The following is a 57102-nucleotide window of genomic DNA, read 5'->3' on the forward strand; positions in this document are numbered from 1 at the left end:
GCGTCGGCTCGGCCCACACCTCGATCTTCGTCAGCGTGCGGGTGAGCAGGTCCTTCGCGTGCTCGTCGCCGTCCGCCGCCCGGCGCAGCTGCTCGCCGTCGACGATGATGAGCAGCGCGTCGGCCGCGGCGACCTTCTCGGACAGGTCGTGGCGCAGCTCGTCGATGTCCGGCAGCTCGGTATTCTGCAGCAGCGCCTCGCCCGAGTAGTCCCAGTAGCCGATCCGCAGGACCGGCCGGTGGACCTCGCCCTCCGCGACGCTGCAGGTGAACTCGTACCGCGTCAGGTGCGCACCCGTGGTCGAGTCGGGCCACTCGGACCCCGGCCGGCGGATCGTGTCGGCCCAGTTCTCCAGGTGGGTCCGCGGGCCGCCGTCGGACAGCGTGAGCCGGAACGGCTGCCCGTCGTGGGTCCGGCGCAGCCGGTCGTACATCTGGGCGAGGAACGTCGTCTTGCCCGAGCCGGGCCCGCCCAGCGCGACGACACTGAAGCTGGGCATCGGCCCCCACGCGTGGGCGAGACGGCCGGCCTGGCCGCCCCGGTCGCGCCGGTCCGGGCCGCCCTCGCTGTCGTCGCCCCCGTCCGGCCCGGCCGGCGGCGCCTGCGCACCGAAGTCGGCGACCGGCGGCCGGTACGCCGCGCCCGCGGACTCCACCCGGGACGCCAGCGTGTACGTGGCCCGCCCGAACGGCAGGTGGTCGTCGCCGGCGATCGGACGGAACTGCGGCGCCTGCTGCTCGCGGTGCAGGGCGGCCGACAGCAGCAGCGCGTCGGCCGCCCGGTCCCGCTCGTTGCGCCGCTCGGCCCGGCCGATCTCCGCGTGCTCCTCGGACTCGTCGGCCCAGTTCATCGCCTGGTCCTCCTCGACCATGGAGCGGGCCTTGTGCTTCTGCTCGCCCAGCCGCGCCTCCGCCCGCACCAGCCGGTCGTAGGTCGTGCTGCCGGTGAACTTGGCGATCGCCGGCGCGCAGTCGATGAGGATGAGCAGGAGGCGGATCGCCCAGGTGGCGATGAGCAGCGAGAAGTGCTCGGCCGCGACGCTGTTGAGGGCCTCGATCCGCTCCAGCAGGCCGCCCTTCTTGTTCTCGTCCGCGCTCCAGTCGGCGAGCCTCCTGTTGATCTCCTCGGTCCGCTGCCGGTCCGCCTCCGCCTGTTTGCCGGCGACGGCCTGGTTGGCCGTGTCCAGGGCCTTGCGCAGGTTCGCGTCCTCGGCGGCCAGCCGGTCGCGGTTCGCCGTGGTCTCGTTGAAGACCCCCGTCAGGAGCTTGCAGACGTCGCCGTTGCCGTGGGGGCTGCCGTCGAGGCCACGGCACTCGTTGTTCATCTGGCCCCGGGCGGCTTCGACGTCCTCGTTGGCCTTGGTGAGCGCCGCGGCCGAGGCGGTGACGGCCTGCTGCGCGGCGTCCCTGGTGTTCTCGGCGGTCTCGACCGCGTTCGACTGCGGGATCGTGACGTCCTTGCAGTCGGCCTGGCGCTCCGCGGGGACCGGCGCGGCGTCGGAGGCCGGGTTGCACTGTTCGAGCAGGCTGCGCCGGGCCTCCGCGGCATCGACGCGGATCTTGGTGAGCTGCTCGGTGACCGCGGTCTCGAAGACCTTGAGCACGACGGGCTCGGCGATGACGACGCCGAACACGAGGGCCATCAGCAGCCGGGGCGCGATCGTGGCCACCCGGCGCAGGCCGTGCTCGGGCAGCGGGCTGGAGACGATCCACCGGTCCAGGTTGAAGATCAGGACGCCCCAGAAGAGGGCCGGCGCGGCGACGACGTACCACGGCTGGTCGAACGCGATCATCAGGGCGAGCGTCGACGACCCGACCGCCATCATCGCCGTGAAGAGGACGAAACCGCCCATGCCGGTGTAGCGGGCCCGGTCCACCTTGGCCCAGGCGAGCAGGTCCTCGTGCACGCCGGCGCAGCGGCGCAGCAGCCGGCCGACGTTGAGGCGACCCGGCAGGTCGGCGGGCGTGGGCTGGCCGGAGATCTTCGAGAACACCACGGCGCGCGCGGCGTCGGTGCCGCCCGTCTCGGGCATCCGCTGGTGGGGTATCCCGGGCTGCGCCGCGGCAGCGTCGAGGACGGTGCGGTCGAGGTCGCCGTCGTCGGCGAAGTGCGGCTGGTCAGGGGTCGCTGGCAACGGCTCGTCCTCAGCCCTCGGCCTTCGGGGTCAGGTCCAGGTACGCCAGCCGGGCGCGCATCCCGCGGATGCTCGGCGGCCGGATCTCGCAGTACTCGAAGATCATGTGCTGGAGCTCGGTGTACCCGATGTGGTACGTGCGGTAGCCGATGCGGCGGCTCCACAGCAGCGCGACGTAGCGCTCCAGCTCGGGGGAGATGTCGGTGATGTGGGCGCGGGCCGCGTACGCCGCGTCCCGGGTGCGGCACGCGAAGCCGAACCGCGCCACCCGGCCCGCCGGCCCCGGCTCGCCGAGGTCGAGCGCGAGCTCGAGGGAGCGCAGCGAGACGTCGACGAAGGAGACCGCGTGGGCCTGGGCGTACAGGTCGCGGGGGAAGCCGTCGCGGCCCTCGACGTGGAAGTCGCCGTGGACCGCCAGCACCCGGACCGTCCCCGAGTCACGATCGGGCGAGTGCGCCTTGCGGGTCCGCATCCACGCGCCCGGGTCCGGGAAGTCCGCGGGCGTGACGACGCGGCGAACCGGGAAGGCATCCACCGCTCGCGTCCTCTCTGATCGTCCCCTCGGATCCTATGAACCGGGGGCCGTCCAGACGGACGTTCGAACATCCAGGTACGCCAACCGTTCGATGCGTCCGACCCGGACGATCGGCCGATCGGTTCCGCGCTACTTGTGATAGTGGACCGGCCGGCTCCACAGCCGGTGCACCGCGCCGTCCTCGACCATCAGGCCGAAGCCGTAGCTGACGTCGCCGCTGTCGAAGACCGGCACGTCGACGTAGTAGTACAACGGGTCCTCCTCCAGCGGTCGCGGGGCGGTCGAGGCGTAGCGGCGCCGCAGTACCGACTCCGTATCCGCCAGCCGCGTGGCCTCGGCGGCGACGAATGCGCCGAGCACCTCGGCGAGGCCGTGGTCCTGCTCCTCGTCGCTGCGGCTGATGGCGAGGCCGGCGAAGTAGCCGTCCCTCAGCGGGTCGGCGGACTCCGCCACCCGCACCGCGAAGTCGCGCCGGTCGCCGACGCGCAGGAAGCGCAGGAGGTCGCCGAACCGCTGGGCGTCGAAGCGGTCGAGCAGCAGCAGCCCGGCCTGCGCCGTCCAGACCGAGACGCGGCGCGTCGCGTCGGCGAAGGTGCGGCCCCACAGCGGATGCCCGTACACGTGCTGCTGGCCCCAGTCGGCCGGCAGCAGGTCCTCGTCCGGCGGGACCGCCGGGTCCACCCGCACCACCACGCCGCCCAGCCGCAACTCTCCGATCACATCCCGGCACAATACCGGGCCCGGGCGGACCGTTGGTGTGGTAAGAATCCCGCCATGGTGACGCTGGGCATCGATGTCGGGACGTTCTCGACGGTGGCCGTTCTCGGGCTCGACGGCGGCCGGGCGGTGTCGCTGCAGTTCGACGGCTCCCCGCTGCTGCCGTCGGCGGTGTGCCTCACCGACGGCGGGCTCGTCGCCGGCCGCGCCGCGCTCGAGGCGGCCCGCGGGCGGCCCGACGCGTTCGAGCCGCACCCGAAGGCCCGCATCGGCGACGCCCAGGTCCAGCTGGGCCCGCACACGGTGCCCGTCGCCGACCTCCTCGCCGCCGTGCTGCGCCGGGCCGCCGACGAGGCCGCGCGCGTGGCCGGCCGCCCCGCCGACCGGCTCGTGCTGACCCATCCGGCATCCTGGGACGGCCTGCGCCGCCAGGTCCTCGTGCAGGCCGCGGCCAACGCCGGCCTGCCGGCACCGGCGCTCGTCGCCGAGCCCGTGGCCGCCGCGAGAGCATTCGATCATGTGGTACCCCTGGGCGCCGGCATCCTCGTCTGCGACCTCGGCGCGGGCGGGTTCGACGCCGCGGTGTTGCGCCGGACGCCGGACGGTTTCGCGCTCGTCTCCGCCCAGGGCGCGCCGGACGCGGCCGGCCTGGACCTCGACGCGGCGATCGTCGTGGAGCTCGGCGCCGCCCACGCCGCCGCCGACCCGGCCGCCTGGCACCGCCTGAGCGAGCCGTCCACCCCGGCCGACCGCGCCGCCGCGCAGGCGTTCTGGGACGAGGTACGGCGGGCGAAGGAGACCCTGGCCGTCGCCCCCGCGGCGGCGGTAGCGGTCCCGATCCTGCAGATCCAGGCGACGCTCACCCGCCCGCAGCTGGACCAGCTCGCCCGCCCGCTGCTCGACCGCGCGGCGACCGCGGCCCGCCAGGCCGTGCACGCGGCCGGCCTGGCCCCGGCCCAGCTGGCGGCGGTCGTCCTCACGGGGGGCGGGAGCCGCCTCCCGCTCGCGGCCGCGGTGCTGCACCAGGCCCTGGGGGTGCCCCCGCGGCTGCTGCCCCAGCCCGAGCTCGTGGTCGCCTCGGGCGCACTGCTGGCCGCCGGCCGAGAACCCGCCGCGTCCGCCCCGACGCCGCCCGCGTCCGCCCCGACGCCGCCGGCGTCTGCCCCGCCGGCGTCTGCCCCGCCCGCGTCTGCGCGGCCGGTTTCGACGGTTGTCTCGCCGGTGTCGGCCCCGCCCGCGGCCGTGGTGTCGGCCCCACCTGCCGCCGCCGCGGTGTCATCGCCTCCGGCGTCGGCTGTCCCGGCGACGGTCTCCGCGGAGGCGCCGACGGCACCGTTCCAAGCAGAGTCCGCGCCCGCTCCAACCGCGGACGCCGCGCCCGCCGGCCCGTTCCCGCCGGTCGTCGCGCCTCCGGGTCCGTTCCCGCCGGTCGTCGCCCCGCCCGCCGGTCCGTTTCCGCCCGTGGTCGCCCCGCCCGCCGGTCCGTTCCCGCCCGTGGTCGCGCCGCCCGCGGGTACGTTCCCGCCGGGCGCCGCGCCCGCCGATGGCCCGCCGGCCGCGCCGTTCGCGGGCCAGGCGTCGTTCCCGGGCCAGGCGCCGTTCGCCGGGCAGGTGCCGCCGACGACGTGGCAGGCACCGCCCGCGCCGGGCGGGCGGCGTACGGGGCTGCTGGTCGCCGGCATCGCGGCCGCGGTGTTCGTCGTGGTCGCGCTGGTGGCCGGGGCGGTCATCGCCCTCCGGTTCGTCGGTGACGGCTCCGGCGACCGGCCCAGCGCGGGCGGCGCGGGCGGCGCGGGCGGGAGCTGCCGGCCCGCGGATACGACGAGTGCGTACCCGCCGCTGCTCACCGGGTTCGACCAGCGCCTCGCGACCGAGCCGAAGGTCACCGCCGGCAACGCCGACATCACCGCGCTCGGCAGGACCATCCTCATCGAGGGGCACTGCGCGGTGGTGAAGGCCGGTCAGACGGTCACCGCCAACTACGTCGGGGCGACCCTGCGCGACGGCAAGGTCTTCGACTCGTCGTGGCAGCACGGTACGACGTTGGACACCCTCGTCGGCGCTCGCGAGAAGGGCCTCCAGCAGGTGGTCATCGACGGCTGGGACCAGGGCCTGGTCGGCGTCAAGGTCGGCAGCCGGGTCCAGCTCGACATCCCGCCCCGGATGGCCTACGGGGAGTACCCGCCGCAGGGAGCCCCGACGGGCGCCCTGCGCTTCATCGTCGACGTGCTGAACGTCAAGGACTGACCCTGGACCTCCGTCCGGCAGCCCGCCACGACGGCCGCGGCCGACGTCAGCGCACGGCACAGCCGGCGACGGCGACGGGCGGCGCGCCGTTGACGACCATGCCCCAGCTCGTGCTGCCACCGGCCGGGACGGCGCCGTTGTACGCCTGGTTCGTCGCGGTCAGCTGCTGGCCGCTCTGCGACACCACGGCGTTCCAGGCGCTGGCCACTGTCTGCGTGCCGGGGAATGTCAGCCGGACGGTCCAGCCGGTCGACGGCGCGGTGCCGGTGTTGCGCACGGTGACGTCGGCCTGGTAGCCGCCGGACCACGAGTTGGTGACCGCGACGGACGCCGTGCACGTCGCGCCGCCGGAGGCGCTCGGGGACGCACTCGCGCTCGCACTCGGGGACGCGCTCGCACTCGTGCTCGGGGACGCGCTCGGGGAGGTGGTGCCGGTCGTGTACGTGACCGCGGTGTACGGCGCGCCGCACTGCGACGAGCACGCCGACGGCAGCGAGAACGCGTACTCCCGGCCGCCGAACAGCAGCGCGTCGGTGACGTCACGCACCCGGATGCGGAAGCTCGTGCCGCCCGACGTGGTGCCGCCGATGACGAACGACTGGCCCATGTCGCCGTTCATCGCGGCCGTCCTCCAGGCGCCGTCGGCGAAGTACTCCACGCCGTGCACACCGTTCGGCAGCCGCGACACCGCGATCGCCGGCCACCAGCGCTGCGCGCCGGCGAGGAAGCCGACGCGGATGTCGCCGGTGTACGCCGGGGCGGCGATGAACTGCCACGACACGTGCCGGTTGTTCCAGTGCGACGGGTACAGGTCGGTCATCGCCGCGCCGTTCTTCACGAACCGGTTCAGGGAGTCCTTCGACAGGTCCAGGTGGTACGGGTCGTCGCGGCACCAGCCGTTGGGGTCGCCGCAGGAGTCGGCGACGAGCATGTCGAGCGTGCCGTCGTTGTACGCGTCGGACGTCCACGCCCCGTTGCGGCAGAACGGCTGCCCGAGCGCCCCGTCGTTGACGCCGGTGCAGTAGTCGCCGATCCTCACCCGCACCCACCGGCCGCAGTTGCGACCGTTGTTCCACAGCCCCATCCTCGCGGCCTGCGCCGCGGGCAGCGGCCGCTGGTACATCGTGCCGTCGCCGGGCGTGTCGAAGACGTTCAGCGCGACGAAGTTCTGCGTCTCCAGCTCCGCCTGCGGCAGCCCGCAGCCGCCGTACGGTGAGCCGAGCCCGTCGAAGTAGGTGGCGTTGCCGGTCACCGGCGCGGCCGGCTCCGGCACCGTCGCGCGGGCCGTGGGCTGCAGTGCCAGGACCACCAGGAAGGCGCCGGCGGCGGCGATCACCGGGACGGCTCGCCGGATGCCACGATGCGGGCTCATGCCCGGCACCATCGGCCCGGGCCGCCCACGGGTCAACGGCCCGCGGCCCGGCGCTGGCCCCACCTGCGACGGGCCGCGAAACTTCCACGCCGTGGTGTGGCCCAGGTCACAGGAACCCACTGGTCCGGCCCGGACAGTCCTAGGTGTGCAGCAGAGTGCGCGGCTCCGGGTACGGGCGGGGGATCCGGAGATCTTCCGGGAGCTCTTCGCCGAATACGCCCGCTCCGTCTACAACCATGCGTTCCGGCTGACCGGCACCTGGCCGGCGGCCGAGGACGTGGTGTCCCTGACCTTCCTGGAGGCGTGGCGCCTGCGCGGCACCGTCGACGCCGACATCGGCGCCGGTTCGCTGCGGCCGTGGCTGCTCGGCATCGCCACCAACGTCGCGCGCAACCTGCGCCGCGCCGCCCGCCGGCACCAGGACGCCCTGGCCCGGCTCCCGCGGCCGGAGCCGGTGCCGGACCTCGCCGAGGAGGTCACCGCCCGCATCGACGACCGCGAACGGCTCGCGCGCGTGCGGGTCGCGCTGGCCGCGCTGCGGCAGCCCGAGCGCGAGGTGCTGGCGCTGTGCGTGTGGGCCGGCCTGGACTACGCGGAGGCCGCCGAGGCGCTCGGCGTGCCGGTCGGCACCGTGCGCTCCCGGCTGTCCCGCGCCCGTGCCCGGCTGGCCCGGCTCGTCGCCGCGGGGAAACTCCGGGAACCGCCGTCCGGCACCGGACAGATGAAGGACGGCCGCGGTACCGCGGCCCTGCTCGCCCAGGAGAAGGCCCGATGACGACATCGAACGATCGTGACGAACTGGCCCGGCTGGTGCCGGCGCCGGCGGAGCGGGACCTGCCGGGCGACCGTCACCAGCGACTCCAGGAGTTCGTGATGCGCGAGATCCACCGCGATCCCCACCCGGCTGCCGCCCCGTCCCCGCGGCGGCCACTGCTGCGCCGCTCCGTCCTCGTGACGTCGGCGCTGACCGCCGCGCTGGCGGCCGTCATCGCCGTCGCCGCCACCGGGGGGTCCGGCGGCGACCCGGTGCCGCCCGCCCCGCCCGGCCAGTCCGGCGAGTCCGCCCCGGCCGCCCTGTCCGGCCAGGACATCCTGCTCGCCGCCGCGACCACCGCGCTGCAGCAGCCCCCGGCCACCGGCACCTACTGGCACCTCAAGGCCCGCGCGCTCCACCTCGACACGGAGAGCTGGACCGACCGCGACGGCCGGACCTGGGAGCGCAACGCCAAGACCGGCGGCCGGGTGGTCGCCGTGCCCGGCCGGGCGCGGTACGCGCTGGGCGCCCCCGATGTGAGCTTCCAGCAGCTGCAGGACCTGCCGACCACGCCCGACGCGCTGAAGGCCTGGATCGCCGCCGCGACGGACGCCGCCCACGAGTACATCAGCGGCCCACCGATCGCGGATCAGCGCGACCGGCACGTGTACGTCTCGCTGATCTCCCTGGTCTCCCAGCTGCCGGCCCCGCCGGCGGTCCGCGCCGCCGCCTTCCAGGCGATTGCGGCCTACCCGACGGTCACGAACCTCGGCCCGGTCCCCGGCGGGACCGGCCTGCTGATCCCCGGCGTCTCCGGCCGATCCCCGGAACGCCTGGTCATCGACCCGGCAACCACCCAGATCCGCGAGGCGGACTTCTTCATCACCCCGGAGGGCGCGATCTACTCGGCCGCCGACGGCCACACGGTCACCCTGCAAACCGAGTGGACCACGACCCGCCCCGAGTAGCCCCGCGGGACACCGCCGCCCCGCCCGCCACCCGGCGCGCGGGGCGGCACCACGTCTGGTCGCTCCGCCCCACTCAGTCGCCGGCCAAGACAAGCCCCCCGTCGGCCGCCTCCGCACAGACCTGTGCGAGTGCCCGCAGGCGGAGCAGGCCGCGATGGTTCCCCAGGGCAAGCGCCAGAACGCCTGGCTCCGCCTGCCGTTCTGAGTCCGGCCGGCCGGAGCGGTCAGGTGCTGGTGCCGGGCGCTGGGGCGGCCGCCGGCTCAGGCGGGTTCGGGCGTCGCCGCGAGGCGGCGGGTACGGAGGAATCCCCAGGCGACCAGCGCCGCGGCCGCGACGGTGAGCGTGAGGGTCGCCGTCGTCACCGCCTCGCGGAACTGTGCGGTCTGCTGTGGGCTCCAGGCCGAGGTGGCGAGGCCGCCGGTGAACAGCGCCGCGAGGACGGTGCCGGTGACCGCGATCCCGATGCCGGAGGTGACCTCGGTGGCGGTGTCGGTGAGGGCCGCGCCGATCGTGGTGCGGTGCTCCGGCAGGCCGCGCAGCACGTTGGTGCCGGCGACGACCCCGACGACGCGGATCCCGGCGGCGACGAGCACCAGCGCGACGGCGACGAACACGTACCCGAACCGGCCCAGCAGCCCGTAGACGGCGAGCCCGGCCACGACCGTCGTGGCGCTGAGCCACGCGGCCCGTTCGAGGCCGGCCCGGCGCACGAACGGGTTGACGAACGCGCCGCCCGCGACGAGGACGACGACCTGCGGCAGCAGCCCGGCGGCGGCGAGCGCGGGCGGCCAGCCCCAGTCGAGCTGCAGCTGGAGCGTCACCAGGTAGCCCATGCCGGCCGTCGCCAGCCCGGCCGCGGCCTTGAACGCCAGCCCGCTGGAGACCAGGGGGTGGGCGACGAGCCTGAGGTCGAGGAGGGGGTACCGCGCCGAGCGCTCGCGGAGGACGAAGAGCACCGCGCCGGCGACGGCCGCCGTGGTGGCCGCCCACGGGCCCCACGACGCGGCGCCCTCGTCGACGAACAGGGTCGGCGCGACGAGCGCGAGGACGATCGTCGCCGTGCCCAGCACCGCGCCGGCGACGTCGACCGGGTCGCGGTGCAGGCCGGCCGGGTCGTCCGCGGCGATGCCGGCCCGCACGCAGATCATCGCGAGCACGGCGATCGGCACGTTCACCAGCAGCAGCACCTGCCACGGCGCGACGGCGAGCACGAAGCCGCCCGCCGTCGGGCCGACCGCGAGCCCGGCCAGGCCGACGGTCGAGACGATGGTGATCGCGCGGACCCGCAGGCCGTCGTCGTCGAACAGCCGGAACGCGAGGGCCATCGATCCCGGGGTGGTCATCGCGGCCGCGACCCCCATGGCCGCCCGGACGGCGACGAGCTGCTCCGCGGTGGCGACGAACGCGGTCGCCAGGCTGGCCGCGGCGAGCAGGCCCAGCCCGGCGAGCATGACCCGGCGCCGGCCGAACCGGTCGGCGACCGCGCCGAACGCCAGCATCAGCCCGCCGAACACGACCGCGTACGCGCCCGTGACCCACTGCAGCGCGGTCGTGGAGGCGTGCAGCTCGCGCCCGATGGTGGGCAGCGCGACGTTCAGGATCGAGTTGTCGAGCATCTCGAAGAGGAACACCGCGGACAGTCCGGCCAGGGCGACCCACGCCTCCCGCAACGAGGCTACTTTGCGTATCGTGGTCTGCATGCCACTAGGTTAAGTGACTAAGCTTAGTCACACAAGGGGGTGGGGTTGGATGCCCAGGACTTCGGCGCGGGGCGGCCCGCAGACGCGCGCGCGGATCGCGGAGGTCGCGGCCCGGCTGTTCCTCGAGCGCGGGTTCGACGGGGTCACGGTCGCCGAGGTCGCGCGGGAGGCCGGGGTGTCGAGCGTGACGGTCTTCAAGCACTTCCCGCGCAAGGAGGACCTGTACCTCGACCGCGCGGTCGACGCCGTCGAGCTCCTGCGCGCGGCGGTGCGCGACCGCGCGCCGGGCGTCGACGTGCTCGCGTCCCTGCGCGACACCACCATCCGCCTCGTCGACGACCGCCACCCGCTCTCCGGCGTCAACGAGCGGTCCGCCCCGTTCTTCCGGACGGTCGCGGCGTCGCCGTCGCTGGTGGCGCGGGCGAGGGAGATCGCCTACGAGCTGGAGCGGACCCTCGCCGAGGAGCTCGACCGCGACCCGGCCTACGACGGCGACGGTGAACTGCTCGCCGCCTGCTTCATCGCCGGCTACGGCACGGTGCTGGTGGCGACCGCACGCCGGCTCATCGCGGCCGAGCCGCCGGGCGCGGTGGTGGACGACCAGCGGGCGCGCTTCGAGCGACTGTTCGACGCCCTGCGCAACGGGTTCTGAAAAATGCCCTCTTGCAGCGATGTTTCGGGAGCTGGACGCCGTCTGCGACAAGTTACATACCGGGTAAATATATACATCGAACACTGCGGAGGATGGCCGCTCGTGCCCGGCAGGTGCGATGATCGTGCAGGTTTCGAAATGCACGTTGCGAGTCGCCCGGGCGCCGCGATGCCCGAGTCCGTGGGGGTGTCACATGTCCACCGTCCAGGAGGTCGCCGCGCGCAAGGCCGGCACTGTTGCGTTCCATCGGGCGGTGCCCCGGCTCGCCCGTGATCCGCTCGGCGCGCTCGTCGGCTTCGCCGAGCAGGCCGGCGGCGAGGTCGTCCGGGTCAACCTCGGTGCCTTCCGGCCGTATCTCATCTCCGATCCGGCCGATGTGCAGTACGTCCTGCGCGACAACGCGGCCAACTTCACGCGCGACGGCAAGGGCATGCTCTGGCGTTCGGTGAAGCGGCTGTTCGGCGAGGGCATCCTGGCCGAGGGTCAGGTCTGGGCCGCGAGCCGAAACACGCTGCAGCCGCTGTTCACGTCCAGGCGGGTGGACGCGCTCGTCGACGGGCTGGCCGCCTCGATCCACGAGTCCGTCGAGCGGCTCGACGTGCCGGCCCGGGCGGGGACCCCGGTCGACCTGGGCGCCGAGCTGTCGAAGATCGTGTGCGGCGCCATCATGCGGGTGCTGTTCGCCGACAAGGTGACCGTGCCTGAGGCGCTGCGCATCGTCAATGCGCAGAACACCATCGCCACCGCGATCGTGTTCCGGCTGGTCGTGCCGTTCGTGCCCAACGGGGTGCCGATGCCGGGCGACCGGCCGTTCCGCGACGCCGTGCAGCAGATCGACGACATCCTCCTGCCGATCGTGCGTGCCGCCCGCGAGCGCGGCGACGAGGGCGACGACATCATCTCGACGCTCGCGCGGGCCGTCGACGCGCAGGGCCGGCCGATCGACGAGCGGCAGGCGCGCAACGACACCGTGGCCATGTTCGCCACGACGACGGAGACGACGTTCGGCGTCCTCACCTGGCTGTGGCCGATCCTGCAGGCCCACCCGGACGTGGCGGAGCGGCTCTACGAGGAGGTCGACCGCGTGGTCGGCGATGGGCCGATCACCCGCGCCCAGCTGGGCGAGCTGACGTACATGAAGGCGGTCCTGGAGGAGCTGCTGCGGCTGTACCCCGTGGGCTGGCTCATCCCGCGCGTCACCGTCGCCGACGACGTCGTCGGCGGGACCCGGATCCCGGCGGGGTCCGACATCCTCGTCAGCCCGTACATCACGCAGCGCCTGGCCAAGGTCTGGGAGCGCCCCGGCGAGTTCGACCCCGAGCGCTTTTCCGCCGCCCGGGCCGAGCGGCACCACCGGTACGCCCACTATCCCTTCGGCGGCGGCCCGCACGTGTGCCTCGGGCAGCATTTGTTCTATCTCGAGGCCCAGCTCATCGTGGCCACCATTCTGCGCCGGTTCAGGTTCGAGGTGACCGACCCGGCGATCCCCGAGGCGCAGGTGGCGGCGTCACTGCGGCCGAAGGTCAAGGTCGAACTGACGCTGCAGCCCCGGGACGCCGCCGGCTGAACCGGACCCGCCGCTACCGCAGCGCGACGCCGGCTGGGGCGACGGCGTCGCCGCCTGGGCGAACAGCAGAACGAAGCCGGTTCCGGACCAGCCCGTCGGCGCGGCCCGCCGCACGGTATGCGACTGCTGAATGCATGCGCTGGTCGCGGCGCCCTTCATGATTTGTAACAGAAATTGACCTCGTTCGAGTTGGATTGCACGGTGGGATGTTGCTAGCGTGCGTCGGTGTCCCGGCGCGGGAGTGTCCGAGGTGAATGGAGCGCGCCGCCGGACGCGTTCACTGCTGACTGGGACGGTGTGATGGCTTCCCGCAGTTCACGGCTTCGGCTCCGCTCCAAAATTACGGCCCTCCTGGTGTCGCTGTTCCTCCTCTGGGCGTTCGCCGCCTGGGTCACGCTTCGGGACGGTGTCAACCTCCTCTGGGTCCAGACCTACAACAGCCGTATCTACGACCCGAGTGAGTCGCTGCTGCTCGAACTGCAGACCGAGCGGCGCATGTCGGTGGTCCAGCTCGGCACCGCCGGCGCCGGCCGATCAACCGATGTCGACGCCCAGCGCAGCAAGGTCGACGGCCTCGCTGCCGAGTTCCGCCGTTCGGCGCAGGACCGCTGGGCCCGCTGGGCCGCCGACGCCGACCTGGAGCGGCGCGTCGCCGACGTGCTGACCGGCCTCGACGGGCTCGGGGCCATGCGTGCGTCGATCGACGCGCGCAGCGTCGACCGGGCCGCCGCGGCCACCACCTACACCGAGGTCATCGAGTCGATCTTCCAGGTGTACTACTCGCTGGGTAAGCTCGACGACCAGGCGATCGCCGACGACACCGTGACGCTGATCCAGCTCAACGAGGTTCGCGAGATCGTCTCGCAGGAGGACGCGCTGCTCGCCGGCGCGCTCGCGGCGAACCGGTTCACCGACCTGGAGTACGCCCGCTTCACGCAGCTCGTCGGCGCCCAGCGGTTCCTCGCCGGCACCGTCGCCGGGAAGCTGCCGGCGGCCGACCGGGCCCACTACGACGCGATGACCGGCAGCGCCGAGTTCACCCGCTTCCGCACCATCGAGGACCAGGTCGTCGGCGGTTCCCGTACCACGCTGAAGGTCCCGGTCGACGCCGCCGGCTGGCAGGTCGCAGCCGAAGCCGCCCAGGCCCAGATCCTCGACGTCGTGCTCAAGGGCGGCGACGCGGTCGTCGGGCGGGCCACGCCCGTCGCGGCCTGGGTCATCATCCGCCTGCTGCTCGCCGCCGGTCTCGGGTTCGCGGCGCTGGTCGCGTCCATCGTCATCTCGATCACGACCGCCCGGCGGCTGCTCGAGCAGCTGGTGCGTCTGCGCGACGCCGCGCACGAGCTGGCCAACGAGCGGCTGCCCGCGGTCATGCAGCGGCTGCGCAGCGGCGAGCAGGTCGACGTGGCGACCGAGGTGCCCCCGCTGGCGTTCGGTGACGACGAGGTCGGCCAGGTCGGCCAGGCGTTCAACGCCGTGCAGGAGGCCGCCGTGCGCGCCGCCGTCGAGCAGGCCGAGCTGCGCCGCAGCGTCCGCGAGGTCTTCGTCAGCATCGCCCGCCGCTCGCAGTCGCTCATCCATCGCCAGCTGCAGATGCTCGACCAGCTGGAGCGCAAGGAGCAGGACGCGACCCGGCTCGACGAGCTGTTCAAGGTCGACCACCTCGCCACCCGCATGCGCCGCAACGCGGAGAACCTGATCCTGCTCGGCGGTGGCGCGCCGGGCCGCGTCTGGCGCCGGCCCGTGCCGATGATCGACGTGATCCGCGGCGCGACCGCCGAGATCGAGGAGTACACCCGCGTCGAGGTCCGCCCGATTCCGCAGTGCGCGGTCGAGGGGCGCGCGGTCGGCGACATCATCCACCTGCTCGCCGAGCTCGTGGAGAACGCCGCCGGGTTCTCGCCGCCGCAGACGATGGTGACGGTCGCCGGGCAGCTGGTGAGCAACGGCTTCGTGGTCGAGATCGAGGACCGCGGCCTCGGCATGGGCGAGCAGGCCCTGGCGTCGGCGAACCAGCAGGTGACCGAGCCGCCCGAGTTCCAGCTGAGCAGCAACGTCGTCCTCGGCCTGTTCGTCGTCGGCCGGCTGGCCCAGAAGCACGGCATCCGGGTCCAGCTGCGGCCGTCGCCGTTCGGCGGCACGACCGCGATCGTGCTCATCCCGGCCGCGCTCATCGTCGTCGACGAGCAGCACGCCGGCCTGCCCGCCCGGCTGGCCGCGGCGAACGGCGCGGCGGCGATCACCGCTTCCAGTGCGGCCGGCGCTGACGCCGCGGTGGCCCGGTCGACGCAGCCGGTGATCTTCGACGCCGGCCCGGCCGCCGAGCCCAGGCACGGCGCGGTCGCGGTGATCTCGCGGCAGGACGAGTTCGTGGGGCAGCACCGGACGGGGCCGAACGGGCTGACGGCCGACGCTTCGGCCGATGCGGCCGGCGCCTCGTCCGGCGCCTCGTCCGGCGCACTGTCCGGCCCGGCGGCCGAGCCGAGCCTGGCGATCACGGCGTCCGGCCTGGACCGGCGGGAGCGCCGGCCGCGCCGGCTGCAGGGCGAGGCCGTCCCGCCCCCGCCGCCGGCCGGACCGCCGGACCGCTCGGCGGAGGAGGTCGGCGCCCGGATGGCGGCGCTGCAGGCCGGCTCACGCCGCGCCTGGGATGAGGGCGCCGTCGCCGACGGCCCCACCGGTGAGGCCTCGCCGGAGGACCGGCGTCGGCCTGGTTCGCCGGCCGAGCAGTAACGCACGACGACCGCGACAGACGTCACGAGAAAGGGAGCATCGTGGGGCAGGAACCGAACGGTGCCGCCACCGATCTGAGCTGGTTATTGCAAGACCTGGTGGGCCGGGTGCCGGATGTGCAGCACGCCGTCGTGCTCTCGGCGGACGGCCTGCTGATGGCCTCGTCGTTGGGTATCGCACGCGACGATGCCGACCGGCTTTCCGCTGTCGCCTCCGGTCTGCAGAGCCTCGCCGCGCGGGGCCTTCCCGACCGCTTCGACCTCGGCGAGCTCCGGCAGACCTCGCTGGAGTTCGACGACGGGTACGTCTTCGTGGTGGCGGCCGGATACGGTGCCCGGCTCGTGGTCGTGGCCGGCCACGAGACCGACATGGGTCAGGTCAGCTACGAGATGGTGATGCTGGTCAAGCGTGTCGCCGAGCACCTCGCGGCCCAGCCGCGAACCTCTGCCGGTCAGAACGGCAGGTGACGCCGAGACGATGGCATCCAACTTCGAAGGCGGGCACGAGGTCTGGGCGGACGCGGACGCAGGTCCGGTCGTCCGCCCGTACGCCATGACGCGGGGCCGGACCCAGCCGATCGGTCACGACTTCGACCTCATCTCGCTCGTCACGTCCATCGGGTCGATCGTCTCGGCCGACGTCGGTCTCGGCCCCGAGCACGAGGCGATCGTCAAGCTCTGCTGGCGAGCGAACTCGGTCGCCGAAATCTCCGCCCATCTCGAGCTCCCGGTCGGCGTCGTCCGCGTCATGCTCGGCGACCTGCTCAACCGGGGCCTCATCGTGGTCCACGACCCGGTGTCGGCGACCGAGCCGACTCCCGACGACATCTATGATGCGGTGATCGATGCCATCCACAAGCTTTGACCCGCGCGCCGGCCTCCCGGCCGTGCCCAGGGCCACGAAGATCCTCATCGCCGGTGGTTTCGGCGTCGGCAAGACGACCCTCGTCGGTGCGGTCAGCGAGGTCCAGCCGCTGCGCACCGAGGAGGTCCTGACGGAGGCGGGCGTCGGGATCGACAACGTCGATCTGGTGCAGGAGAAGTCGACCACGACCGTGGCCATGGACTTCGGCCGGATCACGATCAACGACGCGCTCGTGCTGTATCTGTTCGGCACCCCGGGCCAGCAGCGCTTCCTGTTCGTCTGGGACGAGCTGGCGCTCGGTGCGCTCGGCGCGGTCGTGCTGGCCGACACCCGCCGGCTGCGGGACAGCTTCCCGTCCATCGACTACTTCGAAGAGCGCGACATCCCGTTCGTCGTGGGCGTCAACTGCTTCGAGGGTGCGCAGCGCTACCGCACCGAGGAGGTCCGGGGCGCGCTCGCCCTGGACCACGAGGTGCCGGTCATCCTCTGCGACGCCCGCGACCGCGGCTCGGTGAAGGATGTGCTCATCGCGCTGCTCCGGCACGCGCAGACGGTCGCCAAGCAGCGGCGCGAGGCGGCCGGGAGCCCCACGATTCCCGCATAGGAGGCACCACGGTGGCCGCGGTTCACGCGGTGGCGACCACCGTGGTGCCGACCGCGGTCCAGGCCCGGCCGGTCCGCGGGGACACGGCCAGCGCGGCCGGCGCACCTGGCAGCCGGGCCACCGCCGGCGCACCCGGCAGGGCCACCGCGGACCGGGTGAAGTCCAGCGCCCACCGCCGGACGGCACCGTCGCGGCTCGCGGCGACGACCGCGCCCGGGCCCAGCCCGACGCCGACGATCTCGCCGCCGCAGCCGCGCAACGGCCCGGCGACGGCGGCACCGCTGCCGGCGTCGTGCAGCCACACGCCGTGCGCGTCGTCGGTGTTCACCACGCCCGCCCGCCCGTCCACCTCCCCGAGGCCCAGCGCGGTCCCTTCCAGGCCGGGCCCGCCGGTGAGCGTGCAGCGGACCCGTCCGCCGCTCCAGACGTACTGCGAGAACAGGTCGCTGGTCGCCCACACCGGCTCGCCGCCGACGACGGCCGCGGTGAACCGGCACATGCCGCCCTCGTGGCCGTCGCGCTCGTCGTAGTAGTCCGGCGGCCGGCCGATGCGTCCCCGGACGTCGCCGAGCTCCTCGGAGCGCCCGGTGACCGCGTCGACCGCCAGCACCGCCCACCAGGTCGCCACGACGATCGCCGGCCGCCCCCGGTGCGGCAGGAAGTACGGCCCGAAGGCGGCGCCGTACGGGCAGGAGAGCTCCTCGACGGCGGAGCCGGCGTCCCAGGCGGTGAGGAACCCGTCGCCGTCGAGCGCGGCGACGAGGGTCGCGGCACCGGCGTCGCCGATCGCGACGCCCCGGACCGGCCCCGGGAGGTCCTGCTCGGCCCGGCCGACCAGCGCACCCGTGGTGGCGTCCCACCACCGCACCGCGCCCGACTCGTCCCCGCTGACCACGACCTCACGGCCGCGCAGCACCCCGGCCGCGACCGCGGTGACGAGTCCGTCGTGCTCGGCGAGCAGGGGCAGCGGCATGCCGTCGATGATGTGCCCGCGGCGCAACCGGTGATTCGCGCCCGGCTGTTCCCCGGCCGCTGGCGGATGGTCCCGACCCGGGCCAACGGCGAGCCGGCGCTGGCCGTCCACCTCCTGGACCCCGCGGCGGGCGAGCTCCACGCCCAGGGCATCACGGTCCTGTCGGTCCTCGCCGGCCGGGTCTCCCGGGTCCTCGTGTTCAACGACCCGCGGCTGTTCGCCCGCTTCGGCCTGCCCACCTCGGCGGTCGCTCCTTCCGGGCCGCGCAACCGAGGCTCGACCACGGCACCTCCCGGCCGCCTGAGGTCAGGCGCGCGGCCTGCCTCAGGGGCCGGGTCGAGCGGCCTACGGGTCGAGGCGGCGGCGCAGCCGGGTGCTCGCGGCCCAGAGGCAGATCCCGCCGAGGGCGGCCAGGTATGCCGCTGACAGCGTCAGCTGCCAGCCGGCCTGGCCCAGCACCGGCTGCCGGATCAGCTCGATGCCGTGGTACAGCGGGAGCGCGCCGACGAGGTAGCGGATCGGCTCGGGGTACACCGTGATCGGGTAGAACGTGGTGGCGAACAGGAACATCGGCAGCATCACCAGCTGCATGATCTGCCCGTCGGAGAAGTCCCGCATGTACGTCGCGGCGAGCAGGCCCATGCCGGCGAACGCGAAGCCGATAAGCAGCGCCCCGGGCAGCGCGAGCAGGCCGAGCGGGGAGCGGACGAGGCCGAACGCGGCCATGAGCGCGAGGAAACCGCCCGCCTCGACCGTGCCGCGCAGCGTGGCCCAGGCCGTCTCGCCGATCGCGATGCCGCGCGCCGTGATCGGGGTGCCGACCATGACCTGGTAGGTGTTCGCGTACCGCAGGTTGAAGAACACGCCCTGGCCGGTGGCGTTGGCCGCGCCGTTCATGGCGGCCATCGCGAGCAGGGCCGGCGCGACGTACTGCGCGTAGCCGATCGACGGGTCGATGCCCTCGATGTGCCCGACGAGCGCGCCGACGCCGACGCCGATCGACAGCAGGTACAGCGCCGGCTCGAAGACGCCGAAGGCGATGATCGTCCACGCGTGCTTGTGGATCATGAGTTTGCGGAGCATGACGAGGTGCGCGCCGCCGAGGTCGAGCCGGGGTGCCGGGCGGGCGGCCAGAGGGAGCGTGGTCACGGGTGCCTCGCAATCAGTCGTGGAGGGCGCGGCGGTACGCCCGGCGGGCGAGCAGCAGGCCGGCGGTGGCGAGGACGGTGAGGTACGTCAGGTGCAGCACGGCCCGGCCCGGCTCCAGGCCGCCGAGCGCGAGCCCCCGGCACAGCTCGACCCCGTGCCACAGCGGCAGCGGGTAGACGATCGGGCGGATCACCGCGGGCAGTTCGTCGACGGCGACGAACGTGCCTGAGAAGAGGTACATCGGCATGATCACGAACCGGAAGGTGTTGAAGAACGTCTCGCGGCTGCGGATCGTGACCCCGAGCGCCATGCCGGGGGTGGCGAACGCGAGCCCGGTCAGCACCGCGGCCGGCAGGGCGAGCAGGACGAGAGGGCTGCGGGCCACGCCGAACAGCAGCATGACGAGGAGCACCGCCGCGGCGCTGGTCGCGATCCGGAACGCGATGAACAGCAGGTGCCCGGCCAGCACGTCGATCGGGTCGAGCGGGGTGCACGCGGCGGCCCGGTAGTTGCGCCGGTCGCGCAGGGACAGGAACGAGCCGGCCGCGGACTCGATCGTCGCGGTCTGCATCGCGGCCGCGGCGAGCAGCCCGGGAGCGAGGAACGCCAGGTACGACGCGCCGTGCAGGCTCGCGCTCGCACTCGTGTCGACGAGCCGGCCCAGGCCGACGCCGATGCCGACGAAGAACAGCAGCGGGTTGGCGATGTTCATGACGATCGAGCTGCGCCACGTGCGCCGGTAGTGCAGCAGCCAGAAGGCGACCTCGCCGCGCACGAGTGGCCAGCGGCGCAGCGGTGGAAGGGTGGTGGTCATCGTCAGTCGACCAGCGTCCGGCCGGTCAGCGCGAGGAAGACGTCCTCGAGCGACGAGCGGCGGATCAGCGACGTGATCGGCCGCAGCTCCTGGCGGTTGACGGTGTGCAGCGTCGCCTCGCCGTCGTCGGCGTACACGAGCAGGCGGTCCGGCAGGGTCTCGATGCGCTGCTCGGCGAGCGCGGCGCCGAGCGCCTTGGCCGCCGTGGCGAGGTCGTCGGGGTCGAAGCGCGCCTCGACCACCTCCCGGGCGCAGTGGGCGTCGATCAGCTCCCGCGGTGTGCCGGCGGCGACGATGCGGCCCTGGTCCATGACGACGAGCCGGTCGCAGAGCTGCTCGGCCTCGTCCATGTAGTGCGTGGTGAGGATCAGCGTCACGCCGTCGCGCTTCAGCCGGAACAGCCGCTCCCACAGTACGTGCCGGGCCTGCGGGTCGAGCCCGGTCGTCGGCTCGTCGAGCAGCACGAGCTCGGGCTGGTTGATGAGGGCCCGCGCGATCGTGAGCCGGCGGCGCATCCCGCCGGACAGCTCGTCGACCCGCGCGTCCGCCTTGTCGGTGAGCTGCGCGAACTCCAGCAGCTCCCGGGTGCGTTCGTCGATGACGCGGCGGGGCAGGGCGAAGTACCGGCCGTAGAGCAGGAAGTTCTCGGTCACTGACAGCTCGCCGTCGAGCGCGTCGTCCTGCGGCACCACGCCGAGCCGCGAGCGGATCCGCCGGCCGTGCTCGCGGACGTCGAGGCCGAGCACCTCCAGCTCACCCGAGGTCGGGGTGGAGACGCAGCCGATCATCCGCATCGTCGAGGACTTGCCGGCGCCGTTCGGTCCGAGGAAGCCGAAGCACTCGCCCCGGCGCAGGGTGAAGTCGATGCCGTCGACCGCGGTGAACTCGGCGCCGCGCCGCTTCGCATACCGCTTGTGGAGATTTTGGGCGCGCACCATCGGCGCCGTCCCCCGTATGTCGTCCATGTTGAAACAATCAACCGTTCAAAACTGACGGCGTCAAGACAGTTTGTTGCACCAGATCGCCAGAGTCTTGCGAAGCTCAGTGCTGGGCGTCGCGTGCTTCCTGCCAGCGCGCGAGGGCGTCCCGGGTGCTCACGGTGGCGGGATGGCCGGGTCCGAGGACCCGTCGCTGGTCGGGCAGCAGTGCCGCGAGGGCGGCCGCGGCGGTCGCCGCGTCGCCGGCCCGGCCCAGCCAGTGGGCCAGCTGGCCGCGGGTGACGAGCGTGTCGGGATGGTCGGGCCCGAGGATCCGCGACCGGTCGGTGAGCAGCCGCCGCAGCGCCGTCACGGCGCCGGCCGGGTCGCCGGCGAGCCCGCGCCACCGGGCGAGGTTGCCGCGGGTGGCCATGGTGTCGGGGTGGTCGGGGCCGAGCACCCGCAGCCGGTCGGCGAGCAGCTGCTCAGCCGCCTGTGCCGCGCCGGGCAGGTCGCCGGCCTCGCCGCGCCACCAGGCGAGGTTCGAGCGGGTGTGCATGGTGTCGGGATGCTCCGGGCCGAGCACCCGCGACCGGTCGGCGAGCAGTTCAGCGAACGCGGCGGCCGCGCCGGCCGGGTCGCCGGTCTCGCCCCGGCAGTAGGCGAGGGTGTTGCGCGTGGTCAGGGTGTCGGGGTGGTCGGGGCCGAGGACCCGCAACCGGTCGCCGAGCAGCAGCTGCGCGTCCTGGGCGGCGCCAGCCGCGTCGCCGGTCTCGCGCCGCCGCCACGCGAGGTGGCTGCGGGCGGCCAGGGTGTCGGGGTGGTCCGGGCCGAGCACCCGCAGGCAGTCGGTGACGAGCTGGGTGAAGTGGGCGACGGCGGCGGCCGCCTGGCCGGTGTCGCCGAGGCTCTCCCCGGCCCGGAACAGCACGCCGTGGGCGGTGGGGGTGAGCAGGTCGTCGCCGCCGTGGTGGTACAGCGCGGCGGCGTTGGCCCGCAGCACGTGACCGTCGGCCTGACGCTCGGCGGAGCCGGGCCAGAGCTCCATGAGCGCATCGGCGGCGGCGTGGACGACCGCGTGCCGCCGCTGCGGGCCGCACCGGTCGCGGGTGGCCCGCTGGACCAGCGCGTGGACGCGGAGCCGGCCGGCGGCGGGGTCGACGGTGACGAGGCTGAGCCGCTGCAGGTTGCGCACCGCGTCGCCGGCCGCCTCCGCGTCGGCGCCTCCGGCGGGGAGGTACGCCCGGACGACCGTGGTGGTGAACAGGTCCATGGGGACGCCGTTCGGGTCGAGCAGCGCGGCCAGCTCCAGGATCGGCCGGGCCACGCCTGCCGGGTCGAGCCGGTCGGCGGCCTCGACCGACAGCGACCAGGTCGCGTCGACCGCGGCGCGGTGCTCGTCGGGCAGCGCGTCGGGCTCCGGGAACAGCTGCGCGAGGCTGCGGCGCCGGTCGGCCAGCCGCCGCCGGTAGCCGGCGACGTCCAGCCCCCGGTCGAGGATGTACGCGGTGGCCTGGGCCAGCGCCAGCGGGAGGTGCGCCAGGTCGGCGGCGAGCCGCGCGAGCCGGTCGGGCGGCTCGTGGGTCAGCTTGTACCGCAGGTACCCGGCCGCCTCACCGGGGGTGAACAGGCCCACGTCGACCAGTCGGCGGCCGGCGCCGGCGAGGGCGGTGTCGCGGCGGCGGGTGGTCACCAGCACCGTTCCCGACCCGGTGGCCGGCGGCCACAGCCCGGCCAGGTCGGCCGGCGCCCGCAGGTCGTCCAGGACGACGAGCCACCGCCGGTCCGTGGTGGCCAGCCAGGCCAGGAACCGCCCGGCGGCCTGCTCCTGGTCGCCGTCCTCGACCGCGAGGAGGTCGCCGGCGGCCTGGGCGTACCCGGCGACGACCGCCTGCCGGGCGGTGGCGGTGAGCCACACCAGCAGGTCCACCGTCTGCCCGGTCCAGGCGCGGTGGGCGTACGCGGCGGCCAGCTGGGTCTTGCCCACCCCGCCGAGCCCGGTGAGCACGTATGCGGCGGCCGGCCGGCGCGGATCCGGCTCGCCGAACACGTCCCGGGCCTGGTACCCGTCGGCCGGCGCCGGCACCACCCCGACCCGGTGCGGCCACGCCACCGCGGCCCGCCCGGCGAAGTAGTTGTGCTGCACGTTCCCGTCGCCGACCTGCACGCCCTGCGCCTGCCGGGCGTCCATCACCGGGCGGCCACCGTCCACGGAGGACATCCGCACACCCTTCGCCTCACGAGCGCCGGCGGGGTCCGCCCGCCTCTCGCAGCATCGTCGCCGGTGAGCGCCGCCTCCGGCAACCGGATGATCGTAGGAGCCCCGGGCCCGCAGCGGCTGGCCGCGGGCGGTGGAGGTGAACGTCGGGCCGGCCCCCACCTAGGCGGTCTCGATCTTGTACGTGAACTCGTTGACCTTGCTGTAGAAGTCGGACGGGTTGATCGGGATGACGCCGTCGTCGGTGTAACAGCCGAATCCGACGACGGTCGGGGTGACGGCCGGCACGGCGACCTTCTGGGTCAGCGGGGCGGTGGCCGACGACGCCAGGGCGATCGCGACGGTGAGGGAGTCCGCGTGCAGCGTCAGGGCCACGGTGTACGGCTTCTGGGCGCCGAACGGGAACGTGCCCTGGGTGATCGTCGCACCGACCGAGGCACTCTTGGAGCCCAGGCCCGCGACCTTGGCGACGTGCCACTCGCCGCTGTTGCAGATGTAGGCGAAGTACGCCGTCTCCGCGTCGCCGTCGACCACGCCGAGGCAGCGCGGGTGGTAGTTCGGGTTGGGCAGGGTGCCGGTGACCGAGACCGTGTTGGCCGGCGCGATGCCCGACGTGCCGGGCACCTTCTCGACGGTGGCGAAGCCGTAGGTGCCCTTGGGGGCCGTGACCGGGGTACCGCCGGGGGAGCACGCGTTCGGGCTCTTCGACTCCAGGCCGGCGAGGCTCCACTCGGCACCGTTGGGATCGCACAGCGGGAACGGGGCCGTCGTCGTGTAGCCGCGGGCCGTGGCCGGTGTGCTCTTCGCGGTGGGCGCGGGCTGGCCGGTACCGGTCGTCGTCGGGGCCGCCGTGGTGCGCTTCGACGTGCCGCCGAGCGACGTCGCGTCGTCTGCCGGGTCGTCCCGCGGGTTGTAGACGAGGAAGCCGACCAGGACCAGCAGCGCGACGACCGCGGCCGAGAGCACGCCGACCAGGACGCCGGTGCGGCGGCCGCCGGGCGCCGGGCGCGGGCCGAGCACCGTGGGCACCGCGTGCACCGGCGGGGCCGGGTAGTGCGGTGCGGCGATCGGCTGGGTCGTCTGGGAGAGGGTGTCGGTGAGCGAGGCCAGCCAGTGCGTCAGCCGCTGCGGCCGGTCCTGCGGCCGGAACTGCAGTGCGGCCAGCAGCGCCTGGACCAGGAACTGCCGGCGGGCCGTGTCGGGGTCGTGCTGCAGCCGTACCGCGATCGCGTTGACGTCGGGCCCGTGGTCCCCGGCGGTCGGCGGCGTGTCGCGCAGGACGGCGTGGACGGCGGTGGCGAAGAACGCGAACCGGTCGGCCTCGGGCGTCGTCACCGCGCCCGGCGCGAACAGTTCCGGGGCGGCGTACGGGCGGCTCCGGCCGGGCCGGCCCTGGGCGTCGGTGATGCGGGTCAGGCCCAGGTCGACCAGGACGCTGGAGCCGTCCTCGCGGATCACGATGTTGCCGGGCTTGACGTCGCCGTGCGCGACCGGGACACCGGTCTGCCGGCCGGAGTGCATCTCGTCGAGCGCGCCGGCGGCCGTGGTGAGCAGCCGCAGCCGCTGGGAGATCGACGCGTCCGGGTGCTCGTCGATCCACTCCCGGAGGGTCACGCCCTCGACGAGCCGCATGACGAGGTAGCGGTACTGCCCGGCCGGGTCGGCCGGCGGCGCGCCCTCGGCGTCGGTGGGCACGAGCGTGCCGCGGCGGTGCATCGGCGGGCCGAGGAACACGTCGACCAGCCGGACCAGGCCCGGGTGGTCGAGGCTGCGCAGCAGGTGCGTGTACCGGTCCCAGCCGGCCCGCTCGTGCTCGTTCGCCGCCGGTGGCAGGACCTTGACGGCGACGAAGCTGCGGCCGCTGTCGGACAGGTGCACGACGGCGCGCCAGACCTGTCCCTCCGCCCCGCCGCCGAGCTGGCTGATGAGCTGATACGAGTCCGGCGACGCCGCCGGACCCACCCAGAAACGATCGTCGTCGTCCATGCCAGCGCCCTTCGTGGCAGTCATGTGCGGCAACAGTACGATCTCGCCATCCGGCACGACTGGTACGATCCGGCGCGCTTCGATGCCGATGAGCCGGTGGCCGGCATCGTTGGTAGGACATGGCGCTGGCAGGGTCGGCGGGCCGGTAGGTCGGACCGCCAGGCAGGACGGGAAGTCTGGTGTCCGGTCATCGGGTGCGCGTCGTCGAGCGGGTCGCGGGCCGGCTGCAGCTGCGGTTCGAGCGGCGCGTCGAGCCGGGCACGACCCTCGACTTCGGCCGCGGCGGCAGCGTCTCGATCGGCGTCGACCCGCTCGACGACAAGGTGTCCCGGCGGGCCGCGACCGTCAGCGCCCTGGACCGCGGATGGCGCATCACGCCGACGAACCGCAGCGGGGTCGTGCTGCACCTGTGGGGGCTGGCGCCGTACCCGATCCGGCACGTCGAGACCGTCGGCTGGCACCGCGTCGGCGTGCGCGTGCTCGGCAGCCCGGGGGTGGAGCACTGGATCCTGCTGGAGGACTCGGCCGACTACACCGCCGGCGTGGACTCCGCCACCACCAGCGGGACCCACGTGAGCAAGCCGCCGCCGGAGCTGACCGACGAGCAGCGCGAGGCGGTCGGGCTGATCTTCGCGCAGCTGCTGACCTGGCCGCCGACCGTCGACGCGCAGGTGCTGCTGATCAAGCAGGCCGCGACGCGGGTGCAGCGCAGCGCGACCACCGTGCAGGGCAGGCTCGACGGGGTGCGGGCGAAGGCCCTCGCGCTGGGGCTGGGCCGCACGCCAGAGCTGACGGATCCGGAGTACCTCTACGTCCTCGTCCGGGCCGGATACGTGCCGCTCCGGCCCGAGGACGTCGACCCCCTCCTCAGCTAGCAGATCGGCGTCACAGGGTCAAGACCGTTGCGGAGCCGTCTGTTCCGCCACCCGGTTGCCGCGGTTTCGTAGGTGCATGACGAACACGCGTCCGCACGTTGCCAGGCTCGCCCGGCGCGGCCTGCTCGCAACCGACATCGAGGCGTACGGCCGCCGCACCGGGCCCGACCAGTATGCTGCCCAGCGCGTCTACGAGCTCGCCCTGCAGCGCGCGGCCGTGCGGGCCGGGCTGCCGCTGGAGCGCTGCCGGCGCCAGCCCGCCGGCGACGGTGAGATGCTCGTGCTGCCGGGCGGCGTGCACGAGCCACGGATCATCGCCACCCTGCTGCCCAGCCTCGCGGCGCAGCTGGACGCGTACAACGCGCAGCGGTGCCGGCGCCGTCGCATCCGGCTGCGGGTCGCCGTGCACCACGGCCTGATCCAGCTCGACGGCCCGACCGGCTTCCCCGGCCGCCCCCTCGTCGTGCTGGCCCGGCTGCTGGACTGCGCGCCGCTGCGGGCCGTCCTGCGCGAGCACTCGCAGGTCAGCCTCGCCGCGATCATCTCGGCCGACGTCTACGAGGAGGTCGTAACCAACCGGTACGGCGGGCTGCGGCCCGGACTGTTCCGGCCGGCCGCGGTCGACCTGCGCGGCGTCGAGCGCGCCGGGCGGGCCTGGGTCTACGCGCCCGGGCACGACCTCGCCCAGGTTCCCCGCCGCCCGCTGGCCGGCTGACACGGTCGCCGTACCGCGGCCCGTTGCGGTTCGCCGGGCGCCACCGGATCCCGCGGCCTACCGTGGGTGGTATGACCGATATCGCAAATTTCACCTATCTTCTGGACGACCCGGAGATCCGCCTGGTGATCTTCGGGCTCGCCCACAGCGGCCACCGGCTCGTCCCGGAGCACCCGGGAGCCGCGCGGCTGCGGGCGTTGGTGGTCCGGATGCTCGACGCGGCCGACGCCGGGCAGCGGCAGAGCTGGCTCTCGGCGGATGTCCACAAGGCGCCGATGACGGTGACCCAGGTCCAGATGGTCCTCGGCGACGACGTCATCTCCGAGGTCGGCGCCTACATCCGGGTGGAGTCCGCGTACGCGGCCTGGCAGCTGGCGGCCGTCCTGCCGGCCCTGACGGACGCGATGAGCCCCTCCGGCGCGCTGGTGACGGACGCCGAGCTGGCCGAGCAGATCGAGCTGGCCTCCGACGAGGCCGACCGCACCTGCGCGTTCGCGCCGCACGTCTTCTGACCTTCCCGCGCGCGTGTTCGCCGGATCGCCGCTTGCGTCCGGCCGCCTCCCGTCTACTATGCACCGTAGGAGTTTCTGGGGCGGGTGGCAGGAGGCGCTGTGGAGGGCGGCACGCCGGCATGCCTGCCGGCCTCCGGTCGGCTCGCACTGGTTCGCGCGCTCGCGCTGGCGCTGGTCTGCGCGGTCCTGCTGCAGAGCGTGCAGGTGCGCGGCTGCTGCACCGATGTCTCGGCGTCGGTCGCCGTCGCTTCGAACCCCGGGGCCGGTGTGCCGGCCTGTGCCGTCGAGCACTGGCAGACCGACCGGGTCGTCATGACGGCCGGCCGTCTCGACCCGGCCGCGCAGACCATCGAGACGCTCCGCGTCGCCCACACACCGCAGGGCACCCGGGTGATCCCCAACCGGCTGCGGTACGTCCTGCCGGCCGAGCTCGACCTGCTCGCCGAGTGCGCCGGACTGCGGCTGGCCGGCCGGTACGGCGACCTGACCGGTTCCGCGCTGCCGCAGCGGCCGTCCACGGCGGTCTCCGTCTACACCGCGCCACCGGCGCGCTGACGACCGGGATGTCGCCCAGGATGTCGCCCGGGATGCTGGTTGAGACGGTGCTCCGCGAGCCGTGCGTGCGCCCCGGCACGATGGCACCGGGCGACGTGCACCTGCGCGCGGAGGAGCGGCCCGTCGACGTCGCCCACGTCGTCGTCGTTGTCGAGACCGGCGACGGGTCGCCGATCATGCGCCATCAGGTTGCCGCCGGCTGCACCCTGCCGTCCGGCCGAACCCGGTCGATGCCGTTCCTGCTGCCGGTCCCGTGGGAGACGCCGGTCACCTGGCCGGGGCATCCCGTGGTGCTGGGTCTCCGGACGGAGGTCGTCCTCGCCGACGGGGCGGTCTGCCGCTGGACGGCGCCGTTCGAGGTACACCCGTCGCTCGGCCATCATCGCCTGCTGGAGGCGCTGTGGTCGCTCGGGTTCGGCCTCGAGCGGGTGGAACTGGCCGGCGGGCCCCTGCCGGAGGTACGCCGCTCCATGCCGTTCGTCCAGCGCATGACGTTCCGCCTTCCCACGGCCCCGGCGGGCGGTCTGAGCGTCGCCCTGGTGGCCGGCCCGGTCGGCGTCGACGTCGTGACGGTGACGGCCGCCGGCCGGAGGCACGCGGTCGTCCGCCACGACGGCGGAGCACCGCACGCGGCAGGACCTGGCTCGGGGAGCGGACACCCCGTGCTGGACACTTGCTCCGACGGGCGATAGGAGGTGACGATCGCGATGGCGTGTCCGGCGTCTGCTCGACGCCCGCACCGGCGCGGCCGGGCGGTGGCGCTGTGCGCCGTGCTGCTGGTCGTCGCCGTGGCCTGGATGCACGCCGTCGCGTCGGCCGGTGTCCTGGCAACGGACGCCCACCATGCCGGAGGGCACGCGGCCCGGGTCATGGCCGACGCAGGGCCGATGTCCACGGACCCGCCCGCGGGTCTCACCCTGAGGGGTGAGCCGTGCGCGGCGGGCGCGTCCACCGGGTCGCACGACCCGCCCGGCAGTGGCCACGGGGCCGGCGGGCACGGGCGCGGACACGCCGGGTCGATGTGCCAGGCCCCCGGGCTCGGCAGTGCCCCCTGGTCGCCGGTGCTGCTGCTCCTGCCGTTCCAACCGGCCGGGGGTGGCAGCCGCCCGCCCCTGTGTGCCACGGTTGCCGTCGACGCCGCTCGCGGCAGCGGCTGTGGGCCGCCGTCACTGGCCATGCTGTCGATCCTGCGAACGTAGGACCGGCTCCTGAAGCGGCCCCCGCACCCGGCGGGGACCGGCTTCCATCCGGGCCCGAACGGTTCTCACATCAGGAGTCGACATGTACCTGCACCACCTTCGCGTCGCCGCGGTCGGCCTCGTGCTGCTCGGCGTCTCCGCCGGCGTCTCCGCCTGTGGCGGTGGCAGCCACCACGACATGGGTGCCCAGCCCACGTCGCCGGCGGCGACCGCCAGCGGTACCGTGGCCGGCAGTTTCAACGGGATCGATGTCAGGTTTGCCACCGACATGATCCCGCACCACCGGCAGGCGCTGGAAATGGCGAAGCTCGCCGAGGCGCGGGCGGCCACCCCGGCGGTCAAGGACCTCGCCGGGCGCATCAGCAAGGCACAGGATCCCGAGATCGCCACCATGTCCGGCTGGCTCACCGCGTGGGGTGAGCCGGTGCCGAGCCCCGGCGGCATGGACCACGGCATGGACCACGACGCCATGGGTGGCATGCCCGGGATGATGAGCCAGCAGGAGATGCAGCAGCTGGCCAAGGCGACCGGCACCGAGTTCGACCGGCTGTTCCTCACGATGATGATCAGGCATCACGAGGGCGCCGTCGAGATGGCGAAGGCCGAGCAGGCGCAGGGTGAGAACCCGGCGGCCAAGAAGCTCGCCGGCGACATCGCCACCAGCCAGACGGCCGAGATCGCCGAGATGGAAGGCCTGCTCAAGAAGCTGTAACGGCCGGACCGCGCCGGGCCGGCGGTGGCGTGTGCCGCCGCCGGCCCGGCGCGGTCGGCCCGGCCCACGGGGTGACACCGCGCGGTTTGTAGACCGAGAGCACCAGCGCGACGAGCAGGAGCGCGACGGCGGCGCCCGCGTGCACGACGGGTGAGACGGTGCGCAGCTCCGCGAGCTCGACGCCCGGGTCGCGGGCCAGGTCGGCGAGCGTCGCGAGGGTCTGCATGTACAGCAGGAGCACGGCCGTGGCGAACAGGTTCAGCAGCAGCTTGACGAGCACCCAGTAGTGCCGCACCAGGCCCCAGCCGGTACCGATCGACTGCACGAGGCCGGTGGCCAGGCCGGCGAGGCTGAACGGCACCAGGGTCGCCCAGCCGGCCGGCTCCAGCACCAGGTACACCCCGCGCACCACGCCGGCGTCGCCGGACGTCAGGGCGACCACGCCCAGCGCCAGGGACGTGACCACCGCACCGAGCCACCCCACCGACGCGGCCACGTGCAGCACGAGCGCGAGCCTGCGCACGGGTGGACGCATCACCATGCCGGGCCGCCGGGCGCCGACGGGACCGGCCGGGACCCGCCGTGGCGCAGGTGCCGGCCCGGCCCGTGCCCGGTCAGCAGCAGGACCACCACCAGGACCACGACGGCCACGCCGGCGATCGCGAAGACCTTCACCCAGCGCGGCGTCCGGGCGTCGGACGGTTCGACCATGACAGCCTCCTCAGCTTCGACCTCCCAACTTTGCGATACAACTTGTCGATTTGCAAGACACTCTGTCTCGGCCCTGGCGGAGTGTATCGTGGTGGGGTGCCGAGGCTGTGGAACGCGACGATCGACGAGCACCGCCGCACCGTGCACGCCGCGATCCTGGACACGGCGGCGGCGCTGATCGCCGAGCACGGCCTGGCCGGGGTGACGATGTCGCAGATCGCCACGCAGGCCGGGATCGGCCGGGCCACCCTCTACAAGTACTTCCCGGACGTCGAGGCGATCGTCGTCGCCTGGCACGAGCGACAGGTCGGCGAACACCTCGCCCAGCTCACCCGGGCCGCCGCCGAGGCCGGCGAGCCGGGCGACCGGCTCCGCACGGTGCTGCTCACGCTGGCCGAGCTGGCCGGCGGCCGACACCAGCCGGCCGCCGCCGGGCACGGACCCGACCTTGCCGTGCCGCTGCACCGCGCCGAGCACCTGCACCGGGCCCGGCACCGGCTGCACGCACTGCTGACCGACGTCATCCACGCCGCCGCCGACGCCGGTCACGTCCGCACCGACGTGCCCGCCGCCGAGCTCGCCACGTTCAGCCTGCACGCCCTCGGCGCCGCCGCCGACCTGCCGGCCACCCGACCGGCCCGCGCCCGGCTCGTCGACACCACGCTGCGCGCGCTGCGCGGTTGATGTCACGCGGCGAATGCCGCTTGCCCGACACCGCAGCGACCGACACCGCAGCGACCGGCACCGCCCGCGGCAGGGCGTCAGGCGAGCGCGGCGGGCAGGGCGAGGACGGCGAAGCGGATCAACCGTCCGGCGAAGCAGACGACGGCGAACTCCCACTGCCGCAGACCGGCGGTGCCGGCGGCGACGCTGACGACGGCCAGCGGCGGCACCCCGGCCGCCGCGGAGACGAACACGGTCGGCAGGCCGGTGCGCCGGCCGGCGAGCCAGCGCCGGATCGGTTCGGCCCACCGGGCGGCGCGGGCCCGCGCGCGGCTCGACCGGTGCCGTCGGGCGAGCCGCCGGGCCAGCCGGCCCGTGCCGCGCCGCGCGGCCTCGAACAGCAGCAGCTTCCCGGCGGTCTGTCCGAGCGCCAGCGCGACGACGGCGACCACGGCGGTGCCGGCGCGCTGGCCGGCGAGGACGGCGTAGGCCTCGGCGTTGACGACCGGGACGAGGGCGGAGGCGACACCGTATCCGGCCGCCACCGCCGCCTCGACGAGGGCGTTCACGCCCGGCCGTCCCGGCGGAGCAGCCCGGCCACCCTCACCGCGGACCACAGCTTGACGACGAGCACGGCGATCGCGACGGCCAGCGCCACCCGGTACTGCCCGAGCGCGACGGCACCGACGACGCCGGCGGTGTTGACGGCCTTGGCCACCGGCGACCAGTTCAGTACCCACACCCGCCGATCGACGACATGGAAGTCGTTGGGGCTGATCACGGGCCAGCACAGGAACGCCAGCGACAGCATGGTGTCCAGCACCATGAACGAGGGCAGGAACACCGAGGCCACGACCGCGACGCCGGGCACGAGCGCGATCAGGCCCACGCAGAGCACGGCGGTGCACGCGCGGTCGCTCACGATGTCGAGCACCGCCCCCGCCCTCGTCTCCTGGCCGAGCCGGCGGGCGGCGAGGCCGTCGAGCATGTCGCCGAGCCAGTAGATGCCGTACGCCACGACGAGCAGCGTCATGGAGCCGGCGACGAGCGCGGCGAGCCCGGCGGTGACGGCGGCGACCGTGCGCACGACGGTGATGCCGTTGGGGACGGTGAGGAAGGGGCCGACGTGGACGGCGGGGCGGGCTTCGACGAGAGTCACCCCTGCAGCGTCGTGGTGCTGCGCCGGCCGGCGGAACGGGCCGCGGTGCCGACCGGATCGCGGCGACGGTACCGGGGTGCCGGTCCGTCCGGTACCCCGGTACCTGGCCGCCGGCCGCGGCGATCGCCGAGACTGGTCGGGTGGTCACCGGAGTACCGGGGTGGTTGCGCAACCCCGAGCGCGTGCGCATGATCGGCACCGGCGTGGCCGGCTTCGTCGTCGCGGTCGTGGTCACGACCGTCGAGGGCGGCGTGAGCGTGCCGGCCGACTGGGTGCGCCTCGTGTTCCCCGCCGGTCTCGCGGCCATGGCGCTGCCCGCCCGCTACCGGGCACTGAGCTTGGCGGTCTGCGCCGCGTTCGTGGCGGGTGTGAGCACCGGCGAGTCGGTCCAGCTGGGCCTGGCGGCGGCCGGCCTGGTCTTCATCTCGACCTGCCAGGACCCGGCCCGGCGGCCCTGGCTGGGACTGGCCGGCGGGTCGGCCGGCGCGGCCGGGGCCCTCGCCGTCGCGCTGGCCGGCGGGCGGGGACTGTACGAGCAGCCGTTCGCCTTTGTCGCGGCCGGCTTCCTCCTGGCGACGCTGCTGCGCTCGTGGTCACGCGGCCAGGCCCTGACCCGGGAGGCGGCCGGCCTGCGCAGCCAGGCGGCCTGGCTGGAGCAGCGCACCAACCTGGCCCGCGAGCTGCACGACGTGGTCGGCCACCACGTCACGGCGATGGTCGTGCAGGCCGAGGCCGGCCAGTTCAGCGACGACCCGGCCGCCGCACTGCGGCGGATCGCGGACAGCGGCCGCACCGCGCTGCGCGACCTCGACTCGCTCGTCGTGCACCTGCGCGACCCGGGCGCCGCGATCGCGGTGAGCCAGCCGCCCCGCCTGTCCGACATCGACGAGCTGCTCGCCCAGCCGCTGCGCCAGCAGGGCGTGACGGTGCACGTCCGGCTGGACCCCGAGCCGGGCCTCGACGAGGCCGGGGCGCTGACCGCCTACCGCATCGCGCAGGAGGCGCTCACCAACATCGCCCGGCACGCCGGCGCCACGGCGGCCTGGGTCGAGCTGGAGCGCATCGGCCCCGACGCCCGCCTGCGGGTCAGCGACGACGGCATCGGCCCGCCGAAGGCGCCGGCCCGCGGCTCGGGCCTGCTCGGCATCGAGGAGCGGGTCCGCGCGCTCGGTGGCACCTGGCGGCTGGGCCCGCGGCCGGGTGGCGGCACCGTGCTGGAGGCCGGCCTGCCGGTGGCGAAGCCGTGATCCGGGTCGCGATCGCCGACGACCAGGAGTTGGTCCGCGACGGCTTCAGCCTGATCCTGCGCTCCCAGCCGGACATCCGGGTCGCGGCCGAGACCGGCGACGGCCGGCAGCTCCTCGACGCCGTGCGCCGTGACGCCCACATCGACGTCGCCCTCGTCGACATCCGCATGCCGGTGCTCGACGGCCTGCAGGCCACCCGCGCGCTGGCCGGGATGCCGCACGCGCCGGCCGTCATCATCGTCACCACGTTCGACGACGACACGTACGTGCTGGACGCCATCGCCGCCGGTGCCCGCGGGTTCCTGCTCAAGCGGTGCAGCGCCCGCGACCTGATCGCCGCGGTGCGCACGGTCGCGGCCGGCGCGGCGATCCTGTCGGCCGAGGTCACCGGCGCGGTGCTGGACCGGGTCCGCGCGACCGGCCCGGCCACGCGGGTCGGGCTGACGCCCTACCAGCTGACCGCCCGCGAGACGGACGTGCTCACCCTGATCGGTGCGGGGCTCAACAACGACGAGATCGCGCAGCACCTGCACCTCTCGATGAGCACGGTCAAGACGCACGTCGCCAACGTGCTGGCCAAGACCGGCAGCCGCGACCGCGTGCGCGCCGCCATCCTGGCGATCCAGGCCGGCCTCGCACCGTGACGACGCCCGGCGTCTGCGCCTTGACCGTGCTCAGCGGGTTCAGAGGGTGATCACGACCTTGCCGCGGGTGTGGCCGCCCTGCACGTGGGTGTGGGCGTCGGCGAGCTTCTCCAGCGGGTACGTGTTCTGCAGGCGGGGCGTGTAGGCGCCGCTGCGGCCCAGGCGCGCCGCCTCCGGGATGTTGGCGCCCGCGTTCGGGGCGCCGGAGGCGAGGGCGACGCCGAGGGCCGCGGCGCCGAAGTCGGCGACCGTCGAGACCCGTGCGGCGTCGCCGACGAGCGCGACGATGTCGGCCAGCGAGCCCGAGCCGGCGGTGTCGAGCGCGGCGTCGACGCCGCCGGGGGCGACGGCCCGCACGCGGTCGGCCAGGCCGTCGCCGTACGTGACCGGCGTCGCGCCGAGCTCGCGCAGGAAGTCGTGGTTGTGCTCGCTTGCCGTACCGATGACGGTGGCGCCGCGGGCGATCGCGATCTCGACGGCCGCGGAGCCGACGCCGCCCGCCGCGCCCTCGATGAGCACGGTCCGGCCGGTGAGGTCGCCGAGGGGTTCGAGGCCCGCGATCGCGGTCGAGGAGGCGAGGCCGGCCGCGGCGGCCTGCTCCATCGACCAGCCGTCGGGCACGCCCGCCCACGCCGTCAGCACGGCGAGCTCGGCGGCGGCGCCGTCGCGGGTCAGGCCGAAGACCCGGTCGCCGGCCTGCACGCCCGTCACGCCCTCGCCGACCTCGTCCACGATCCCGGCCGCGTCGCTGCCGGGGACGGCGGGGAACGTGGTCGGGATGAACTGGGCCATGTAGCCGGCGCGGATCTTCCAATCGACCGGGTTCACGCTGGTGGCGGCGACCCGGACCCGGATCTCGCCCGGCCCGGCGTGGGGTTCGGGGGCGTCGTCGACGGTGAGCACCTCGGGGCCGCCGTACTGGTGGAAAAGGACTGCGCGCATGGTCACGACCTTCGGGTAGGCGGGAGCGTTCGCGGAGAGAGCGGATCACATCATGGGGTCCGCCAAGTCCGCGCGCCAGCCCGTCTCACCCGCGGGGAATTGGTCCAGCCCCGCTGGTCCACCCGGATTGGTTCAACCGGATGGTGCGCCGCGGCGCCGCGTCGGCTGCCCGGCCCGGATCGCTCCGCCAGAAATACGACGCAAAAGCTGCTGTAACGGTCCGCAGTGCTACCAGCACGCTGCGAGACGGTCCTATGGTCCGGCCTGAGCCTGGAAACCGAGCCGTGACCGAGAGCGTGGGTGGCCATGAACCTGCTCCGAGACCTGCCGTCGCGTGCCCGCCGGCCGATCGTCGTCGCCGGTCTCGCCGCCGTGCTCGCGCTCGTGGCGTGGGCCGTGGTCGCCGCTGACGACGACGAGCGCGCCGCGGCGCCCCAGCCGTCGACCGCGCCGCGGCCGGCGGCGTCGGACCCGCGTGCGCCCGCCGTGGTCAACGACTACCGGGCCTACTGGGCGGCGCTGCTGAAGGCGTCCGATCCGGCCGACCCCAACCACGCCGACCTGCTGCGGCACGTCACCGGCGCCGAACTGGGCCGCGCCCGCACGGTGCTGACCGCCCGCCGGCAGTCCGGTGAGGTCGTGCGCGGCAGCTACGAGCACCGCGAGACCGTGCAGTCCATCGGCGACCGCGTCGCCACGGTCGACGACTGTCTGAGCGCGCGCACCGCGGTCTACGAGGCGTCGAGCGGCAAGGTGAAGGTCCAGGACCCGCAGCAGGACCAGCCGCTGACGGTGGCGCTGCAGCTCGACGGCGGTGTCTGGAAGGTCTCCGAGATCAAGCCGGGAGTCCCCGGCGCCTGCACGAGGCCGGCCGCGTAGGGCGGTGCCCGCACCACGTTTCCCGCACGGAGGTGTGCACATGCAGAGCCATGCGTTCCGGGGGATCCATCGGCCGTCGACCCGCCGGCGGCGCCGAGCGGCGTGGTCGGCGGTCGTCGCCGTGGCGCTCGCCGCGGTGGTGTCTGCGACGCCGTGGCCCGCGCGGCCGGCCCTGGCCGAGACCACGCCCGCGACGGTGAGTATCTCCAGCCTGTCGCCCGCGGGCTCGTTCTCGCCCAACGGCGACGCCATCGAGGACACCGTCGACGTCTACTTCTGCCTGGACGCCCCGGCCAACGTGACGGCGGTCGCGCTCGACGCCGCCGGCACGACCGTGCGGACCATGGTGAGCACCAGATCGTTCGCCGCCGGCTGCCACTACGGCGACGTGCGGTGGGACGGCCGCGCCGACGGTGGCGCCCTCGCGCCCGACGGTACGTACGTGCTGCGGCTGACCGCGATGAACGCCTCCGGGCAGCCGACCGAGGCGACCGCACCCATCGTCCTCGACCGGCGCCTGCCCGGCGTCGTCAGCGCGCCGGCGCCGGGCTCCGTGCTCAGCGGGACCGTCGAGTTCGTCTTCACGCCCACTCCCGGCATGCACGTGACCCGGGTCCGGTTCGACCTCACGTCGCCGACCCTGTCGTGCGCGACGCCGGAGGTCATGACGGCGGCACCGGACGGCACGTTCCGGACCTCGTACGACACCACCACGTCCTGCGGTGAGGGCGCTCGCACGCTGACCGCGTACGTCCAGTTCGTCGACCCGGCCGGGGCCGGCCACAGCTGGAACTCGACCGGCCAGCCGGTGACGCTGGCCAACCCCGCGCCGCCTGCCGTCGCCGTCGTGTCCTACGTACCCGTGGTGTTCTCGCCCAACGGCGACGGCCAGGAGGACCAGGCGACCTTCAACTACTGCACGGCCGACACCGTCGACGGTGGCGCGCTGGCGGTCCGGGTCCGGATCGTCGACGAGCACGGCGCGACCGTGCGGACCCTCGCCGACGAGCAGCGCGACCCGGCACCGTTCTGCTACACGTGGTACGGCTACTTCTCGACGCTGTCGTGGGACGGCACGAACGACGCCGGGGACCCGGCACCCGACGGCGCGTATCAGGTCGAGGTCGCGGCGACCGACGCGACCGGGCTCGTCGGGACGGAGCGCCTCGACGTGGTCGTCGACCGCCGGGCGCCGGGCCGGATCACCGCGCCCGCCGCCGGTGCGACGGTGCACGGGCCGGCCGAGTTCGCGTTCGAGCCGGCCGCCGGTGTCGAGGTGCGCCGGGTGACGTTCGTGCTGGCGAACCAGACGGTGTCGTGTGCCGCCCCGGAGGTGACCGCGCCGGACGGGTCCGGCGTGTTCCGCGTCGTGTTCGACACCGGCGCCGACTGTGGCGACGGTGCCCGCCACCTGACGGCCACGGTCCGCTACGTCGACGCCCGGGGCGTCGAGCACGGCTGGACGTCGGCGCCGGTGCCGCTCACCCTGGACAATCCGGCGCCGCCGGCACCGGCGTTGCAGCTGTGGAGCGGCGCGATGTTCTCGCCCAACGGTGACGCGCAGGACGACGAGGCGTCGTTCTCCTACTGCGCCGCCGACGCCACCGACGGCGGGCGACTGTCCACAGTGGTCCGTGTCGTCGCCGCGGACGGTACCGTCGTGCGGACGTTGACGCAGGAGGACCGCGACCCGGCACCGTTCTGCTATACCTGGTACGGCTGGTTCAGCGGCGGCACCTGGAACGGGCTCGACGACGCGGGCCAACCTGCGCCCGACGGCACCTACACCATCGAGGTCGCCGCCACCGACGGCGGCGGGCTGACCGGGACGGCCCGCGCGTCCGTCATCCTGGACCGGCGGGTGCCGGGCGTGCTCGACGCACCGGCGGCGCAGGCCACGCTGGAGGGCCCCGCCGAGTTCGCGTTCACGCCGACGCCCGGGTTCACCGTGCTGCAGGCGACCTTCGTCCTGACCTCGCCGACGGAGAGCTGTGGATCGCCGGCGCTCACCGAGGCCGGGCCGGACGGCGTGTTCCGCACGACCTTCGACACGGCGACGTGCGGCGACGGCGCCCGGAACGCCTCGGTCCAGGTGCAGTACCGCAATCCGGCGGGTGAGGTGCGGTGGTGGACCTCGCCGCCCCGGGCGGTGACGCTGCACAACCCGGCGGCGCCCGTGGTCGCCGTTCGCCTGTACTCGTCGACCACGTTCTCCCCGAACGCCGACGGGCAGGACGACACGCTCTCCTTCGCGTACTGCGCCGCGGACGCCGCCGACGGCGGCCGGCTGTCCGTCGTCGTCCGCGTGCTGGACGGTACCGGCGCGCCGGTCCGCACGCTGCACGCGCAGGACGCCGACCCCTCGCCGGCCTGCTACTCGTGGTACGGCTACTTCTACGGGCTCGACTGGAACGGTACCGACGACGACGGGCAGGCGGTGCCCGACGGCGCCTACACGCTGGAGGTCTCCGCGACCGACCAGACCGGCCGCACCGGGACCGAGCTGGCCACGCTGACCGTCGACCGGCGGCTGCCCGGCACGCTCGACCTGCCCGGCCCCGGTGCGACGCTGGCCGGCACGGCGCTGTTCGAGTTCACGCCGGCCGGCCACGTCTCGACGCAGCAGGTCGACGTCTCGGTGGCCGGGCGCGGCGCCACGATGTACAACGCCTCGCCGGACGGGCGGTGGCGGACCACCATGCCGATGGGGCAGCTGCCGCCCGGCCCGGCGACGTTCTACTGGACCGTGCGGTGGACCGACGCGGCCGGGCAGACGCATTACTACTCGAAGCAGTTCGAAGTGGCGGTCGACCCGACCAGCATCCCGCTCGCCGTCACCGCCACGGGATCCGGCGGCCCCGCACCGCTGGACGTGTCGTTCGCGGTCACCGCCTCGGAGCCCAACGGCCGGCCCCTGCAGCTGCTGGTCAACTACGGCGACGGTACCGCCGAGGTGCACCGTACCGTCGAAGCGCCCTACGCCACCGTCACGCTCACCCACCGCTACGCCGACCCGGGCGCCTACCAGGCGTTCGTGTCGGTCAGCAACGGCAGCGGCGGGTACGCCGCACAGACCCTGCCGGTCACCGTCGCCGGGCAACCGAACACGCCGCCGCAGGTCAACGTCGCGACGGGCCCGGTCACCGGTACCGCGCCGCTGGACGTCAGCACCACCATCGAGGCGAGCGACGCCGAGGGCGACCAACTGCGGTACACCACCGACTTCGGCGACGGCACCGCGCCCGTGACCGGAACGCTGCCGGTGGCGCCGCTCGCGCACCGCTACACCGTGCCCGGCACGTACCTGGTGCGCACCGAGGTCTCCGACGGCCGCCTGTCCGTGGTCCGCACCACCCGCGTCACGGCCGTGCTGAGCGAACCGCTGCAGGCCCGGGCCGGCGACGACCGCAGCGTCATCGCCGGCGACGAGATCATCTTCGACGGCGGCGGCTCCCGCCCCGCCGCCGTGATCGGCTCGTACGAGTGGACCTTCGGCGACGGCGCCTCCGCGACCGGGAACACGCCACGGCACACCTTCAGCACGCCCGGCACCTACACCGTCACCCTGACCGTGCGCGCCGGCACCCTGACGGCGCAGGACACGGCGACGGTGCGCGTCGCACCCGTGCCGGTCGAGCCGGGGCTCGGCGTCACCGTGCGCAGCGGCGGCCGTGCGGTGCCGGGCGCCGAGGCGCTCGTGATCCTGCCCGACGGGCAACGGATCAGCGGTATCGCGGGGGCGGGCGGGACCACCCGGCTCAGGGGCCTCGCCGACGGCGCGGTCACCGTGTACGCCTGGGCCGACGGCTATCAGCCGGGGACCGCCGTGGCGACCGTGGCCGGCGGCTCCGGCCAGGTCGAGTTCGACCTGGTCGGCGGCGACGTCGGCGCGGCCACGCTCACGTCGGAGCGCCTGACCGTCGAGGAGATCGTCGCCAAGGGCCTGGACCCGGCCGCGCCGGAGAACCAGAACGTCTACGAGTTCACGGTCAACCTGTTCTTCGTGCCGGCGGAGCCCCAGCAGGAGCCGCCGACCCACGACCTGCACATCGAGGTGGTGACGAACCTCGACGGCGTCTACACGCTGCTGTACGACGCCGGGCAGGGCCCGCAGTCCTGCGATCCGGCCTTCTGCCAGCTCGGCTGGGGCACCAACGTCGTCGTGCCCCAGGTGACCTACGTGCAGCAGCAGCCGGTCGTGCAGTGGCTGGTGATCCCCGGCCGGGCGAAGTTCCTGAAGGAGTTCTTCGACGTCAGCCTCATCGTGCAGAACCTCGCACCGGCGGGGTTCACGTTCACCCAGGGCTCCGCGACGCTCGACCTGCCCGGCGGGCTGTCCCTCGCACCGACGGCCGAGCCGCAGCACCTCACGGTCGACGTCGCCGACATTCCCGGCGGTGCCGGCCGGACCACCACGTGGACCGTCCGCGGCGACGGCGAGGGCAGCTACGACCTGCACGCCGCATACTCGGCGAGCCTGGAGCCGGTCGGCAAGCCGGTACGGCTGCAGGCGGCGACCGTCAGCCCGCTGAAGGTCTGGGGCGGCTCGCTACTGCACATGAGCGTGCAGGTGGACAGCTGCGCGGTGCGCAACGGCCCGTACCACGTCACCATCGTGCTCCGTAACGTGTCCGACCCGCGGGACCGCGACGCCGCCCGGGTCTACAACGCGGAGGTCGAGCTGCTCGACCGGCCGTCGGACGCACCCGACTGGCAGGCGCTGTACTCGCTGGCACCACCGACCCGGTACACCACAGCGGTGATCGAGCCGGGCGCCACGATGGTCAGCCGGTTCGTGGTCTACCCGGCGCTCGGCAACGACGACGTGCGGCACCTGCGGCTGATCCCCGAAAGCTCGTTCATCCAACGTACCGGCGGCAACGTCGGCGTCCCCAGCGAGATCGCCGTCAACGACGTCGGCAACTGTGCCACCCTCGACTACGGCGCGGTCACGGTCGGGGAGGTGGTCCCCGGCGGGGCCGGCCCGGACACCGCCACCGTGACGTGGACGAAGGTGACCCCCGACGCGGAGGTCGAGTCCTACGAGCTGCTCGGCGCCGCCACCCTCGGCGACCCGCTGACCGCGACCCGGTTCGGGCGCACGCCGCCGGGCACCACGTCGGTGACGCTGTCCAGTGACCAGGACCGCGACCTGCGGTACGTCACCGTCCTCACGCATCTCAAGGACGGCCGGACGGTCGCCGACCACATGCTCGCCGAGGGGCCGCCGCGGTACGTCGCGCTCGGCGACAGCTTCTCCTCGGGCGAGGGCTATCCCGGGTTCGAGCCGTCCACGAACCAGTGCCACCGCTCGCTCGGCTCCTACAGCCGGCAGCTGTCGCAGGACGTCGCCGTGCGGGACCTGTTCCTGCCCGCCGGGTTCCACGCGTGCAGCGGTGCGGTCGTCGACGACTCCTTCAACGACAACCCGAACAACCCCGGCGAGCGGCCGCAGCGCAGCCACGTCAACAAGTTCACCGAACGGGTCACGCTGACGATGGGCGGCAACGACTCCGGCTTCAGCGGCCTGGCCAAGCTGTGCATCGCCTGGGACTGCGGCCACGACCTCGCGAACAAGCTGCTGGCCTACTCCGCCGACACCTTCAACGTCGCGGTCAACCTGATGAGCGTGCTGCAGTGCGCGGCCGCCAACACCACCGGCGCCGGTCTGCAGTGCGACGTCTCCGCCGCGCTGCAGACCGCGATACACGAGGTCGCCGCGCGTTCCCAGTCGATCAACAACGTCGACTCCGGCGTGCTGCGGCAACGGCTCGTCGCCCTCTACCGCGACCTGCTCGCCGCCGCCCCCGACGCGCAGATCCTCGTCGGCACCTACCCGCAGGTGGTCGACGAGAGCGACACCACGTGCGCGCTGCGGCCGGACGTCACCGATGCCCTGCTCACCCTCAGCGGCGCCGAGAAGCGGTACATCAGCGCGTTCACCAACCGGCTGAACACCACCATCCGCAACGCCACGCTGGAGGCCGGCGACGGCGCCCGGCTGCACTTCGTCGACGTGAACCAGCCCGGCTCGACCTTCAGCACCCACAAGCTGTGCACCGCGGCCGGGCTCAACCCGGACAGCGCCGTCAACACGCTCGTGTCGCCGATGGTGTTCAGCGTCCATCCCAACGCCATCGGCCAGCACGCCTACTACGAGGAGTTCCTCAAGGCCACCAACCGGACCGCCAACGTGCGCCGCACCGTGCACGGCGGCGAGACGGCGGCCGTCGCCCAGGTCGTCGTCGACCCCGGCACGACCCTGTCCACCAGCGTCACGGCACCCGGCTCCACTGTGGAGCTCCGGCTGACCGCGCCCGGCGGTACCCGCTACGACCGCCGCGGCGTGCCGGCGGGCGCCGAATGGAGCGTCACCGGCACCACGGAGACGGTGCGGATCCCCGGCGCCGAGGCCGGGACCTGGCAGATCGAGCTGATCGGCGGGCAGGTCGACCCGCCGGGCACGCAGGTGCAGGTCTTCGCCGGCACCGCCGCACCGGCACCACCGGCGGGGCCGTCCGCCGTCGCCACCGCCACCGTGCTGGACCGCGGTGCCCGGCTGGTGCACGTCGACGGCGCCGGCTCCACCTCGCCCAGCGGGCCGATCACCTCGTACACGTGGTACTTCGGCGACGGCAGCACGGCGACGGGGCCGGTCGCCGACCACACGTTCGCCGCACCGGGCACGTACCCGGTCGGCCTGCTCGTCACCGACGGCACCGGCCAGAGCCACACGGTGGTCCTCCCGCCGATCGACCTCACCGACGACGCGCCCGTCGCGGCGGCCGACTTCGGCACCGTGCCCGAGGACGGCGTGCTGACCGTGGCCGCGCCGGGCGTGCTGGCCAACGACACCGACACCGAGGGTGGTCCGCTCACCGCCACGCTGGTCACCGGCCCGGCGCACGGCACCGTCCAACTGGCCGCCGACGGCGGCTACGTCTACCGGCCCGCGCCCGACTTCAGTGGCACCGACAGCTTCAGCTACGACGCGCACGACGGCTTCGGCACCGCCCGCGGCACGGTCACCATCACCGTCACGCCGGTCAACGACGCGCCCGTCGCGGTCGCCGACGCCTACACCACCCGCCAGGCCCGGCCACTCGTGGTCGCCGCGCCGGGCGTGCTGGCCAACGACACCGACGTCGAGGGCGGTCCGCTCACCGCCGCGCTGGTCACCGGCCCGGCGCACGGCACCCTGACGCTCGCCCCGGACGGGTCGTTCACCTACACGCCGGCCGGCGGGTTCGCGGGCGTCGACGCGTTCCAGTACCGGGCCGCCGACCCGGCGGCCACCTCGCCCGCGGTGACGGTGCAGCTGACCGTCACCGGCTGCGCCGACGACTTCGGCTACACCTGCGCGACCGCCGCCCGCGCCTTCACACCGGCCGACACCACCGTGCTGCCACTGTCCGGGGACGACGCGACGACGCAGGTCGCCCTGCCCTTCCCGGTTACGTTGTACGGGCAGACCTACGCCACGGCGTGGGTCGACACCAACGGCATCGTGAGCCTCGTGAACCCCGGCGGGCCGCATGCGGACAACGGGACCCTGCCCACGGGCACGCTCCCGAACGCCGCTGTCTACGCCTTCTGGACCGACCTCGTCGTCGACGCCTCGGCGTCGGTCCGCACGGCCGTCAGCGGGACGGCACCGAACCGGCAGTTCATCGTCGAGTGGCGCAACGTGTACCTCTACGGCAACACCTCGCGCCGGCTCACCTTCGAGGCGATCCTGACCGAGTCCGGCGACGTCATCACGAACTACACGGGCCTGGACAACGACTTCGAGCGTGGCAGCGTCGCGACCGTCGGCATCGAGAACGCGGACGGCAGCGACGCGCTGACCTACTCCGTCAACACGGCCGGCCTGCAGTCCGCGACGGCGGTCGTGTTCACCGCGCCCGGCGGCACCCCGCCACCGGCGACCACCGGCTCGATCTCCGGGACCGTCACCGTGTCCGGCGGCGGCGCGGTGCCGGCCGCGACCGTGACCCTCACCCCCGGCGGCCTGTCGGCGACGACGAGCGCCACCGGCACGTATACCTTCACCGGCCTGGGCAACGGCACGTACACCGTCGCCACCGCCCACGACGGCCGGTCCACCTCCGTGTCCGTAGTGGTCAGCGACGGGGGACCGGCGACGGCCGATCTCGTCCTTCCCGTGGCGACCGGCAGCTACGCCGTCTCCACCCTGCCGGCGGCGTTCGCGCCGGCGGACGGCACGGTGCTCCCGCTGACCGGCGACGACGCCGTCCTGCAGATCACGCTGCCGGCGCCGGTCACGCTGTACGGCGCGCAGTACACCACGGCCTGGGTCGACACCAACGGCAAGGTCTCGTTCACCAACCCGGGCACGGCGTACGTCGAGCACGGCCCGCTCCCGTCCACCGCGCCACCGAACGCCACCGTCTACCCGTTCTGGTGCGACCTCGTGGTCGACGGGCAGGCGTCGGTACGGACGGCGGCGGCCGGCGGCGCGTTCACCGTCGAGTGGCGCAACGTCCACCTCTACGGCAACACCTCGCGGCGGCTGTCGTTCTCCGTGGTGTTCGCGTCGGACGGCACGATCACCCTGCACTACCAGAGCCTGGACAACGCCGCCGAGCGCGGCTCGGGCGCGACGGTCGGGCTGGAGAACTCGACCGGGACGCTCGCGGCGCTGTACTCGTACAACGACGCCACGCTCGTCGCCGGCACCGCGATCCGGTTCACGCCCTCCTGACGGCACTGAGATCGCAGGGAGGTCGCGGGCGCCCGGGGGTGGGCGCCCGCGACGGATCGGGACCGGCTACACGGCGGTCGGTGCCGCGGCCGGAGCGGGCGCCGGGGCCGGGGCCGGGGCGTGGGCGTCGTCGACCATGGTCGACTCGTCGAACGGGTTCTCGCCGGACAGGACCGTGCGGGCCCGGTCGCGGTCGAACTCGCCCGTCCAGGTGCCGATGACGATCGTGGCCACGGCGTTGCCGGCGAAGTTGGTCAGGGCCCGCGCCTCGGACATGAAGCGGTCGATGCCGACGATCAGGCCGACGCCGTCGACCAGGTCCGGGCGGTGGCTCTGCAGGCCGCCGGCCAGGGTGGCCAGGCCGGCGCCGGTGATGCCGGCGGCGCCCTTCGACGCGATGATCATGAAGCCGAGCAGCGAGATCTGCTCGCCCAGGGACAGCGGGTTGTCCATGGCCTGCGCCACGAACAGCGACGCCATCGTCAGGTAGATCGCCGTGCCGTCGAGGTTGAACGAGTACCCGGTCGGGACCGTGATGCCGACGACCGGGCGGCTCACGCCGACGTGCTCCATCTTGGCGATCAGGCGGGGCAGCGCCGACTCCGACGACGAGGTGGACAGGATCAGCAGGAACTCGCGCCCGAGGTACCGCAGCAGCTTGAACAGGCTGATCCCGGACACCACCCGGATCAGCAGGCCGAGCACCACGAAGACGAAGATCGCGCAGGTCACGTAGAAGCCGAGCATGATCTGCGCCAGGCTCTTGAGCGCGTCGACGCCGGTCGCGCCGACCACGGCCGACATGGCACCGAAGGCGCCGATCGGGGCGAGCCACATGATCATGGCGAGGACCTTGAAGACGAGCCGCTGGATGGTGCCGACAGCGGCCAGCACCGGCTCGCCGCGCCGGCCCATCGCCTGGACGGCGAAGCCGACGAGCAGCGCCACGAGCAGGGTCTGCAGCACCTCGCCGGAGGTGAGCGAGGACAGCAGGGAGGTCGGGATGATGCCCAGCAGGAAGTCGGCGGTGGTCTCGGCCGGCGCGCCGCTGGCCGCCTTCTGGCCGGCCTTGGCGATCGCGTCGTTGAGGTGCAGGCCGGAGCCCGGGTGGACGATGTTGCCCACGACCAGGCCGATGGCCAGGGCGACGGTCGACATGACCAGGAAGTAGCCGAGGGCGAGGCCGCCGACCCGGCCGACCTTGGCGGCCTGCCGGACCGAGCCGACGCCGAGCACGATGGTGCAGAAGATCAGCGGGCTGATCATCATCTTGATGAGGTTGACGAAGCCGGTGCCGACCGGCTTGAGCTCCACGGCCGCCGCGGGGGCGGCGAACCCGAACGCGATGCCGGCGACGACGGCGGCGATCACCGCGAGGTACAGGTAGTGCGTGCGGTCCCGGCGGCGGGCGGGACTCGCTGGGGGCGAGGTGTCCATGCCGCTGAATGTGGCCTGGGTCTCATCTCCGTGGCACCGTTACGTTCATTCTGTTCACGACCCGCTCACGACCCCGCCCACGACCCCGCCCGATCGGACACACCGCCATGACCCGCCGCTGGAGCATCGCCGGGCAGCTGTTCGCGCTGCAGGTGCTCGTCGTATCCCTGCTCGTCGCCGGCGGCACGGCCGGCGCGGTACTGCTGGCCCGCGACGACGCCGAGGACGCGTCGACCGACATCGTGCTCGCCGTCGCCGAGACGGTGGCCCGCTCACCGTACGTCGTCGACGCCGTGACCGGGCCCGACCCGGTGGCGCGCCTGCAGCCGTACGCGGAGGCGACCCGGCTCGCCACGCACACCGACTTCGTGGTGATCATGGCCCCGGACCGGACCCGGTTCACGCACCCGACGGCGAGCCTGATCGGCAAGCCGTTCAGCGGCACGATCGAGCCGGCGCTGCGGGGCGGCCAGGTGGTGGAGACGTTCACCGGCAGCCTCGGCGAGTCGGTGCGCGCCGTCGTCCCGGTCCGCGCGGCGGACGGGCGGATCACCGGGCTGGTGTCGGTGGGCATCACGACCGAGGCCGTCAACCAGCGGCTGCTACGCCAGGCGCCCGCGGTCGCCGTCGCCACCGGCGCCGCGCTGCTGCTGGCCGCGGCCGGCGCCTGGCTGCTGAGCCGGCGGCTGCGCCGCCAGACGCACGGGCTCGGGCCGGCCGAGATGACGCGGATGTACGAGTACTACGACGGCGTCCTGCACGCGGTGCGTGAGGGGCTGCTCGTCGTCGACCTCAAGGGGCACGTCGCGCTCGCCAACGACGAGGCGAAACGCCTGCTGGGGCTGGGGGACGCCGACCTGCCGCCGGCCGTCGCCGAGCTGGTCGCGTCGGGCCGGCCCGCCGAGGACGAGCCGGTGCTGGCCGGCGACCGGGTGCTCGTGGCCAACCAGCGGGCCACGCAGTTCGCCGGCCGGCGACTCGGCACCGTGCTGACCCTGCGCGACCACACCGAGCTGCGCGCGCTGACCGGCGAGCTCGACTCGGTCCGCGGCCTCACCGAGGCGCTGCGGGCACAGGCCCACGAGGCGGCGAACCGCCTGCACACGGTGCTGACGCTGGTGGAACTCGGGCGCACCGACGAGGCCGTGCGGCTGGCCACCGCCGAGCTGGCGCTCGCCCAGCGGCTCACCGACCGGGTCGTCGGCGCGGTCACCGAGCCGGCCCTCGCGGCGCTGCTGCTCGGCAAGTCGGCGCAGGCGGCCGAGCGGGGCGTCGAGCTGGTCGTCGACGAGGAGTCGCGGCTGGACGCGGCGGTGCTGCCGAGCCGCGACCTGATCACCGTGGTCGGCAACCTGGTCGACAACGCCCTGGAGGCGGTGGCCGGCACCGACCCGCCGCGCCGGGTCACGGTGCTGGTCCGCCAGGAGGCCGGGGAGGTGCTGGTCCGGGTCGGCGACACCGGCCCCGGGCTGCCGGCCGAGCACGTCACAGACGCGTTCCGGCGCGGCTGGTCCACCAAGCGTGAGGGCCGCGGCCTGGGCCTCGCGCTCGTCGGGCAGGTGGTGCGGCGGTACGGCGGGCAGTACGAGGTCGCCGCAGCCGACGGCGGCGGCGCGGTGATCACCGTGCGGCTGCGGAGCGCGTCATGACCGCCGTGCGGGTTCTCGTCGTCGACGACGAGCCGCTCATCGCCGACGCGCACCGGGCCTACACGGAGCGGCTCGACGGTTTCACCGTCGTCGGCGTCGCGCACACGGCCCGCGAGGCGCTCGCGGTGCTGCGCGCCGAGCCGGTCGACCTGGTGCTGCTCGACCTCAACCTGCCCGACAAGCACGGCCTGGAGGTGTGCCGGGCGCTGCGGGCCGCCGGCAGTGGCACCGACGTGCTCGCCGTGACGTCGGCGCGGGACATCGCGATGGTGCGCGCGGCGGTGGCGCTGGGCGTCACGCACTACCTGCTCAAGCCGTTCACGTTCGCGGCGTTCCACGACAAGCTCACCCGGTACGCGCAGTACCGCAGCCAGGTCGTCGGCGCCGGTGAGGTGGCCGCCCAGCACGAGGTCGACCGGGTCTTCGCGACCCTGCGCGGTACCGGAGACGCCGCATCGCTGCCGAAGGGACTGGACGCCGCCACGCTCGACCGCATCCTGGCCGCGCTGCGCGAGACGGCCGGGCTGTCCGCGGCCGAGGCGGCGGCCCGCACCGGCACCTCCCGCGTGACGGCCCGGCGCTACCTGGAGCACCTCGCCGACACCGGCCGGGTGGTCCGCGAACCGCGCTACGGCGGACCGGGCCGGCCGGAGGTCGAGTACCGCCCGCGGCATCCGTGACCCGGCCCGGGTCCGCGGCGTTGGAGCTTCGTCATCCGGTGAACGCGGCGACGCCCCGCTGCCAGGCGCCGTCGAGCGCGGCGTCCGGCGGGAACCGGCCGTTGAGCTCCAGGATCACCATGCCGTGCGCGAAGGCCCAGATCGCCCGGGCCCGGTCCGGGTCGCCGCCGGTCGCCGCGACCAGCGGCTGCGCGGCCGCCTCCTCGACGCCCGGGGCCAGCAGGTCGCGGCGCAGCGGGCGCTCGGTCATCAGCCGGTACAGGTTGGGGCGGCGCCGGGCGAAGTCCCGGTAGGCGGCAGTGAGCGCGCCGATCGGGTCGGCCGCCCCCTCGACCGCCCGGGTGAACAGCTCGGCCTGCTCCTCGAACCCGGCCGAGATCAGGGCCGCCTCCAGCGCCGGCTTGTCGCGGACGTGCTCGTAGAGCGAGGCCGCGCGGATCCCCAGCTCGGCCGCGATGCGGCGCATCGACAGCGCCTCGGGGCCGTCCCGCTCCAGCAGGTCACCGGCGGCCCGCACGATCTCGCGGGCCCGCGGGCTCAGCCCATGTAACGCGCGCAACACCCATCCGCCTTCCTAACGGTGTTAGGGTAGCAGCCTAACGGTGTTAGGGAGAGGAAAACTCGCGATGAGCGACCGCATTGCCCGCATCCTGCTCGTGCTCGCGGCGCTGGGCGCCGCCGTGGCGGTGGTCAGCTCGGCCGGCGCCGTCGCCGACGCCGGGCCGGACACCCGGATGGTGGAGACCTGGCGCCTGCTCGGCCTCGTCGTGTTCACCGGCGTGTTCCTGCTGCTGGCGTACCGTCCGCGCCGCTACGCCGGGATCTGGGAGCTGACCATCGTCAACAAGCTGGGCCTGACCATTGCCGGGCTCTCCTTCGGCGCCGGCACGGCCGGCGCCCGCGACGCCCTGGTCGTCGACGGTGCGATCACCGTGATCCTGCTGGCCTCGTACGCCCTGACCCGCGGCTGGACCGCCTGGCGCACTCCCGCCCCCGTGTCGTGACGCCACCGCTTCGAGCTCGCGGGACAACGGATCCGGTGGCCGCGCCCTATCGTGCTGGGCATGGTGACGTTCACGGTCGACGATGTCACGCCCGCCGCCGAGCGGCTGCCGACGCAGCCGCTCGGCGAGCTGTTCCCCGAGGCGCTCGTGTTCGGCGGGGACCCGCAGCTGCCGGTGCTCGCGCCCGACGGGGTGCACCCGCTGCTCAGTGCGGTCGCGCGGGCGTTCGCCGAGCACCGGCCGCTCGTCCTGTCGCCTGACGCGGTGTGGCTGACGATCGCGAACGGCGTCGCCCAGCACGTGCGCCTGCACGCCGAGGAGCTGCGGTCGCGGCTGGTCCGACACAGCGGGAAGCAGCGGCTCGAGGTGCAACACGCCGGGCCGCTGCCGCGCGACGCCGCCTCCTGGGCGGACCTGGTCGACGGGTTCGCCAAGCAGCTCGACGACCTCGGGCTGTTCGAGTGCGACTTCTCCACGAGCACCGAGGTCGAGCGGGTGACCGGGCGCATCGTGCTCATGGACGTCTACTCGCCGTACTTCTCGTACTGGCTGATCACCGTGTGCGGCATCCCGTCGGTGACGCTCACCGGCACCGTCGAGGACTGGCGGCGCATCCGTGCCCGGATCGACGCCCTCGACCGCTTCGGCCTGGAGACCTGGTGCCGGTCCCTCGCCCCGATCGCCGACGAGTTCGTGCGGGCCGCGGCCGGCGACCCCGACCAGGCGTTCTGGCGGCGCATCTACAACCCGGTCGACGCCTACGGCGGCGAGGTGATCACCGGTTGGATCGCCCGTTTCTACCCGTACCTGATGGGCACCCGCATCGACCTTCCCAACTGGCTGCTCGACCTCCCACTCGGCGAGCCGCGCGACGACCCCGAGCCGAACGGCATCCGCAGCGACATGGTCCCCGCCGTGTTGTCGCGGGTCGTCGTCAACGTCAACGACCGGGTCGGCGGCGACAACCGCGTGGTCGCCCTGCACGGCGGACTCGTCGCCGTCGCCCAGGACCCGGACGGTGCGCTGCGTCCCGTCGCCGGCTGGCACCTGGCGCCGGCGGTCGTCGAGATCGACGACGTCGTCGACCGGATCGTGGAGCGACACGAGACGACCCCGGGCGACGACGACTGCGACGAGGGCCCGGCCGAGGTCCTCGCGCTGTACCACCGGATCGGGTCGGCGACCCTGTTCGACGGCCGCTGGCGGCTGCTCCCGCACCGCGAGCACCGCTCGGTGTACGTCGACGGCTTCAGCATCCGCGCCCTCGTCGACCTGGCCGACGGCCGGACCCTCGCCTCGGCCACCGATGATGAGTTCATCACCCGGTGGGTCGTGTGCCGCCTGGTCGAGGAGCCGGGACGGTTCGGGCCCGTGCGCCGCCTCGCCGGAGACCTGTCCGACGTCCCGGTCCTCGGCACGTCGCTCGCCCTGCTGCTCGACGCGGCCCTCGACTCGGGCGGCGACATCGCGCATCTGGAGACCGGCCGCCTCAGGTAGCGGCTCGGGCGGTGGCCACCACGGCGGCGACGGCTACCCGACGACCTGGTCGCCGAGGACCCGGCGCGCGTCGTCCAGCCGCTCGACACAGGTGGCGAAGACGACCTCGCCGCCGCAGATCGAGGTGGGCAGCAGGCCCACGACGTTGATGTTCGCCTCGGCCAGCCGCCGGGCGAACCGGCCGACCTCGCCGGGCTGGTCGGCACACTTGACGAGCAGGGCCGGGTGCTCGTCGAACGGCACGCCGGCTGCGGTCAGCGCCGCGCGGGCGGCGTCCTCGTAGTTGGCGGTGAAGTAGACGAAGCCGTGGTCGCCGGCCGTCACACCGCCGATCTCCAGGTTGACGCCGTGTGCGCCCAGCACCTCGCCGACGTGGGCCAGCTCGCCCGGCTGGTTCTTGAGATCGATGGTGAAGATGTTCATGGCGGTCCTGCCTTCAGGAACTCGGCCGGGATCTGTGCCGACTGTGCCGACTGTGCCGACTGTCCCGACTCCGGCTGGCGCTCCAGGAAGCGCAGCAGCTCGACCGGGAACGGCAGCACCACCGTGGAGTTCTTCTCGGCTGCCACCTCCACCACCGTCTCCAGCAGCCGCAGCTGCAGCGCGGTCGGGGTCTGACCCATCGTGGCGGCGGCGTCGGCCAGCTTGCGCGACGCCTGCAGCTCGCCGTCCGCGGTGATGACCCGGGCCCGCCGCTCCCGCTCGGCCTCGGCCTGCCGGGACATCGAGCGCTTCATCGACTCCGGCAGCGAGACGTCCTTGATCTCCACCCGGTCGATGTGGACGCCCCAGTCGACCGCCGGACTGTCGATCATGAGTTCCAGGCCCTGGTTGAGCCGCTCGCGGTTGGTCAGCAACTCGTCGAGGTCGCTCTTGCCGATGATCGAACGCAGCGACGTCTGCGCCACCTGGAGCACGGCGAACATGTAGTCCTGGACGTTCACCGCGGCCCGGACCGGGTCGATGACCCGGAAGTAGACCACCGCGTCCACCTTCACGGTGACGTTGTCGCGGGTGATGCCGTCCTGCGCCGGTACCGGCATCGTGGTGATCTGCAGGTTGACCTTCTGCATCCGGTCGATGCCGGGCACGATCAGCGCCAGGCCGGGCCCGCGGGTCGCCGTGCGCAGACGTCCGAACCGGAAGATCAGGCCGCGTTCGTACTGACGGACGATCCGGGTGCTCGCCGCCAACCCGGCCGCCGCGATGATCAACAAGAAGATCAGCAAAAAGGTCATGACAGCTCGCGCCGCCTTCGACGTCTCCATTCCAGGCTAACGCGGCCCGTCCCCCGTCGGGATCACCCCGAGCTGCGCCGGGCCTGCGGTGTATCAGGCGGGTACCTCGCGGATCTGGATGGGTGCGGCGGCCGTTGCCCGGCCGCCCTGCCACCCGGTCCGGAAAGGAACCCAGCGATGACGCACATCCTGCAGATGAGCACCGACGATCTGACCTCCCTCTACACGTGGCCGTTCCCGCCGGAGCGCGGCGCCATCTACGACGCCACGATGATGGCCCACTGGCTGGAGCTGCAGCTGGGCCCCGACGTCATCGTCGTGCCGGCCGAGGCGGCGGTCCGTGCCCCGGTCGGGGACCGTTCGCTCGACGCGTTCGCCGACCCGAAACCCGTGAACCTGTCCGTGTCGCAGTGGGCGGCGCTGGCCACCAACGCGACGATCGGCGGCCTGCTGGCCCGCCAGGACGTGGCGGCCCGCCTCGACCCCGCCGGGGCGCAGGCGGTCAGCGCGGCCAACGCGACCGACCTCGGCGCGTTCACCGTCGACGTGTCGGGCTCGCCGGCATCCTGCGTCGTGCCGGTGAGCCACGGCACGATCGTGATCGTCGTCGGCCCGAAGATCGTGGTGATCCCGATTCCCAGCCAGCCGGACCCCGACCCGATCACCGGCACCGCTGTACTGACCCGGCAGGACCTCCTCGGCGTCGGCGTCCGGCTCCGGGCCGCCGCCGACGCGCCCAACGCCGGGATGCTGCGGGACGCGTTCCTGTCCGCCGCCGACCGGATCTTCGAGGCCGCCCCCGCACGCGGCTGACCGGCCGCGCTCAGGGTGCGTACGGATGCCCGGCGGGGTATGGGCAGCCCCGCCGGGCCACGTCAGGACGGCAGGCGGACGTGCAGGGCCGCACCGCCCGAGGGCGCGTCGCCGATCGTGAGGGTTCCGCCGTGTGCGGTGACGATGTCCCGGGCGATCGACAGGCCCAGTCCGGTGCCGCCGCCGTCGCGGGAGCGGGCGTCGTCAAGACGGACGAAGCGGTCGAAGACCCGGTCGCGATCCGCGGGCGGGATGCCCGGACCGTCGTCGGTGACGGTTAGTTCGGCGTGGCCGTCGCCGCCGCGCAACTCGATCCCCACCCGGCCGGCGGCGTGCCGGGCGGCGTTGTCGAGCAGGTTGCGCAGGACACGTTGCAGGTGCCCCGGGTCGCCCTTGACCCGAACGGGCGCCACGTGCGCCTCGATCCGCAGCTCGGGGTGCTGGGCCGTCATCCGGTCCCGCTCGGCGTAGACGAGGTCGTCGAGGTCGACGTCCTCGCGGCGGATCCGCAGCCCGGACTCGTCGACCCGGGCGAGCAGCAACAGGTCCGCGATGAGTGCCGCCATGCGGGCGCTCTCGCGGTGCATGCGCCCCACGTGGGGGAGCGCCTGCGGCGGCAGGTCCGTCTGCTCGAGGATGTCCAGACCGGCGTGGAGGGTGGCCAGCGGGCTGCGCAGCTCGTGGCTGGCGTCGGCGACGAACCGGCGCTGTGCCGCGGTCGTGGCCTCGATCCGGTCGAGCATGGTGTTCATCGTCGTGGCGAGCGCCGCGATCTCGTCCGCCGCCGCCGGTACGGGCAGCCGGGTGTGCAGGTTCTGCGCGGTGATCGTGTCGGCCTGGCGGCGCATCGCGTCCACCGGGCGCAGGCTGCGGCCCACGAACAGGAACGTGGCGAGCCCGACGATCGCGGTGAGCAGGGGCATGCCGACGACGAGCGCGCCGATGACGGCCTCGGTGCCGTCGTTGACCTCGTCCAGCGACTGCCCGACGAGGACGGTGCGCTGCCCGTCCGCCGTCGTGACGCCGGTGGCGACGATCTGGAACGACTCGTTGTGGGCGACGGGCAGCCGGCGACGTTCGCGCTGGGTCTGGCCGGCCTTCGGGCGCAGCGGCGAGATCGGGTCGGCGCCGCCGACGGACGCCGACGCCGCCACCACCCGGCCGTCGGCGTCGACGACCTGCACGATCGTGCGGTCCCGCGGGGACGGGCGCAGCGCCGCGGCGAGTCCGGCCCCGCCGTCGCCGAGCGCGGCGGCAACCTGCACGGCGCGCTGGGTCGTGGACTGGTCGACGTTCTGGGTGAGGATGATCCGTGACGCCACGACGAGCGCGACGCCGCTGAGCACCGAGGCGATCGCGACGACCGCCGCGGCGGCGAGCGCGGAGCGCATCCGCACCCCGAGCCGATTCGCCAGCCCCTGCCTGAAGCGCCCGACGCGCTGCCGTGTGCTGCTCATGGCGTGAACCTAGCCGGACCGGCGGGCGACCGGACCGGATCGGGCCGTTCCCGGCGGGACGAGATCGTGGCGGTGCGGGCCAGCCAGGCCGACGTGACGCAGTCCCGCAGCGTGTGCCGGGGATGCCAGCCCAGCTCGCGGGCGATGCGGTCGACGGCGGCGACCACCTCCGCGGCGTCGCCGGGTCGCGGCGGGCCGGGCCGGGTCGGCACCGGCGCGCCGGCGACGTCGGAGACGGTGCGGATCACCTCCAGCACCGAGTGCCCACGGCCGGCGCCGACGTTGTACACGGCGGCGTGGCGCCCGGTGGCGAGCCGCTGCGCTGCGCGGTGGTGGGCGTCGGCGAGGTCGGCGACGTGGACGTAGTCGCGTACGCCGGTACCGTCGGCGGTCGGCAGCGTGGTGCCGGCCACGGTGAGCGGCACGCCGGTACGCAATGCGTCGAACGCCAGCGGCAGCAGGTTGGTGGTGCCGCGGTCACCCAGGTGCGCGGCGGCCGCCCCGACGGCGTTGAAGTATCGCAGGGCGACCCACGAGACGCCGTGGGCGTGGCCCACTGCGGCGACGAGCTGCTCGGCGACCAGCTTGGTCCGGCCGTACGGGGAGAGCGGTCGGGTCGGCGCGTCCTCCGTCACGGTCGGGCGGTCCGGCCGCCCGTAGACGGCCGCCGACGAGGAGAACACGAGCCGGGTGACGCCGGTGGCGACCATCGCGTCGAGGACGGCGGCGACGACGCCGACGTTCTGCCGGTAGTACCGGATCGGCTGGCTGAGCGACTCCGGCGCGGACTTGCTGCCGGCCAGGTGCATGACCCCGTCGGCGCGGTACCGGGTCAGGACGGCGCGGACCAGGGCCGGGTCGCCGGCGTCACCGACGACCAGCGGCACGTCCGGCGACAGGCGGGCCCGGTCGCCGGTGGACAGGTCGTCGAGGACGACGACCCGCTCGCCGGCGGCCCGCAGCTGCGCGACCACGTGCGCGCCGATGTACCCGGCCCCGCCGGTGACGAGCCAGGTCATCGGGTTCATCGCGGCACCCGCTGGTGCTCGCCGAGCGGGCCGAGGCGCAGGCCGCGCTCGCGGGTCCAGTCGACGAGCTGGGGGAGCGCGTCGAGGGTCCGCCGCCACGAACCGGCGGCCGAGGTGCAGTCGGAGTCGTGCAGCAGGACGGTGCCGCCGCCGACGAGGGTGCTCGTCACCGTGCGCACGATCGTGCCCGGCGTGGCCGAGGCCTGCCAGTCGCGGCCCCACGCGGTCCACAGCTTCGGTTCGAGCCGCAGCCGGCGGCAGGCGACCAGCGCACCGCTCGTCAGCACGCCGTACGGCGGACGGTACCAGCGCGGTGCCCCGGCCCCGAGGGTGGCGACGAGATCCCGGGCGCGGGCGATGTCGTCATAGGTGGCGCGCGGCGTGCGCCACAGCAGGCAGCGGTGGAACCAGCCGTGCACGGCGACCTCATGCCCGGCGGCGACGAGCTCCCGGCCGAGCCCCAGATCGCGGTGCAGCATCGTTCCGAGGAGGAAGAATGTCGCCCGGACGCCGTGCTCGGCGAGCAACCGCAGGAACGCCGGCGTCGACGTCCGGTCCGGCCCGTCGTCGAACGTGAGCGCGACGTGGCCGGCCGGTCCGGTGCCCGCGAGGGCCGGCAGCAGCATGCGCCGGCCGGGCGGGTACGCGGTGACGGCCGGCAGTGCGTGCGCGGCGAGCCCGGCGGCACCGATGGTGAGGCCGGCGGCGAGCGCGCGGTTCACGCCGCCACCGCCAGGTCGGCCAGCACCGTCTCCGGCAGCAGCGGCGCCGGAGCGTAGCTCGTGGCGCCGGTGAGCGCGGCGCGCAGCCCGCCGGCGAGATCGGCCCGGCCGCGCAGCCAGGGTGCCCAGCCGACCCGGTCGAGGACCTCGGCGTTCGCGGCGCCGTGACCGGGCAGGCAGCGGTACGTCACGACCGGCACGCCGGCGGCGAGCGCCTCCACCGACGACAGCCCGCCGGCGTTCTGCACGACGACCTGACAGGCGCGCACCAGGCCGGCCATGTCGCCGACCCAGCCGAGCGCGAGCACCCGACCCGACCGGTTCAGCCGGCGCCGCAGCCCGTCGTTGCGGCCACACGCGACGACCGGCACCGCCAGTCCGGTCGCGGCGACGTCCAGGGCGGCCCGCTCGACCTGCCCGACTCCCCAGGCACCGGCGACGATGAGGGCCAGCGGTCCGCGCGCCGGCAGGCCGAGGGCCGCACGGTCGACGGCCGGCGTCGCGGGGCAGAACGCCGGCCGCACCGCCGGTGCGACGACCCGCACGTCCGGCGCGCCGAGCTCCTTGGCCTGCCGGGCGCTGTCGTCGTGCAGCGCCAGGTGTACGTCGACACCGTCGGCGATCCACAGCGGATGCACCGACAGGTCGGTGAGGTAGGTGACCACGGGAACGGCGAGCCGGCCCTGACGCCGAAGCCGGCCCAGCACCTGGCTCGCGAGCGGGTAGGTCGAGACGACGAGGTGCGCGTCGCTGCCGACCGCGGCCAGGGTCGCCTCGTCGGCGGCCGCGGTGAGCGTCGCCGCCCGCCCGCTGAGCAGGTCGGCGCCGGCGAGGGCGAGCAGCCAGCCCCAGCTGCGCGGCGCGACGGTGAGCTGCCGGCGGTACAGGCCCCGCAGCAGTACACCGAGGCGGCGGGGCAGCAGGTCGACGAAGTCGTGCCGGTGGACGGTGCGTCCCTGCGTGCGCAGCCGGCGGGCCAGCTCGTCCGCTGCGCCGTCGTGACCGGCGCCGAAGCTGGCCGACACCACGACCACCGATGATCCTCGCGGCATGGGGGTCTCCTCTCGTACCGGCAGGCGCCGGGACCGGACAGGATCGTGGCCGTGCCGAGCTGAAGGAACGCTGAACCCGGCG

50 protein-coding genes are annotated in these 57102 nt (G+C 74.0%); 26 read left to right on the plus strand and 24 right to left on the minus strand.

What is annotated here, in order from left to right; all coding sequences use genetic code 11:
• The 3 genes from ABZS66_RS23395 to ABZS66_RS23405 all read right to left on the minus strand — a co-directional run.
• Nucleotides 1–2134 (minus strand): DUF4407 domain-containing protein (locus ABZS66_RS23395; protein ID WP_354760918.1); only part of this gene is annotated, 2134 nt, incomplete at its 3' end.
• Nucleotides 2135–2144: 10 nt separating this feature from the next.
• A complete protein-coding gene (locus ABZS66_RS23400) occupies nucleotides 2145–2669 on the minus strand; it encodes a hypothetical protein (protein ID WP_354760920.1) in 525 nt (174 codons plus the stop codon).
• 129 nt (nucleotides 2670–2798) lie between these two features.
• Nucleotides 2799–3389: a hypothetical protein gene (locus tag ABZS66_RS23405; protein WP_354760922.1), complete on the minus strand. Its 591-nt coding sequence runs from the start codon at nucleotides 3387–3389 to the stop codon at nucleotides 2799–2801.
• 54 nt (nucleotides 3390–3443) lie between these two features.
• Between ABZS66_RS23405 and ABZS66_RS23410 the strand changes: the two genes are divergently transcribed.
• Complete coding sequence (locus tag ABZS66_RS23410) at nucleotides 3444–5633, plus strand: Hsp70 family protein (protein ID WP_354760924.1); 2190 nt, start codon at nucleotides 3444–3446, stop codon at nucleotides 5631–5633.
• Between the two features lie 46 nt (nucleotides 5634–5679).
• Here the strand turns inward: ABZS66_RS23410 and ABZS66_RS23415 are convergent, their stop codons facing one another.
• Nucleotides 5680–7005 carry a cellulose binding domain-containing protein gene (locus tag ABZS66_RS23415; protein WP_354760926.1) on the minus strand — a complete coding sequence of 442 codons (1326 nt, stop codon included), beginning with the start codon at nucleotides 7003–7005 and terminating at the stop codon, nucleotides 5680–5682.
• Between the two features lie 145 nt (nucleotides 7006–7150).
• On the opposite strand from ABZS66_RS23415, the gene ABZS66_RS23420 reads away from it, so the two are divergent.
• Together ABZS66_RS23420 and ABZS66_RS23425 are read left to right on the plus strand one after the other, a co-directional pair.
• The gene (locus tag ABZS66_RS23420; protein WP_354760928.1) at nucleotides 7151–7780 is read left to right on the plus strand and encodes an RNA polymerase sigma factor; all 630 of its coding nucleotides are present in this window, start codon (nucleotides 7151–7153) and stop codon (nucleotides 7778–7780) included.
• Nucleotides 7777–8727: a CU044_5270 family protein gene (locus ABZS66_RS23425; protein ID WP_354760930.1), complete on the plus strand. Its 951-nt coding sequence runs from the start codon at nucleotides 7777–7779 to the stop codon at nucleotides 8725–8727. The genes ABZS66_RS23420 and ABZS66_RS23425 overlap by 4 nt, the downstream gene beginning before the upstream one ends.
• A gap of 261 nt (nucleotides 8728–8988) precedes the next feature.
• Here ABZS66_RS23425 and ABZS66_RS23430 read toward each other — a convergent pair whose 3' ends face one another.
• Nucleotides 8989–10428, minus strand: coding sequence for an MFS transporter (locus ABZS66_RS23430; RefSeq protein WP_354760932.1), 1440 nt, complete (start codon nucleotides 10426–10428; stop codon nucleotides 8989–8991).
• 49 nt (nucleotides 10429–10477) lie between these two features.
• Here ABZS66_RS23430 and ABZS66_RS23435 point away from each other — a divergent pair, with 49 nt between their 5' ends.
• The 6 genes from ABZS66_RS23435 (at nucleotide 10478) to ABZS66_RS23460 (ending at nucleotide 16848) form a co-directional block, all read left to right on the plus strand.
• Entirely contained in the window at nucleotides 10478–11080 is a 603-nt protein-coding gene (locus ABZS66_RS23435) for a TetR/AcrR family transcriptional regulator (protein WP_354760933.1), read from the plus strand.
• 193 nt (nucleotides 11081–11273) lie between these two features.
• Entirely contained in the window at nucleotides 11274–12647 is a 1374-nt protein-coding gene (locus ABZS66_RS23440; protein WP_354760935.1) for a cytochrome P450, read from the plus strand.
• A 354-nt stretch (nucleotides 12648–13001) separates the two neighbouring features.
• Nucleotides 13002–15380: a nitrate- and nitrite sensing domain-containing protein gene (locus ABZS66_RS23445; protein ID WP_354760937.1), complete on the plus strand. Its 2379-nt coding sequence runs from the start codon at nucleotides 13002–13004 to the stop codon at nucleotides 15378–15380.
• Nucleotides 15381–15421: 41 nt separating this feature from the next.
• Nucleotides 15422–15847, plus strand: coding sequence for a roadblock/LC7 domain-containing protein (locus tag ABZS66_RS23450; protein WP_354760939.1), 426 nt, complete (start codon nucleotides 15422–15424; stop codon nucleotides 15845–15847).
• A gap of 10 nt (nucleotides 15848–15857) precedes the next feature.
• A complete protein-coding gene (locus ABZS66_RS23455; RefSeq protein WP_354760941.1) occupies nucleotides 15858–16244 on the plus strand; it encodes a DUF742 domain-containing protein in 387 nt (128 codons plus the stop codon).
• The gene (locus tag ABZS66_RS23460) at nucleotides 16225–16848 is read left to right on the plus strand and encodes an ATP/GTP-binding protein (protein ID WP_354760943.1); all 624 of its coding nucleotides are present in this window, start codon (nucleotides 16225–16227) and stop codon (nucleotides 16846–16848) included. Before ABZS66_RS23455 ends, ABZS66_RS23460 begins: the two co-directional genes overlap by 20 nt.
• Nucleotides 16849–16870: 22 nt before the next feature.
• Here ABZS66_RS23460 and ABZS66_RS23465 read toward each other — a convergent pair whose 3' ends face one another.
• From ABZS66_RS23465 to ABZS66_RS23490, 6 genes are all read right to left on the minus strand, one after another.
• Nucleotides 16871–17821, minus strand: coding sequence for a hypothetical protein (locus ABZS66_RS23465; RefSeq protein ID WP_354760945.1), 951 nt, complete (start codon nucleotides 17819–17821; stop codon nucleotides 16871–16873).
• Between the two features lie 345 nt (nucleotides 17822–18166).
• A complete protein-coding gene (locus ABZS66_RS23470) occupies nucleotides 18167–18970 on the minus strand; it encodes an ABC transporter permease (protein ID WP_354760946.1) in 804 nt (267 codons plus the stop codon).
• A 13-nt stretch (nucleotides 18971–18983) separates the two neighbouring features.
• Nucleotides 18984–19784: an ABC transporter permease gene (locus tag ABZS66_RS23475; RefSeq protein WP_354760948.1), complete on the minus strand. Its 801-nt coding sequence runs from the start codon at nucleotides 19782–19784 to the stop codon at nucleotides 18984–18986.
• Nucleotides 19785–19786: 2 nt separating this feature from the next.
• The gene (locus ABZS66_RS23480) at nucleotides 19787–20749 is read right to left on the minus strand and encodes an ABC transporter ATP-binding protein (protein WP_354760950.1); all 963 of its coding nucleotides are present in this window, start codon (nucleotides 20747–20749) and stop codon (nucleotides 19787–19789) included.
• A 76-nt stretch (nucleotides 20750–20825) separates the two neighbouring features.
• Nucleotides 20826–22922, minus strand: a complete 2097-nt coding sequence (locus ABZS66_RS23485) for a tetratricopeptide repeat protein (RefSeq protein ID WP_354760951.1) — start codon at nucleotides 22920–22922, stop codon at nucleotides 20826–20828.
• A 159-nt stretch (nucleotides 22923–23081) separates the two neighbouring features.
• Nucleotides 23082–24929 (minus strand): protein kinase, encoded by a 1848-nt coding sequence (locus tag ABZS66_RS23490; protein WP_354760952.1) that lies wholly within the window; start codon nucleotides 24927–24929, stop codon nucleotides 23082–23084.
• A 170-nt stretch (nucleotides 24930–25099) separates the two neighbouring features.
• On the opposite strand from ABZS66_RS23490, the gene ABZS66_RS23495 reads away from it, so the two are divergent.
• From ABZS66_RS23495 to ABZS66_RS23525, 7 genes are all read left to right on the plus strand, one after another.
• Nucleotides 25100–25780, plus strand: a complete 681-nt coding sequence (locus ABZS66_RS23495) for a hypothetical protein (protein ID WP_354760953.1) — start codon at nucleotides 25100–25102, stop codon at nucleotides 25778–25780.
• 76 nt (nucleotides 25781–25856) lie between these two features.
• Complete coding sequence (locus ABZS66_RS23500) at nucleotides 25857–26495, plus strand: hypothetical protein (RefSeq protein ID WP_354760954.1); 639 nt, start codon at nucleotides 25857–25859, stop codon at nucleotides 26493–26495.
• 71 nt (nucleotides 26496–26566) lie between these two features.
• Nucleotides 26567–27007, plus strand: a complete 441-nt coding sequence (locus tag ABZS66_RS23505) for a YidB family protein (RefSeq protein ID WP_354760956.1) — start codon at nucleotides 26567–26569, stop codon at nucleotides 27005–27007.
• 99 nt (nucleotides 27008–27106) lie between these two features.
• Complete coding sequence (locus ABZS66_RS23510) at nucleotides 27107–27562, plus strand: hypothetical protein (protein ID WP_354760958.1); 456 nt, start codon at nucleotides 27107–27109, stop codon at nucleotides 27560–27562.
• A gap of 32 nt (nucleotides 27563–27594) precedes the next feature.
• Nucleotides 27595–28254, plus strand: coding sequence for a sporulation protein (locus ABZS66_RS23515; RefSeq protein WP_354760960.1), 660 nt, complete (start codon nucleotides 27595–27597; stop codon nucleotides 28252–28254).
• Between the two features lie 15 nt (nucleotides 28255–28269).
• A complete protein-coding gene (locus ABZS66_RS23520; protein ID WP_354760962.1) occupies nucleotides 28270–28761 on the plus strand; it encodes a DUF6153 family protein in 492 nt (163 codons plus the stop codon).
• A gap of 82 nt (nucleotides 28762–28843) precedes the next feature.
• Nucleotides 28844–29473 carry a DUF305 domain-containing protein gene (locus ABZS66_RS23525; RefSeq protein WP_354760964.1) on the plus strand — a complete coding sequence of 210 codons (630 nt, stop codon included), beginning with the start codon at nucleotides 28844–28846 and terminating at the stop codon, nucleotides 29471–29473.
• Here the strand turns inward: ABZS66_RS23525 and ABZS66_RS23530 are convergent.
• Nucleotides 29460–29996 (minus strand): DUF2269 domain-containing protein, encoded by a 537-nt coding sequence (locus ABZS66_RS23530; RefSeq protein ID WP_354760966.1) that lies wholly within the window; start codon nucleotides 29994–29996, stop codon nucleotides 29460–29462. The genes ABZS66_RS23525 and ABZS66_RS23530 overlap by 14 nt on opposite strands.
• An 11-nt stretch (nucleotides 29997–30007) precedes the next feature.
• Nucleotides 30008–30184 carry a hypothetical protein gene (locus ABZS66_RS23535; RefSeq protein ID WP_354760968.1) on the minus strand — a complete coding sequence of 59 codons (177 nt, stop codon included), beginning with the start codon at nucleotides 30182–30184 and terminating at the stop codon, nucleotides 30008–30010.
• 96 nt (nucleotides 30185–30280) lie between these two features.
• Between ABZS66_RS23535 and ABZS66_RS23540 the strand changes: the two genes are divergently transcribed.
• Nucleotides 30281–30868 (plus strand): helix-turn-helix domain-containing protein, encoded by a 588-nt coding sequence (locus ABZS66_RS23540; protein WP_354760970.1) that lies wholly within the window; start codon nucleotides 30281–30283, stop codon nucleotides 30866–30868.
• A 77-nt stretch (nucleotides 30869–30945) separates the two neighbouring features.
• Here the strand turns inward: ABZS66_RS23540 and ABZS66_RS23545 are convergent, their stop codons facing one another.
• Nucleotides 30946–31416, minus strand: coding sequence for a VTT domain-containing protein (locus tag ABZS66_RS23545; RefSeq protein WP_354760972.1), 471 nt, complete (start codon nucleotides 31414–31416; stop codon nucleotides 30946–30948).
• Nucleotides 31413–32006 carry a CDP-alcohol phosphatidyltransferase family protein gene (locus ABZS66_RS23550; RefSeq protein WP_354760974.1) on the minus strand — a complete coding sequence of 198 codons (594 nt, stop codon included), beginning with the start codon at nucleotides 32004–32006 and terminating at the stop codon, nucleotides 31413–31415. The genes ABZS66_RS23545 and ABZS66_RS23550 overlap by 4 nt, the downstream gene beginning before the upstream one ends.
• Before the next feature lie 140 nt (nucleotides 32007–32146).
• Here ABZS66_RS23550 and ABZS66_RS23555 point away from each other — a divergent pair, with 140 nt between their 5' ends.
• The gene (locus tag ABZS66_RS23555; protein ID WP_354760976.1) at nucleotides 32147–33253 is read left to right on the plus strand and encodes a sensor histidine kinase; all 1107 of its coding nucleotides are present in this window, start codon (nucleotides 32147–32149) and stop codon (nucleotides 33251–33253) included.
• Nucleotides 33250–33897, plus strand: a complete 648-nt coding sequence (locus ABZS66_RS23560; RefSeq protein ID WP_354760978.1) for a response regulator transcription factor — start codon at nucleotides 33250–33252, stop codon at nucleotides 33895–33897. The genes ABZS66_RS23555 and ABZS66_RS23560 overlap by 4 nt, the downstream gene beginning before the upstream one ends.
• 39 nt (nucleotides 33898–33936) lie before the next feature.
• On the opposite strand, the gene ABZS66_RS23565 is transcribed toward ABZS66_RS23560, so the two are convergent.
• The gene (locus ABZS66_RS23565; RefSeq protein WP_354760980.1) at nucleotides 33937–34839 is read right to left on the minus strand and encodes an NADP-dependent oxidoreductase; all 903 of its coding nucleotides are present in this window, start codon (nucleotides 34837–34839) and stop codon (nucleotides 33937–33939) included.
• A 306-nt stretch (nucleotides 34840–35145) separates the two neighbouring features.
• Here ABZS66_RS23565 and ABZS66_RS23570 point away from each other — a divergent pair, with 306 nt between their 5' ends.
• Complete coding sequence (locus ABZS66_RS23570; protein ID WP_354760982.1) at nucleotides 35146–35718, plus strand: hypothetical protein; 573 nt, start codon at nucleotides 35146–35148, stop codon at nucleotides 35716–35718.
• A gap of 40 nt (nucleotides 35719–35758) precedes the next feature.
• Nucleotides 35759–44443: a PKD domain-containing protein gene (locus tag ABZS66_RS23575; RefSeq protein WP_354760984.1), complete on the plus strand. Its 8685-nt coding sequence runs from the start codon at nucleotides 35759–35761 to the stop codon at nucleotides 44441–44443.
• A gap of 66 nt (nucleotides 44444–44509) precedes the next feature.
• Here ABZS66_RS23575 and ABZS66_RS23580 read toward each other — a convergent pair whose 3' ends face one another.
• Nucleotides 44510–45880, minus strand: a complete 1371-nt coding sequence (locus ABZS66_RS23580) for a cation:dicarboxylase symporter family transporter (protein ID WP_354760986.1) — start codon at nucleotides 45878–45880, stop codon at nucleotides 44510–44512.
• A gap of 107 nt (nucleotides 45881–45987) precedes the next feature.
• Here ABZS66_RS23580 and ABZS66_RS23585 point away from each other — a divergent pair, with 107 nt between their 5' ends.
• Together ABZS66_RS23585 and ABZS66_RS23590 are read left to right on the plus strand one after the other, a co-directional pair.
• Nucleotides 45988–47529, plus strand: a complete 1542-nt coding sequence (locus tag ABZS66_RS23585; protein WP_354760988.1) for a sensor histidine kinase — start codon at nucleotides 45988–45990, stop codon at nucleotides 47527–47529.
• Nucleotides 47526–48209, plus strand: coding sequence for a response regulator (locus ABZS66_RS23590; RefSeq protein ID WP_354760990.1), 684 nt, complete (start codon nucleotides 47526–47528; stop codon nucleotides 48207–48209). Before ABZS66_RS23585 ends, ABZS66_RS23590 begins: the two co-directional genes overlap by 4 nt.
• Before the next feature lie 31 nt (nucleotides 48210–48240).
• Here ABZS66_RS23590 and ABZS66_RS23595 read toward each other — a convergent pair whose 3' ends face one another.
• Nucleotides 48241–48768 (minus strand): TetR/AcrR family transcriptional regulator, encoded by a 528-nt coding sequence (locus tag ABZS66_RS23595; RefSeq protein ID WP_354760992.1) that lies wholly within the window; start codon nucleotides 48766–48768, stop codon nucleotides 48241–48243.
• 67 nt (nucleotides 48769–48835) lie between these two features.
• On the opposite strand from ABZS66_RS23595, the gene ABZS66_RS23600 reads away from it, so the two are divergent.
• Nucleotides 48836–49213 (plus strand): hypothetical protein, encoded by a 378-nt coding sequence (locus tag ABZS66_RS23600; protein WP_354760994.1) that lies wholly within the window; start codon nucleotides 48836–48838, stop codon nucleotides 49211–49213.
• Between the two features lie 60 nt (nucleotides 49214–49273).
• On the plus strand, nucleotides 49274–50710 hold the full coding sequence (locus ABZS66_RS23605) for a DUF4419 domain-containing protein (RefSeq protein WP_354760995.1): 1437 nt from the start codon (nucleotides 49274–49276) through the stop codon (nucleotides 50708–50710).
• A 33-nt stretch (nucleotides 50711–50743) separates the two neighbouring features.
• Here the strand turns inward: ABZS66_RS23605 and ABZS66_RS23610 are convergent, their stop codons facing one another.
• Nucleotides 50744–51133: a hypothetical protein gene (locus ABZS66_RS23610; protein ID WP_354760997.1), complete on the minus strand. Its 390-nt coding sequence runs from the start codon at nucleotides 51131–51133 to the stop codon at nucleotides 50744–50746.
• The gene (locus ABZS66_RS23615; RefSeq protein ID WP_354760999.1) at nucleotides 51130–51948 is read right to left on the minus strand and encodes a slipin family protein; all 819 of its coding nucleotides are present in this window, start codon (nucleotides 51946–51948) and stop codon (nucleotides 51130–51132) included. The genes ABZS66_RS23610 and ABZS66_RS23615 overlap by 4 nt, the downstream gene beginning before the upstream one ends.
• A 177-nt stretch (nucleotides 51949–52125) precedes the next feature.
• On the opposite strand from ABZS66_RS23615, the gene ABZS66_RS23620 reads away from it, so the two are divergent.
• On the plus strand, nucleotides 52126–52761 hold the full coding sequence (locus ABZS66_RS23620; protein WP_354761001.1) for a hypothetical protein: 636 nt from the start codon (nucleotides 52126–52128) through the stop codon (nucleotides 52759–52761).
• A gap of 62 nt (nucleotides 52762–52823) precedes the next feature.
• On the opposite strand, the gene ABZS66_RS23625 is transcribed toward ABZS66_RS23620, so the two are convergent.
• The 4 genes from ABZS66_RS23625 to ABZS66_RS23640 all read right to left on the minus strand — a co-directional run bounded on the left by ABZS66_RS23625 (nucleotide 52824) and on the right by ABZS66_RS23640 (nucleotide 57020).
• Nucleotides 52824–54218 (minus strand): HAMP domain-containing sensor histidine kinase, encoded by a 1395-nt coding sequence (locus tag ABZS66_RS23625; RefSeq protein WP_354761003.1) that lies wholly within the window; start codon nucleotides 54216–54218, stop codon nucleotides 52824–52826.
• Complete coding sequence (galE, locus tag ABZS66_RS23630; RefSeq protein ID WP_354761005.1) at nucleotides 54215–55246, minus strand: UDP-glucose 4-epimerase GalE; 1032 nt, start codon at nucleotides 55244–55246, stop codon at nucleotides 54215–54217. Before galE ends, ABZS66_RS23625 begins: the two co-directional genes overlap by 4 nt.
• Nucleotides 55243–55872, minus strand: a complete 630-nt coding sequence (locus ABZS66_RS23635) for a polysaccharide deacetylase family protein (protein WP_354761023.1) — start codon at nucleotides 55870–55872, stop codon at nucleotides 55243–55245. The genes galE and ABZS66_RS23635 overlap by 4 nt, the downstream gene beginning before the upstream one ends.
• Before the next feature lie 92 nt (nucleotides 55873–55964).
• Nucleotides 55965–57020 carry a hypothetical protein gene (locus ABZS66_RS23640; protein ID WP_354761007.1) on the minus strand — a complete coding sequence of 352 codons (1056 nt, stop codon included), beginning with the start codon at nucleotides 57018–57020 and terminating at the stop codon, nucleotides 55965–55967.
• Nucleotides 57021–57102: the final 82 nt, after the last annotated feature.

The organism is Dactylosporangium sp. NPDC005572, from assembly GCF_040605515.1.
GTDB lineage: Bacteria > Actinomycetota > Actinomycetes > Mycobacteriales > Micromonosporaceae > Dactylosporangium.

Coding starts and splice junctions, on each gene's coding strand:
- ABZS66_RS23410 (WP_354760924.1), top strand. CDS start 3,444: ATGGTGACGCTGGGCATCGATGTCGGGACGTTCTCGACGGTGGCCGTT.
- ABZS66_RS23415 (WP_354760926.1), bottom strand. CDS start 7,005: ATGAGCCCGCATCGTGGCATCCGGCGAGCCGTCCCGGTGATCGCCGCC.
- ABZS66_RS23425 (WP_354760930.1), top strand. CDS start 7,777: ATGACGACATCGAACGATCGTGACGAACTGGCCCGGCTGGTGCCGGCG.
- ABZS66_RS23430 (WP_354760932.1), bottom strand. CDS start 10,428: ATGCAGACCACGATACGCAAAGTAGCCTCGTTGCGGGAGGCGTGGGTC.
- ABZS66_RS23435 (WP_354760933.1), top strand. CDS start 10,478: ATGCCCAGGACTTCGGCGCGGGGCGGCCCGCAGACGCGCGCGCGGATC.
- ABZS66_RS23440 (WP_354760935.1), top strand. CDS start 11,274: ATGTCCACCGTCCAGGAGGTCGCCGCGCGCAAGGCCGGCACTGTTGCG.
- ABZS66_RS23455 (WP_354760941.1), top strand. CDS start 15,858: ATGGCATCCAACTTCGAAGGCGGGCACGAGGTCTGGGCGGACGCGGAC.
- ABZS66_RS23460 (WP_354760943.1), top strand. CDS start 16,225: ATGCCATCCACAAGCTTTGACCCGCGCGCCGGCCTCCCGGCCGTGCCC.
- ABZS66_RS23465 (WP_354760945.1), bottom strand. CDS start 17,821: ATGCCGCTGCCCCTGCTCGCCGAGCACGACGGACTCGTCACCGCGGTC.
- ABZS66_RS23475 (WP_354760948.1), bottom strand. CDS start 19,784: ATGACCACCACCCTTCCACCGCTGCGCCGCTGGCCACTCGTGCGCGGC.
- ABZS66_RS23480 (WP_354760950.1), bottom strand. CDS start 20,749: ATGGACGACATACGGGGGACGGCGCCGATGGTGCGCGCCCAAAATCTC.
- ABZS66_RS23485 (WP_354760951.1), bottom strand. CDS start 22,922: ATGTCCTCCGTGGACGGTGGCCGCCCGGTGATGGACGCCCGGCAGGCG.
- ABZS66_RS23490 (WP_354760952.1), bottom strand. CDS start 24,929: ATGACTGCCACGAAGGGCGCTGGCATGGACGACGACGATCGTTTCTGG.
- ABZS66_RS23500 (WP_354760954.1), top strand. CDS start 25,857: ATGACGAACACGCGTCCGCACGTTGCCAGGCTCGCCCGGCGCGGCCTG.
- ABZS66_RS23505 (WP_354760956.1), top strand. CDS start 26,567: ATGACCGATATCGCAAATTTCACCTATCTTCTGGACGACCCGGAGATC.
- ABZS66_RS23515 (WP_354760960.1), top strand. CDS start 27,595: ATGCTGGTTGAGACGGTGCTCCGCGAGCCGTGCGTGCGCCCCGGCACG.
- ABZS66_RS23520 (WP_354760962.1), top strand. CDS start 28,270: ATGGCGTGTCCGGCGTCTGCTCGACGCCCGCACCGGCGCGGCCGGGCG.
- ABZS66_RS23525 (WP_354760964.1), top strand. CDS start 28,844: ATGTACCTGCACCACCTTCGCGTCGCCGCGGTCGGCCTCGTGCTGCTC.
- ABZS66_RS23535 (WP_354760968.1), bottom strand. CDS start 30,184: ATGGTCGAACCGTCCGACGCCCGGACGCCGCGCTGGGTGAAGGTCTTC.
- ABZS66_RS23565 (WP_354760980.1), bottom strand. CDS start 34,839: ATGCGCGCAGTCCTTTTCCACCAGTACGGCGGCCCCGAGGTGCTCACC.
- ABZS66_RS23570 (WP_354760982.1), top strand. CDS start 35,146: ATGAACCTGCTCCGAGACCTGCCGTCGCGTGCCCGCCGGCCGATCGTC.
- ABZS66_RS23575 (WP_354760984.1), top strand. CDS start 35,759: ATGCAGAGCCATGCGTTCCGGGGGATCCATCGGCCGTCGACCCGCCGG.
- ABZS66_RS23580 (WP_354760986.1), bottom strand. CDS start 45,880: ATGGACACCTCGCCCCCAGCGAGTCCCGCCCGCCGCCGGGACCGCACG.
- ABZS66_RS23585 (WP_354760988.1), top strand. CDS start 45,988: ATGACCCGCCGCTGGAGCATCGCCGGGCAGCTGTTCGCGCTGCAGGTG.
- ABZS66_RS23590 (WP_354760990.1), top strand. CDS start 47,526: ATGACCGCCGTGCGGGTTCTCGTCGTCGACGACGAGCCGCTCATCGCC.
- ABZS66_RS23600 (WP_354760994.1), top strand. CDS start 48,836: ATGAGCGACCGCATTGCCCGCATCCTGCTCGTGCTCGCGGCGCTGGGC.
- ABZS66_RS23605 (WP_354760995.1), top strand. CDS start 49,274: ATGGTGACGTTCACGGTCGACGATGTCACGCCCGCCGCCGAGCGGCTG.
- ABZS66_RS23610 (WP_354760997.1), bottom strand. CDS start 51,133: ATGAACATCTTCACCATCGATCTCAAGAACCAGCCGGGCGAGCTGGCC.
- ABZS66_RS23615 (WP_354760999.1), bottom strand. CDS start 51,948: ATGACCTTTTTGCTGATCTTCTTGTTGATCATCGCGGCGGCCGGGTTG.
- ABZS66_RS23620 (WP_354761001.1), top strand. CDS start 52,126: ATGACGCACATCCTGCAGATGAGCACCGACGATCTGACCTCCCTCTAC.
- ABZS66_RS23625 (WP_354761003.1), bottom strand. CDS start 54,218: ATGAGCAGCACACGGCAGCGCGTCGGGCGCTTCAGGCAGGGGCTGGCG.
- galE (WP_354761005.1), bottom strand. CDS start 55,246: ATGAACCCGATGACCTGGCTCGTCACCGGCGGGGCCGGGTACATCGGC.
- ABZS66_RS23635 (WP_354761023.1), bottom strand. CDS start 55,872: ATGCTGCTGCCGGCCCTCGCGGGCACCGGACCGGCCGGCCACGTCGCG.
- ABZS66_RS23640 (WP_354761007.1), bottom strand. CDS start 57,020: ATGCCGCGAGGATCATCGGTGGTCGTGGTGTCGGCCAGCTTCGGCGCC.